A 44,120-nucleotide genomic window follows, 5' to 3' on the forward strand; every position below is an offset into this window, starting at 1 on the left:
GACCTCTTCTGTCATGCTCGCGCCGAGCGGTTTTGGTCCAGCCCATGTGATCTCCGTGGTCTTCGCAACCCTCGATCAATCACAACTGGCTGAAATCGCTCAACTCAATTTTCGGTCGGGCTCTTAGTCGCGCTGTAGACCGTGGTCGCGGGGAAGGCCATTTCGCCCGAGATGCTGCCGATCAGGATGATCCGCCCGCCGTCGCGAAGATGCGGCAGCGCGGCGCGGGTGCCGACGTGCAGGCCCTTCACATTGACGCCGAACTGGCGGTCGTAGGTCTCGTCGGTGTACTCGGTAACGGTCGAGAATTCGGCCACCCCGGCATTGTGGACGAGGATGTCGATCCTACCCAGGGCAGCGGCGGCCTGTTCGACGCCCGCGCGTTGCGAGGCGGGATCGGCGGCGTTGGCCTGGAAGGCGAAGGCGGTGCCGCCCGCGCTCTCGATCGCCGCCACGGTGGCGTCGGCCGCCGCCTTGTTGCCGGCATAGGTGATCGCCAAGGTCGCGCCGTCGGCCGCCAGCCGCTTGGCGATCGCCGCTCCGATGCCGCGCGATCCGCCGGTGACGAGCGCTGTCTTGCCCTGAATCGACATATATATTCTCCAGAAATGCTGGCCCGCGATCACGGCATCGTGCGCTGTCGGCAGGCGAGAGATGGGGTGATGCTTCAATAGTTCAATAATTCCGAACTATTAAATTTACTGTTGTCCCCTATATCTGGCGCATGGCCCGCTTCACCCATCCCCGGCTGGAAGACGTTCCGCTCGATCTGGCGCTGCATGCGCTGGCCGATCCCAATCGGCTGGCCATGGTGGCGCGGCTTGCCGCGACCGAGCGGCTGAGCTGCACCGAGGCCGCGCCCTGCGAGTCCATCCCGAAAAGCACCCTGTCCAACCACTTGAAGCTGCTGCGCGGGGCGGGGCTGATCGAGACGACGCAAGCCGGGCGCGAGATGATCAACACGTTGCGCCGCGCCGAATTCGACCGGCGCTTTCCCGGCCTGCTCGACGCGGTGCTGGCCAACCGACCGGCCTGATTACCCGCCGATCGCGTTGAGTTCGGCCACTGTATCCTCCGGCAGCGTCAGCGATGCCGCAGCAAGGTTCTCGTGGAGATGCGCCACCGACGAGGTGCCCGGGATGAGCAGGATGTTGGGCGAGCGCTGGAGCAGCCAGGCGAGCGCCACCTGCATCGGCGTGGCCTTGAGCCGCGCCGCCACGTCGGAGAGCGCCGCCGACTGGAGCGGGCTGAACCCGCCAAGCGGGAAGAAGGGGACATAGGCGATACCCTCCGCCGCCAGCGCGTCGATAAAGGCATCGTCGTCGCGGTGGGCGAGGTTGTATTGGTTTTGGACGCCAATGATCTCGGCGATGTCGCGGGCTTCCTCGAACTGTGTCGGCGTCACGTTGCTCAGCCCGATATGGCGCACCAGCCCCTGCCGCTGGAGATCCGCCACCGCCTTGAGCGGCGCCGCGAGTGATCCCTCGGCGGGGCCGTGGACATCGAACATCAGGCGCAGGTTGACGACGTCGAGCGTCTCCAACCCAAGGTTCGTCAGATTGTCCTCGACCGCGCGGGCCAGCTCGTCCGCCGCGAACGCGGGCAGCCAGGATGCATCGTCCCCGCGCCGCGCGCCGATCTTGGTGACGATCAGCAGATCGTCGGGGTAGGGAGACAGCGCTTCGTGGATCAGTCGGTTGGTGACGTGCGGGCCATAGAAGTCGCTGGTGTCGATGTGGTTGACGCCAGCCTCGACAGCGGCGCGAAGTACGGCGAGCGCCGCATCATGGTCGCGCGGCGGGCCGAACACGCCGGGTCCGGCGAGTTGCATCGCGCCATAGCCGAGCCGCTTCACGGCGCGTCCGGCGAAGGAATAGGTGCCTGCCTGGTCGATCGTCATTGTTGTTCTCCTGTGCTGCCTCCCAGATATGGCTTGCGGATCATCGCGATAAGCCGGAGTGATCCGTACGGGCTGTGCGGAAAACCGAACAATGAAGGCGGACCTTGCCGATCTCAACGCGTTCCTGGCGGTCGCACAGGCGCGGGGCTTCCGCGACGCGGCGCGGACCGTCGGGTCGAGCGCATCGACGCTGAGCGAAGCGGTGCGGCGGCTGGAAGCGCGGCTGGGCGTCCGGCTGCTTCATCGCACCACCCGCAGCGTTGTGCCGACGGAGGTGGGGACGCGGCTGATCGAGCGGCTGGCGCCGGCACTGGGCGAGGTGGAGGCGGCGCTCGACGTCGTGAACCTGTTCCGCGACCGGCCAGCCGGTACGCTCAGGCTCAACGTGCCGGTCAGCGCGGCACGGCTGGTGCTGCCGACGATCCTGCCCGGCTTCCTCGCCGCTTATCCGGATATTCAGGTCGAGATCGTCGCCGAGGATATCCTGGTCGATATGGTGGCGTCGGGCTGCGATGCCGGCATTCGCTATGACGAACGGCTGGAGCAGGATATGATCGCAGTGCCGATCGGTCCGCGCGTCCAGCGCTTCGCGACCGCCGCGGCGCCGGCCTATCTTAAGGCGCGTGGCCGGCCGGCGCATCCGCGCGATCTGCTCGAGCACGCCTGCATGCGCGGTCGCTTCACCAGCGGCATGCTGACCAGCCCCTGGGAATTCGAGCGCGACGGCGAGATCGTGCGGATCGAGCCGCAGGGGCCGTTGATCGCCAGCGTTGCCGGTGCGGTGGATCTGCTAGTCGACGTTGCGTCGGCCGGTGGCGGCATCATCCACCTGTTCGAGGATTGGCTCGTGCCGGCGCTGGCCAGCGGCGTGCTCGAACCGGTGCTGCCCGAATGGTGGCAATCCTTCTCCGGCCCGTTCCTCTATTATTCCGGCCGCCGCCTCATACCGCCGCCGCTGCGTGCGCTCCTCGACTTCATCCGCGGTTAGAGCATCGCGAGCGGCTCGGGGCCGCGTGGCGACGGGAACAGGTCGTCGAGGCGTCGTAGCTCGGCTTCGGATAGTGTGAGGTCCAACGCCGCCCGGTTGTCCCGCACATGGGCGACGGACCCGGCCTTGGGGATGGGGAGGATACCGTCCCGCGTCAGCAACCAGGCGAGAGCGAGTTGCGCGGGCGTGGCGTCGCGCTCGGCGGCCATTTGGGCAAGGCTGGGATGGGCCACCAAGCGGCCTTGCTCGACCGGACTGTAGGCCATGACCGGCATGCGATGCTGCGCGAGCCATGGGATCAGGTCATATTCCGGACCACGTCGGGTCAGGTTGTAGAGGATCTGGTCGGTCTGGCACCCCTCGCCCCCGCTCGCGACGAGTTCCGCCATGTCGTCAGTATCGAGGTTGCTGACGCCCCAGCGCAGGATCTTGCCCGCTGCGACCAGTCGCTCCATCGCCTCCGCCGTCTCCGCCAGCGGCACGCGCCCGCGCCAATGCAGTAGGTACAGGTCGAGCCGGTCGGTCCCGAGCCGGGCGAGGCTCGCTTCGCAGGCATGCTGGAGCCGGTCGCGTGCGGCATTCTGCGGATAGGCCTTGCTGACGAGAAACACCTCGTCGCGCATGCTCGCGATAGCTTCGCCGACGAGGCGTTCGGACTCGCCGTCGGCATACATCTCGGCGGTGTCGATCAGGGTCAGGCCGAGCGACAGCCCCTCGCGCAGCGCGGCGATCTCGTCCGGTCGGCGGGCGGGGTCTTCCGCCATCATCCAGGTGCCTTGGCCAAGCGCGGGGACGGTCGTACCGTCCGGAAAGCGGATCGTCTTCATGCGGCGGTCAACGTTCGACCCAGTGCATCGGGCCAACTTCCGGTTCGTGACGCCGCGCGCGGCCGTTGCGGCGCAGCCAAGTCAGGCGACCGTGACTCCCTTCCAAAAGGCGATGCGTCCGCGGATGTTTCCCGCTTCGGGCTTGGGATCGGGGTAATACCAGGCGGCGTCGGGATTGTCGGCGCCCGCGACGTGCAGGCTGTAATAATGCGCCGTTCCCTTCCAGGGGCAGATTGAAGTCGTGCCGCTCGGCCGCAAGAGCGCGGTGTCTACGCTCTGCTCGGGGAAATAGTGGTTGCCCTCGACGATGACCGTATCATCGCTATCGGCGATCCGTACGCCGTTCCATTTTGCTTCCACCATCATGCGTCTCCTGACGCCGATGGACGTCGGTATCCGGTCCACGTCCGTCAAGATCATGCCTGGGGACATTCAATGGGGCGGTGTCAAACAATGGAGCGGTGTCAAAGCAGACCGATCCTGCTAACGGACCGCTATGCTGAAAACCCGCATGAAGCGCATCGCCGCCAGGACGGAACACGAGCTTCAGCGCCTCGCTGCCATCGAGGCGGCGGTGGCCGCGTTGGGCGATGAGGATCTGCTCGACTTCGCCGACATCTTCGCCGCGGGCGATCAGACGCCGCTGCGTGTCATGGCGGAGGATCAGATGCGTCGGCGCGGCCTCAGCCTGTGAGGAAAATGCCGTCCCGCTTCCGGCGTCTCGATGGGGCACTGGCGGACCTGCCGGTCGAAGAGCCGATGCTGCTCACCGAGCTCGACGGTTTCCTGACCGGGCTTATCGTCTGTCCCGAGCCGATCCCTACGAATGAGTGGATGACGGTCATATGGGGCGTCGAGGGCGATGGCGTTCCGCCCTTCGACGATCCCCTCGACGTACAATGGTTCGTCAAAGCGGTCGCGGCGCGCCGCGACGAGATCGCGCGTGACCTGTCCCGCGGCAAGTTGCAGCCGATCCTCGACGTCGACGAGCGGGATGGCGAGGTTCTGTGGGAATATTGGATTGACGGCTTTTCTAACGCGATCGCGTTGCGGCCAGACGCGTGGGATGCGGCCGCCGCCGATGCGGCATGGGCCGATCCATGGCACCGCCTGCTGGCGCTGATCGCAATCGCGCGTGATGAAAGCGAACTCGACAGCGTCGAGGTCAACGCCTTCCAGGATCGTGCGGTGGCCGAGCTGACGGATACGGTCCAGCGCCTCTACGCGGCGCGTACGCGGGTCGGCGAGGCGAAGCCGATCGCCGTGGATGCGGTCGCGGCGGCAAAGACCGGCCGCAACGATCCATGTCCTTGCAGATCGGGTAAGAAGCATAAGCATTGCTGCGCCTGAACTGACCTCAGACCAGGCGGTCTCATCTGATCCTCGCCGCACCGGATCGACCAAGCGCTGCCCGTCCATGATAGGGACGGGCAACACGGGCGCGGCACGATACGAGGCGCTCGATTATTCCGGAAAATGAATCCCGCACAGCTTGTTGCCGTCGGGGTCGCGAAAATAGGCGAGTTCGATCGTACCCATGGACGCGGTATGACGCGGGCCGGGCGGGCCTTCGATCGACGTGCCGCCATTGGCCACAGCCGTATCGTGAAGTTGCTTCACCTGCTCGGGCGAGTCGCATGAGAAGGCCACGGTGCTGCCGTTCGCGACGGTCGCCGGTTTGTCGTTGATCGGCTGGCTGACGATGAAGTTGGTCCCCTTGCCATCATTGTAGATGAGCCGGGTGTGGCCGCTGTCGGCGATATTCCGCGCCGGTTCGCCGACGCCGAGCGTGCCCAGCACCGTGTCGTAGAAACGCTTCGATCGCTCGATGTCGTTCGATCCAACCATCGTGTGAAACAGCACGTCATTCTCTCCTGCTCAGGGTATTTCTCAAACGGACACAAACCCCGTCCGGGGCACGCGGTTGCTAGGCGCGGTTATCCAGTTCTGGCACGCCACTGCTGCGATCGGCATAGGCGGCGAGGAACGTTGGGCGGCGCTGCCACCGCTGCCAGAACGCATCGATATGTTCATAGCGCTCGTCGAGCGGCATCGCGTTCACCTCGAACTTGGAAAAGGCGATAGCAGTCGCCAGCGTGATGTCCCCGAAGGTCGGCTCCGCACCGCCGAGCAGCCAGTCGCGGCCATCGGCCAGATGCCGGTCGACCAGCGCGGTATGCGCCAACGCTTCCTTGCGGCAATGCTCGCCCCATGCCGGGTTCGAGGTCAGTTCGAGCTTGGGGCCGAGTCCCTGGTGCAGGACGTGGAACGCGGTGGTGATGCGGTAGAGGATGTGCACCCAGATGCGATTGTCCCACATGGCGTCGAGCCCTTGCTCCTCGGCCGTCTCGCCCATGATCCGGCGCCCCGGAAATGCCTGGTCGAGATAACGCACGACGGCGGCAGTTTCCGAGATGAAGCTGCCATCGGCCAATTCAAGCGTCGGGGTTTCACCCCATGGGTTCATCTTCAGGTGCTTCCACTGCCGCTGCTCGCCCATCGGCGACATATTGTAGACCTGCTCGTCGAAACGGTCGGCAATGCCTTTCTCGTGCAGGAAGATGCGCAGGCGCTGGGGATTGGGGAACGCCGAGGGAGAGGTGAACAGGCGGAGCTTCGTGGTCGGCGGCGGCGGGGATTGCGACATCATAGTTTTACCTACCAAGTGATCGGTAGACAGACAAATGCGCGCTTGCGTGATGGGCGTCAAGGTCTATCTACCACTTGGTCGGGTTGGCGAGACGGGTGGAGCAGTGGCGGTTTCAACATCCAGGGAAGCGGTGCTGGCCGCCGCACGGCGGACTGCGATGGCGCGTGGCTATAACGGCCTCAACTTCCGGGACATCGCTGCTGAAGTCGGGATCAAGGCGCCCAGCATCCATCATCATTTCGCAACCAAGGCCGATCTCGGCGCGGCGGTGGCGCGGCGCTATTGGGAAGACACGGTCGAGCAGCTCGATGCGATTGCTGACGAAGCGCCCGACCCGCTGGCCGCGCTACGCCGCTATCCCGAGATTTTCCGGGCCTCGCTGTCGAACGACAACCGCATCTGCTTGTCCAGCTTCATGGCCGCCGAATATGACGATCTTCCCCATCCGGTGAAGGCCGAGGTGCAATGCTTCGCCGACGTCAACGTCGCGTGGCTCGGCAAGCTGCTCGTTGATGCCAAGGTCGTCGAAGCGGGTGAAAGCGAAGCGAGGGCAAAGGCGATCTATGCGGCGGTTGCCGGCGCACAACTCTTCGCAAGGGGCCGATCGGACATCGCGCTCTTCGATAAGATGATCGCCAGCTACCGCGCGGTGGGGCTGTTGCCGGCATAGGCGCCGGGACGAACCGCTAAACTTAAAACCGCGCTTCGGTCCGCGTGCCTCGCTGTTTTGGCCAGGAACGACCAGCCATCGACGGACAAGCGTTCCTGCATGCACCACTGCGCCGACACGTCTCTTGCTAGCGTCCAATACCGTCCAAATCGCAATTGAAAATTGTGCCAATGCACTGTAGCAATGGGCTGTGCAGGCGGTACCTGCGCGCTGGTGGAATCAAGTACTTAGCTCGCAGATGCGTCGGGATGGGAATCCTGCCGCCCCAGCCATGTTTCTATTTAAGTCATTGTTTTAACGGCAGAAAATCGTTCACAGCCACTGGATTGGGCCGGTGGGTGTGACGGCTCCATGTGGAGATGCCGTGCCTGCAATCCAGAACGTCGAGCGCCGAGGCGCCGTCTATTACTGGCGCCGTACCGTCCGTTTTCAGGATGGTAAGCCTTTCACCCTACGTCTCAGCCTTCGAACCACTGCCCAGGCGGTGGCGCGCAGCATGGGATGCGCGATGACCGCGAAGAGTGAGACGCTGAAGATGACTTTGGGCAAGGACGGCCCAGCCGCAAAACTGACGACCGTCCAAAAGGCGGGAATTTTTCGCCAGGCGATGGAGGGGATGCGCGATCACCTCGAGCAGGTCCACGTCGGCTTCCAGCGTACCGAACCCGACGCGACCTTCATGATTGAGGGCCTAGTCGGAATCTACGAAGCTATGCTCAGAGATTTTGTCGTTCACGGCGTCCCAGAAAATGTCGGCAGCAGAGAGCATGTCGAGGCTCGATTCTCCGGGCTGACCGACGAGCAGAAGGAGACGCTGATCGACTTTTTCGCCGATCAGCCGGAATGGCGTGATACGATCCCACGACCGGGCGGCTCAAGATCTTCGAACGGCGGGTGTCGCCGAAACCGAGGACAATCTCGATATCGCCCGGAAGGTCAATCTAGAAGGAAGGCTGGCGGCCGCGCTGGAGTATCGGCGTCGTCTAGTCGACCCAGCGACTATGTGGGCGGCCATGACCGACGATCGTATCCCGGCTGCGCCGATGCCTTTCGCCGCTGTTGCTGCCGCGCCAGCGACCGTTCCTGCTCCGCTTCCACGGCGCGAGCCGGAGGTGGCCGAGCCGTGGGCATCAATGACGCCAACCCAGGCCGCGGAGCGGTTCATCGCCGACAATCCCAAGATCGTCGGTGATGCGAGGCGCAAGGCACGTTGGACGGAGAAGACCCGGACCCAGTTCCTGTCGGCGGCACGTCTGCTCGAGAAGAGCTACGGTGCCCTCCCAATACGCCTCCTGGGGCGCGAGGACGTCGTCAGGCTCAACGAGCACTTCTCACGTCTGCCCGTCAGTCACCACAAGTCGCGGCGCCACGACGCGATGTCGCTGGAGGAAATTTGCCGCGAGGCGGAGGCGGAGATCAAGGCTGGCACGCGCGACGCGAAGACGATCGGGCTCCAGTCGACCAGCACGAACCGCCACTTCCTCTTCCTAAAGGAATTGGTGGCATGGGTCGGAAAGCAGGTCAACGGTGTCGCCACCATTGACTGGTCGAACTTCCTCTATGAGGATGATCGCGATGCACGCGATCAGCGTGATGCGTACACCGAGGAGGAAGGTCGGCAACTGTTTCGTCTGCCGATCTGGATGGGGTCGCGATCGCTCGGGCGTCGGCTCGAGCAGGGGACTGAAATTTGGCACGACGCGGGCTTTTGGGTGCTGCCCATTGCCTGGTACACCGGATGCCGGCGCGAGGAAATCTGCCAGCTGACGCTCGATGACATCGGTGAGGAGAAAGGCATCTGGTTCTTTACGATCACCGACGAGAACGGTGGGCGAGTCAAGAATAAGGCGGCGGTTCGACTGGTGCCATTCGCTGACGAACTGATACGGCTCAGGCTACCGGAATACGTCAAAGCGCTGCGTGCCGCAGGCGAGACGATGCTGTTTCCGGAGCTTCGGACCGCGTCGGGCAAGCGGAGCTATGGGGATGTCTATTACAAGAACTGGTGGATGAAGATCGCCAAGAAGCTGGACTTCATCGAACCGGGTCAGGCCATCCACTCGTTCCGGCACACAGTCACGACGGAGTTGAAGCATCGCGAGGTCTTCCTCGAAACCCGTGCTGATCTCGTCGGCCATACCATGAGCGGGGAAACTGCCGGTCGCTACTCGAAGGCGGCGCGGTTGACCCGGCTGAAGGAGGCGGTGGACCAGATCCCCAAAGTTACCGACCGCCTTCAACCGCTGCCGACGCGCCTTTTGCCTAGCTCCAGCCGCCAGCCTCGCCCGGCTCGATTAAAGGCTGGTGAATGACATGCGTCGTCAGGGTGGTATCCGGTGAGAAACGGCCGACTTTGGAACTTTGTTGCCGTTCGCCTGCGGCACGTCGAACGGCGCCTCTTGTCAGAAGCCGACGTTCAACGTTTGCACGACCGGCCTCTGGGAACGTCAGAAGTTGGTGGGTGCACGAACCCGCTGCGCGGGAGGGGGTGCGGGGCGCGGTTTGAGGTGACGTCGCCAGCGTAGCGTGTTGGTTGAGCGCTATTGGAAGCAGGCAGAGCATCGGGGTTCCACGAGAGGAGCCTTGCCATGACCATCCTTGCCCCGGTTGTTGCCGTCAGCCCGCTACGCCAGCGTCTCATCGACGAGATGGATCTGCGCCGTTTCGGCCACGAGACGCAGCGCAACTACATCCGCGATGTCGGCCGGTTCGCGACGTTCCTGGGGCGGTCGCCCGACACGGCGACGGCAGAAGAGGTGCGGTGCTTCCAGATCGAGCAATGTGACCTGGGCGTGCCGGCGCCGACCATGAACGCCATCGTGTCGGCGCTGCGGTTCTTCTTCACACAGACGCTCGACCGCCCGGATTTAGCTCGCAAGCTGGTCCGCATGCGGCACGTGCGCAAGCTGCCGGTAGTGCTGAGCCAGGACGAGGTGGCGCGGCTGCTGGCGGCGACTACGTGCCTGAAGCATCAGGCAGCGCTGTCGGTCGCCTATGGTGCGGGATTGCGCGCGTCCGAGATCGCCGCGCTCAAGGTCCGCGACATCGACAGCGAGCGCATGCTGCTCCGGGTCGAGCGCGGCAAGGGCGGACGGCATCGCAACGCGATGCTGCCGGCCGGGCTGCTGGCGCTGTTGCGGGAATGGTGGCGGGTCGGTCGGCGGGAGGGCGTGTTGCACGTCGATGGCTGGCTGTTCCCCGGCCAGCACTATCTCAAGCCAATCAGCACGCGGCAGTTGCACCGCATCGTCGTCGAGGCGAGCCTGGCGGCGGGCATCGGCAAGCGCGTTGGACCGCACACGTTGCGGCACTGCTTCGCCACGCATCTGCTCGAGGACGGTATCGACGTCCGCATCATCCAGACGCTGCTTGGGCACGCGAAGCTGGAAACCACCGCCTATTACACGCAGGTCGCCACCCGGGTGCTGCGCAATGTCACCAGCCCGTTCGACCGGCTCGCCACGGCCGCTAGAGAAGCGAGAACGTCGAGCGGCTGAGCAGGCATGCGCGCCGCCATCGAGGTGGCCGACATCTTCCGTGCCGCAGGTTCTGCGTACCGGTCCGCCCGTGCCGGGCACCTGAGCCTCGACCAGTTGAAGGTCATGTCGGCCATCGAACATTGCCGAACCGCCATCATGGGCGGGCACGTCGAGGCCTGCACCGACTGCGGGCACTGGCGGGTTGCCTATAATTCCTGTCGCAACCGGCACTGCCCGCGGTGCCAGGGCGCGGCGGCACGCACGTGGCTTGCCGAGCGCGAGGCCGATCTGCTGCCCGTCGGCTATTTCCACGTCGTCTTCACGCTGCCTGCCGAGGTCGCCGATGTAGCGTGGCAGAACAAGGCGGCGGTCTATGGCCTGCTGTTCCAGGCGGCGTCCGAGACGATGACGACCATCGCCGCGGACTCGAAGCATCTCGGCGCCCGCATCGGCATCACCGCGGTGCTGCATACGTGGGGCTCGGCGATGACCCATCACCCGCACATTCACATGATCGTGCCGGGCGGTGGGTTGTCAACGGACGGCAACCGCTGGATCTCGTCACGACCGGCGTTCCTGCTACCCGTCCGCGTTCTCGGCAAGCTGTTCCGCCGCCTGTTCCTGACCCGGCTGATGGTACTCCACGAGACCGGGCGGCTCGCCTTCTATGGCAGCCTCGGCCATCTCACCGACCGGCGTGCGTTCCTGCGTCACCTCGCCCCGGCCAGGAAGAAACGCTGGGTGGTCTATGCCAAACCGCCGTTCGCCGGCCCCGAGACGGTGCTCGCCTATCTCTCGCGCTACACTCACCGCGTTGCGATCTCGAACAGCCGGCTCCTGCGCTTCGACCAGACCGGCGTCACCTTCTGCTACAAGGATTACCGCCGGGGTGGTGCTGACCGCCAGCAGGTCATGACGCTCAGCCCCGACGAGTTCATCCGCCGCTTCCTGCTCCACGTTCTGCCCAAGGGCTTCCACCGCATCCGCCACTACGGCCTGCTCGCCGGCGCCACCCGCAAGGCGCATCTCGAACGAGCCCGCCAACTGCTCGGTGTTGCAGCGCCCGCGGCGCCCGACGCACGGGCCGAGCCGGACGACATACGGCCGCCATGCCCCTGCTGCGGCGGGCGCATGGTCGTCGTAGAAACCTTCGAGCGCCAGTGTCAGCCCCGCGCACCGCCGGACCATGATCTTCTATCCGGGATGCAGGCGTCGTGACCCGGCACGGCCCGAGGACAACATACTCCGCAGCGCGGGTGCTTGCGGAAACGGTGTCATCCGTGCCGACTGCCGCCAGAGCGCTGACCACGTCGGCCGTTACCGGGCTGCCCCCAAGGTGAACCCATCCTGCCCACCCGATTCCGGACGGTCCACCTTCAGGGGCGCGTCCACATATGCCGTGTTGCTGCGCATCCCAGCAGGCCGGAAACCGAAAACCCCATAGCGCACCGCCTGCGGCCCGCGGGTTCGGGCTTCCAAGACTTTCGTACGCCTGCCGGCGCCCGAAACCCTTCAGGCACGGAACGGCCGCTTTCGGGCAGCGGCGCGAGAAAGCCGACGTTCGTTCAGCCGGGAGGGCAGTGGTCTTAGCGCCCACCAGGGGTGGAAAGCGGCAAGCGTCCGGTGAAGGCGTCACATCAGGCAGGACGGTAGGTCCACGGCAGCAGTTCAGCGACTCGGCGTGCCGGATGGTCGGCGATGCGGCTGATGATGTCAGCTACCGACGCCGCGGGCGCATGGGAATGATGTTCGGCCATCGAAGCCTGGCGTCGCTTCGTCGCCCGCTCTGCTCGCTGCCCCGCCGTCTTCCTTTCCGCCACGGCACTCGTCGCAACCATCATCTCCTGGCTTCGATCAGCGGGGCCTGACCCTGAAAGCGATAGAATAACACCAACCGCAGAGCATCCAGACCAGAAGTAGGAGGTAGGGCCGCCAATCCGCCTCTAGGCCGACGAAGATCAAAATCGTAGCACAGGCTGTGCCGGCATAGCCGAGTAGCCGCATCGCACGGTGGCCTAACTTGAACGCAGCTGCGTCATATAAGTCGGGATAGCGGTCGACGACCCGGGCGGCGACGAGGCAGATGCTGCCGTATTTGATGAGGTTGGGGATGTTCACCGCCAGAAACAGGAAGGTGAGTTCCATCGGCAGAAGCAGGCCGACGCAGCCAAGCAGGAAGACCGCGAACAGCGCGACATGCGGCGTCTGCCAACGCGGATGTACCCGGCCGAGCGCGCGCGGCAGCATGCCGGACACGCCCATCGCATAGAGGCTCCGGCTGAACATCGCGAACAGCGCGTTGAGCGACTTGCCGATCGACAAGACCGCCGCCAGGACAATCAGCGGCGTCGCGGTTGGACCCATGAAGCGTTTGGCTGCATCGAGGATCGGCGCATCGCTGGCGCCCAGCGCGTCGCCGCCGAGTATCCCCAGAGCGACGAAGCCGACGGCGAGGTAGAGGAGTGTCGCCGATCCGATCGACAGCGCGATGCCAAGCGGGATGGTGCGGCGGCCATCGGCGACCTCCGCTCCGGCCTCTGTCGCGGCCTCGATGCCGAAGAACAGCCCCATCAGCAGGGGCGTCGCCGCGATCATGCCGTGCACGCCGTTGGGGAACAGCGGTCGCAGCCGGGCGGGATCTACCGCACTCGCACCGCCCCAGACGACGAAGAGCGCGAACAGCAACAGCATGCCGACAAGCAGCACCTTTTGCACCCGCGTGGCGACATGGACGCCGAACAGGTTGGCGACGAGCGCGAGCAGCATGATTGCGAGCATCGTCGGTTTGGTCGGCAGCGGCACCAGCATCGAGGCGTAGCGGACGAGCACGAGCGCCAGCACGACGATCGCACCGAGGTTGGCGACGATGCGCGCCCAGCCGATGTAGAAACCCCAGGCGGGATGCAGGAACCGGGCGGGCCAGACCACCGACGCGCCGGAAACGGGGCATGCCGAGCCCAAGAAGGCATAGCTGACCGCGATCAGGTACATCGGCAGCGCAGCGAGCAGCGCCGACAGCAGCATGGCCGGTCCGGCGATGCGCGCGGCAGGCGCGATCGCCGAGAATATCGACACGCCGACTGCGGTGCCGAGCCCCAGCGCTACGACCCCCCACAGGTCGATGCCCTTGGCGAGGCTCGCCTCGCTCATCGGGCGGGCGCTTCCGCAAGGAAGGCACGCAGGTCGCGCATCAGCAGGTGCCAGCTGGTATCGTCAGAATAGGCTACATGGCCCGCGGGGTAGCGGCGGTTGCGGAACCGGTCGGGCGTAAGGGTGCTTTGTGCGAAGAGATAGTCCGCCGCGCCGACGGTCGTGGTGAGGTCGTAGAGGCCGGTGCCGACGAAGAGGCGCATTGCGGGCGCCACCGCCATCGCCCGTTCGAGGCGCGCCATGAACGGCCAGTCGTTGAACGGGGAGTCGCCGGAGCCGTAACGCCAGTCGTCCTCGCCGCGGACGATCACGCGATAGGCGGCCGCATCGGGGACGCCGATCCGGGCAAGCTGCCCGACCACCGCCTTGCCGTAGAGGTCCGACACGGCCGAAAAGGCGTCGGGGCCGACGGTGTCACCCGCATCCGCCGCTCGAAGCGCCGTGTAGCGCGCATCGTAGCGACCGAGCACGCACCCTTGCCCGCGCAGCAGCTCGACGCGGAAGCGCTCCTTGGAGATGCGCAGGTCGTGGGCGAGGTAATAATTGCGCGATATGCCGGTCAGCGCCTCCAACCGCGCCGCGACGGCGGCGCGATCGGCGGCGCCCAATGCGCGGCCTCGGAACAGCGCGGCGAGATAGGTTTCGGCATAAGCGGCGGCCTCACGCGCGCTACCCTCGGGCGTACATGGGGCGGCACGGACGTGATGATAGCAGGCGATCGCGGCGAGCGTCGGGAGCGCCACCGGATAGGTGACGACATTGCCCGGCCGCTGCGAGGTCTCGATCATGTTGAGCGCCTGGCCAAGCAGCAGCACGCCGTCGAGCTTCAGTGCGGCATCCTGCCGACGCAGTGCATCGACCATCACGGCGGCGCGGATCGTGCCGTAGCTTTCGCCGAGAATGTAGAGCGGCGCCCCAGTGCGGCCGTGTGCGGACAGCCAGGCGCGGGCGAGCTGTGCGACCGCGTCGGCATCCCCATCGACTGACCGGTAGAAGGCGAGGTCGGCATCCGCTGCCAGTGAGGAAAAGCCTGTACCGGGTGGATCGAGGAAGACGAGATCGGCGACGTCGAGGAGCGTGTCCGGATTGGGCGCGACGATGGCGGCGGCGGGCAGCGGCGCTTCTGGGTCTTTAGGCACTTGCGCGCGGAATGGCCCCAGCGCCCCCATCTGGAGGTAGGCGGAGGCGGCACCGGGGCCGCCGTTGAAGACGAACAGCACCGGCCGCTCGCGCCGCGCGGGCACGCTGTAGGAGATATAGCCCGCGGTCGCATCCTGTCGGCCGGGCCGGCTGGCGACCGGCACCACGCCGACCTCCGCGGTATAGGCGATGCGCCGGCCGGCGATCATGGCGCTCTGGTCGCTACGCGCCCTGATCGTCGGCGCGGGCAGCGGCTGCGCCGAGGCGGCGGCTCCGGCGACCAGCATCGCCCATCCCCATAACGCGCGCCGTATCATCTTATGCGATCCCCCTGCCATGCCGGTCGCGATAGCGGATCAGGCCGTCGGTCAGCGCCTGCAAGCCGTAATCGACATCCGCCGGTGTCCGCGCGAAACCGATACGGATATGCCCCGCCGCGCCGAAATACTCGCCCGGCGCGACGACGACGCCGCAGCGGTCCGCCAGCCATTCGGAGAAACGCACGGTGTCGTCGATCCCCACCAGCCGCGGAAAGGCGATGCAGCCGAACGGCGGCAACGCGCCGGTGATCAGGCCCTGCTCGCGCCAATGCGCGTGGTAGGATTCCATGATCGGCCGCGCGCGGCGGATCATGCCGGCGCGATACGCCTCGAAGATGTCGGGGTGTTCGAGCACCAGCGCGGCGACGGCGTGCGAAAGGTTGGACACACCGAAGTCGATCTCCTCGGCAAGGGCGCGGATGCGGGCAATCGGCTCCTGCGCACCGACGATCCAACCGCAGCGCAGCGTGCTCAGCCCGTGCGATTTCGTGAGGCTGCTGATGCTGATGAACGCGGGTGCGATCCGAGCGGCGGGCGGCTGTCGCAAGGCCGGATCGACGTAATCGCCATACACCTCGTCGACGATCACATGGAGCCCACGCGCCTCCGCCAGCGCACCGATCGCTGCGAGCGTGTCGGGGGGCAGGGCCATGCCCGACGGATTGTGGAGGTTGGACAGCACGATGAGCCGCGTCGCCGGTGTGATTGCCGCCTCCAGCGCTGCCACGTCGATCGTGAAATCGTCGCCGTGCCGCGCGAAGCGGTCGACGCCGTAACCATGGGTCTCGGCAATCGTGTGGAACAGGTCGAAGCCCGGCGATTCCACCAGCACCCGCTCGCCGGGCGCCAGCATGGCGCGATAGATCAGCGACAGCGCACCCGTCGCGCCGGTGGTGCACACGACCCGTTCCGCCGGAACTCCATAAATCCGCGCGAGTTCGGCGACGACATAGGGGTTCCCGTTGGTGAAGGCGCTGGTGTAGCGAGAGGTGATCGTCTCGCCGAAGCCGTCCGCGATGATCCGGCGCAACTGGTCGACGGGTTCGGGCACCGAGCTATCGAACAAGCCGACCAGCAGATTGCGCTCCGACCGGACGGCGCGGATCACCCGGCGCACCCAATGGGAATAGGACTCGCGTGCCCATGGCGTGCTGGTCGCGAAGGCGTGGTCGCGTTTGTCCGGCCGGGTCATCGTGAGGGTCCGCGCGTCAGGAGGCATGGTGGGCAAGGCCGCCCGGCCGCGAACGACCGGGCGGCGCCATCAGTTGAGCTTGATCCGCGCGCCGGCATAGAAGCGCCGGCCGAGGATGTCGCCATAGGCGATCTGCGGATAGGACGGGTCCTTGTCGGTCAGATTGTCGACACCGAAGCGCAACGCCACCGTGCCGAGATCGAGCTGCGCAGACACGTCGTGGACGATGTTGCGAGCGAGGACGGGATTGGGCGTCGTTTCAATCGACACGTTGGCGCCCGCCGCGGTCCGATCGCGATATTGCAGCTGGTAGGTGAGGCGCAGCGGCCCCTTGCTCCAGGCGGCGTTGAAGCGGCCGACCCAGGTCGGCGATAGATAGGTGCCGTCGGTGCGCACGAAGGTGGTGCCGGTGACCGAAGTGGTGAGCAGCGTGGTGTGCGTCGCCGCCGCGGTCAGCTGCAACCGGCCGAGGTCGCGCCCGCCGAACAGGTCGCCGGGTGCGAACTGATAGTCGACCACGTAATTCTCACCCCGGTAGCGGATGACGCCGGCGTTGAAGGTCGTGGTGGTGCCGGTGGCAATCGTGCCGCCCGGGCTGAGGCCGTCGCTGGTTGCCAGCCGGGTGAAGGCGCTGCACACCCCCGCGGCGGGATTGGGATCGTCGTAACAGGCTGCGGCAAAATCGGCGGTCGTGAAGGCGGACAGGCCGTCCTCCAGGTCGATCTCGATCCGGTCGGCGCTGATCGTGAGGCCCGGGACGAACCGCGGCTGGAACAGGATGCCATAGGTCCAGGTGTTCGAAATCTCGTTGCGCAGGACGGTGTTGCCGCCGGTGGTCACTATCGCCCGCTGGAAATTCTCGGACGGGTCCTGGAAGCGGGCCAGGCGCGCAGCGGCGCTCAGCCCCGCGCCAGTGCCGTCGGCATCGACGCCGTAGCCCGGATTGGCGGCAAAGAGGGCAAGGCAGCTGGCACGGCGCTGGGCGGGGTTCGGACCGCTCGCGATCCGGTCGGCGTCGCAGGGGTCGAAGCCGGTCGAATTGACCCCGCTCGACGAGGGCGCGAGAAGTTGCGTGAGCGTCGGTGCGCGGAAGTTGCGGCTGCGCGAACCTCTCAGCGTGACGCCGCGCACTACCTCCCAGCGCAGGCCGAGATCCCAGACGTTCTGGTGGCCGGCGTAGCTGTTCTCGACGTAGCGGAACGCGCCTTTCGCTTCGAGCAGGCGGACGAGCGGCAGCGTGAAATCCTTGCCGACCAGCGGCACGATCAGTTCGGCCGAAGCCTCGTCGGTGTTGTAGCCGCCCGATTGCGCGACCTGCTGCACGCCGGTGCCGAAGCTGCCCGCCCGATTGGCCGCGAGCGGATCGAAGCGCGCGCGTTCGTCGCGATGCTCGTAGGCGAGGCTGACGTCGACGTTGCCCATCGGCAGGCGGGCGAGCGTGCCGCCCAGGGTCGCCAGCAGGTCGGCCTGTTCGTTTGTCCAGTCGATACCGGCGCGGGTGCTGACGTAGTTGCGCGCAGCGGCGCTGACGTTACCGTTGCCGAAGGGGTTGATCGGCGCACACGCTGCATCGTTGTTGGACGGATTGGCGTCGGCATTGATCGCGCAGACGATCTGCCCGCCACTCGACACCGCACTGATCGCATTCTGGAAGCGGCTGTTGACGACCTGCCAGCTACGCTGCGCGCCTTCGACCCGGGCATAGCTGCCGGCGAGCGACCAGTAGAAATTGTGGCTGCCCACGTCGAAGTCGCCGTTGAGCGCCAGCGCCGCGCGATAGGTGTCAGTGCGCGTGGTCTGGTCGTTCGACGGGGTGAGATCATAGAAGTATTTCGACAGGTAGAGGGGCGCACCGCCTGCGAAACCGGCGTTGGCGCTGCTCAGCAGAGTACGTGCCTGTGCCGTCAGGAAGGGATTGGCAATGGTGAAGGCGATCGGCCCGCTGAACGATCCCGCGTTGAGCGTGGTATAGCTGTTGCCCTGCGGAATCTCGGTGCCGGTGGTGCGTGCGTAGAGCAGCTCGGTCGAGACGGTGAGGTGATCGGAGAGGTCATAGTGGCCAATGAGGTTCGCCGTGTAACGCTCCACGCCGGTGCGTAAGCCCGCGAGTGCCTGATATTTGAAGCCGTCACCGCCCGAGGCGAACGGAATGCCCTGGATAACGCCGGTGTTATAGGGAACGACGCTGCCGTCAGGCGCGAATTGCAGGGCGTTGCCGCCGCTGCGCGCGAGGAACGGCGGCACCGGGGCGGGGCGGGTGAAGATCACGCCGTTGGCGTTGAACGGCCAGAAGGCGGCGTTGAAGATTTCCTTGACCGCCGGGATGCCGTCCGCGGGGCCGGTGTCGGCGGGATTGCTGACGGTGAGGCGACCGAGGTTGGAGAGGGGGCGCGCCGAGAACATCAGCGTCGGCGATTTCGAATAGCCGAGGTCGATCGCGACGTTGCCGCGGCCGTCACCGAAGTTGCGGCCGGCGGTCGCACGCAGACTGTGCGTCGCATAGTCGCCACGGCTGGAGATGCCGTTCTGCGCGTCCAGTTCGAGCCCCGCAAAGTCCTTTTTGACGATGTAGTTGACGACGCCGGCGATCGCATCGGAGCCGTAGACCGCGGCGCCGCCACCCTGATAGACCTCGACCCTATGGAGCAGACCCAGAGGAATGATGTTGGCGTCGACGAAGGCGTTGCCGACGCCGTCGCCTGCGCCAATGCCGGACCCGCTCGTCACCATGCGCCGGCCGTTGAACAGGGTCAGCGTGCGCCCTGGCCCGAGGTTGAAAAGGTTCGGTGCCTGATAGCCGGGGCCGCTCGAATTGCCGCTGCCATCGGCCTGGTTGAGCACCGGCGCGTTGGAAGGAAGGTTGTTGAGGGCATCGGCAGCCGTGATGAAGCCGCGATCGGTGATCGCCTGCGATGTAATCTCGGCGACGGGTGCGGCATTGTCGAGACCGGCGCGGCGGATACGCGACCCGGTAACGACGATCGTATCCGGGCTATCGGCTTGCGGCCCCTCCTGCAGGGCCGCCGCGCTGTTCGCGATGGAGCCGTCCGTGGATGATGGCGTCGGCGCCTGCTGGGCGGCCGCCGGCACCGCGATCAGCGAGGCGAGCACCGCGGTCGAAGCCATCCACCCCCGGATCATCCCGTTATGCGTCGTTTGCATGAAGCCCCCTTCGTGTCGCTCCGCGCGGGTCCGCGGCTGCTGCCGTCGGCCTTGCGCCCTGCCGACGAGGATAGCGGGCGTGGTCGGGCACTTTCTTGCGTTGATCCTGCGGTAACGCCCGGTTCAGGCCGGCATCGATCGCGCCGATGGGGGTTCCTGCAAAAATTATGCGCCCATGCCGAGAAAAGCTGCAAGTTCGTCGCCGAAGCGCTGGGTTTCGTGAGAATCTTCATACATCATGTGACCGCCTGCAAAGCAGCGCAGGGTAAAGCGGGCGCGGATGTCTGCGGGCAGCGCGGCGACGGTGGCGGCGTTGCCGGCACAACTGTTCAGCGAATCGTAGAGACCGGTCGCGACCCACACGCGCAGCGTGGAATCCTTGGTAATGGCGCGCTGGATCCAGGGCTGCGATGCGCTCGGCGGTCCTTCGCCGGCCGTGGCGCGGGCGAGCGACTCCTTGGTGATCGGCGACTGGTCGTAGCGCCACTGGCCGCCGATGTCCGCAGCGGGCGCATCGATGCCGGCGTAGCGGCCGGCGCCGTAACCGAGGTCGGTCCGGTAATAGGCGAGGGCGAGCGCGTCGTCCTCGCCGCTCGCCGTCCTCGCGATCTGGCGCATGTCGAAGATGCCGAGCGTCTTGCCTTCCGGTCCCAGCAGACGAGTGCGAAAGTCGCGGGGGGAGACCCAGAGCGTCTTCGTGTCAATCGTCGTAGGATCGAGACCCTGGTAGCGGGCGAGGCGGTTCACGAGGGCGGCGCGCGCGGAGGCGTTCAGCCCGCCGGGATCGGCAAGGGCCGGGGCGTAGATCGCATCGGCCCAGCGCTCGACTTCGGCGAGCGTGGCGCCCTGGTCGCGCTGCAGGTCGGGTGTCAGCTTGCCGAGCGCGAAGGCGGTGGCGGCGCGATTGACCAGCGACAGTGCGCGGCGTCGTTCGCTGCCCCGTTCTTCGCCAAGCGGGATGCCGCCTGAGATCAGCGCGACGCCGACGACCGGGATGTGCGCGTCGATCAGAGCCTCTGCAACGCCTGCGGCGCGCCACGTGCCGAAGCTCTCGCCGACGAGGGCGAGCGGACTGCCGGTGCGGCGATAGCGATGGCGGAAGTCGCGGATGAAGGATGCCGTCGAGGCGATGTCGGCGAGTGTGCCGTAGAACGCGTTCGCCTTGGCCGGCGTGTCGGCGCGACTGAACCCGGTGCCGACCGGATCGACGAAGACGAGGTCGGTGCGGGCGAGCGGGCTCGCCGGGTTGTCGGCGAGCGCGCCGCCTCGGATGATGCGCGGGCCGATCGCGTGGAATTGCAGCGTGCGGGAGTCCGCGCCGGGGCCGCCGTTCCAGACGAAGCTGAGCGGGCGCCGGGCGCCGGGGACCAAGTACGCGGTGTAGACGATACGCGCGGTCGCTTCCCCGACACGGACCGGAATTGCGCCGACGCAGGCGACATAGTCGAGCCGTCGGCCGCCGATCATGGCACTATGGCGCGTCTCAGTCGCGTCGGGCGCACAGACCGCTGCCGCGGCTGGCGCGCCGATCCCCGCCAACATCAGCCCAATTACCGCCGACCGGATCATCGTGATATCTCCCTGCGTCCGTCGAGAGTTAGCGGATAAGGCGCGGCAGAATTATGCGCACATGGCCCGTCGTGTCGGATCTAGGTGAAGTTACGCCCACGCCGGCGCCTGCAACACGCAACTTCTATGCGACGGTGATCGGCTAGATTGCACCCATGGGGGTTCCGACAATGAGAGCAGGCGTGACGCGGCGGGGCGTTTTGGCAGGAACCGCCACCCTGCCGTTGGCAATGCAAGCCGAGGCCGCGCCCGCCGTTCTGCCGGATCGGACGAACTTCGTCGCCATGCCGGGGACGTATCTGGATTCCGGGACGATGCATCCGGTGCCGATCGGCGCATGCGAGGCAGCGCGCGCCTACCTTGCGCAGCGCGCAATGCTGGACGGCTATTTTCCCACCGAGACGGTCGAGGGGCGGGTGAAGGCGAACTTCGCGCGGCTCATCAACGCGACGCCGGCAGAGATTGCCTTCGTCCAGAGCACCACGGCGGGCGAGCAGGCGATCATCGACGCGCTCGGCTTCCCTCGCGAGAAGGGCCGTATCGTCACCGACACGCTGCACTTCTTCGGCTCCTTCTACCTCTACGAGGAACTGGCGAAGCAGGGCGTCGACGTCGTCTGGCTGCGACCAAGCGAGAACCGGATCGCGATCGACGATATCGAACGTGCGGTGGTGCCAGGGACGCGGCTCGTCGCGCTGTCGCTGGTGTCGACCTACAATGGCTTCGAGCACGACCTCAAACGCGTGTGCGACATCGCGCATGCGAGGGGCGCGCTGGTCTATGCGGACATCATCCATGCCGCCGGCGCGGTGCCGGTCGACGTGCGGACGAGCAACGTCGATTTCGCCGCCTGCGCGAGCTACAAATGGCTGATGGGGGATTTCGGCTTGGGCTTCCTCTACGTCCGTGCCGACCTGCACGATCGGTTGCGGCGGACACGCTACGGTTATTACCAGCTCGACCGGTTCGACCCGCACGTCTATCCGTTCGATCCTACGCCGGCGCGGGCGGACTATCCGATCGCCGACGTGACGCCGCGCGCCGACATGGAGGGGCTGTTCGCGGGCGGCACGCATGCGCACACCGTCTCGGCGATGCTCGACTGGTCGCTCGCGCATATCCTCGACCTTGGCGTCGATCGCATCACCGCCTATCGCCAGCCGCTGCTGCGCCGGCTGCACCAGGGACTGGCGAGTCGCGGCTATCGGGTGGTGACGCCGCCCGACAGCCGCACGCCGCTGGTCACCTGCATCGTCGAAGGCGCGCGCGAGCGGCTCGCCGCGCCGCTCAAGGCCGCGAAGGTGCAGATCACCCTGTCGCGCAACCGATTCCGCGTCAGCCCGTCGGTGTTCAACACGCCGGACGATATCGAACGCCTGCTCGCCGCGCTGCCGCGCGCCTGATCTTCCGAAGGAAAGCCCCGATGCGCCGCCTCCCGTATCTTGCCGCCGCCCTGATTCTTGCCGCCACGCCGGCCGCGCTCCTGGCGCAGGACGGCGGCGATGCGCCGATGTCGCCGGCCTTCCTGCGCGCGATGGAGCCGATGGTGCCGCGCGATGGTCCGAGTACGCGGGTGGTGACGACGCGGCATCGCATCACGCTCGGCGGCAAGTCGCTCGCCTATCGTGCGATCGTCAGCGAGCAGGCGATGCCGGGGCCGGACGGTACGCCGGTCGCGGTGGGCGTCAGCTATGCCTATGCCGCCGACATGCCGCGCGCTGCCGGGCAACGGCCGGTGTTGTTCGTGTTCAACGGCGGGCCGGGCGCGTCGTCGTCGCCGCTCCACATGCAGGCGTTCGGGCCCCGGCGGATGGTCGGCAGCGGCGCGGCCACGCACCTTGAGGACAATCGCTTCACCTTGCTCGACGTCGCCGATCTCGTCTTCATCGATCCGGTCGGCACTGGCGCGTCGATGCCGATCAAGGGCAAGGATGCGTCCGCCTATTTCGGCGTCGGCGGCGATGCGCGCGGGGTCGCGGCGATGATCGCGGGATGGCTGGCGGCGAATGGGCGGACGGGGTCGCCGGTGCTGCTGATGGGCGAGAGCTATGGCACGTCGCGGGCGCTGGCGATCCTCAACGAAAGCATGAAGGCGAAGGCGCCGCTGCCCGATGGCGTCGTGCTGCTGTCGCTCTCGATCGGCGACAGCGACGGGCCGGTGGTGTCGGATGCAGTGCTGCTGCCGACGCTGGCGGCGGTCGCCTGGTATCACGGCGCGGTCGATCGTGCCGGGCAGAGCGTCTCGCAATGGTATGACGCGGCGCTGCACTTCGCGCAGACCGATTATGCCGCGGCGCTGATGCAGGGGCCGGCGCTGCCCGCGGCGGAGAAGCGGCGGGTCGCGGCGCGCATGGCGGCGCTGATCGGCATTCCTGCGGCGACGCTGGCCGCGCACGACCTCCGGCTGGAGCGGCGCCAATTCATGCTTGGGCTGCTGGCGGCGAAGGGCCTCAGGACCGGACAGCTCGACGGGCGCGCGACGCGGGCGATCGCTGCGAGCAACATGCGGCCGCCGTTCGACGATCCGTCGATGTCGCTGGGATCGGGGACGACGACGACGATCGAGACGTATCTGCGCGACGAGCTCGGCTATGCGCTGCCGAGTGGCTATCGCAGCCTCAACCTCGGCATCAACTTCACATGGAACTGGGACAAGGAATATGGCGGCAGCTACCGCGCCGCATCGTTCGCACCCTATCTGACGGCGGCGATGGCGGCGAAGCCGACACTGCGCGCGTTCGCGGCGGGCGGCTATTACGACATCACCACGCCCGTCTACGCCGGCCAGTTCGCGATCGAGCAGAACGGCGTGCCGGCGGACCGCATTGCCTTCCACCGCTACCCTTCCGGGCATTCCGCCTTCGAAGACCCAGACGCGCTGGCAGCGCTCAGCGCCGACCTTCACCGCTTCGTCGCGGCGGTGGCGGCGGGGCGGTGATCCACGTCTGGTGATCGTTTGGTCGTACCACTCCTTGTTCACGCGAGGCGGCGAAGGAAGGGATTGGCGCACGGAGGACAGAGAGAGCCCGGGTGCCGCTCCGCCCGCACAAACCAGCGGGGACCGTTTTAGAATTCGTCCATCGCGTCATGCGCCGGGCCGGAGCCGGTCGCCTTCGACGCGGGTGGGGGCGGGATCAGTCGGGGCGCGGGCGCGAAGGGTTTGATGCCGAACGCCGGGTAGATTTCCGACGGGAAGTAGAGCGTGCCGTCCTTCACCACCATGGCGATGCGGTGGAGTTCGCGCGGGTCGCGCGTCGGGTCACCCGGCAGAAGGAGGAAATCGGCGAGCTTGCCGCGTGCGATCGTCCCGAGCTGCTGGTCGCGGCCCAGATAGCGCTCGGACCCCAGCGTCGCGAGGCGCAGCACTTCGGGGATCGGAATGCCGGCCTCGGCATAGATCTGCAACTCGCGATGCACCGACAGGCCGGTCTGGTCGTCGGTGCCGGGCAGCAGCCGGATGCCGCGGTCGTGGAGCAGCTTCAGCACCTGCTTCACCTTGACCATCGCGCCGTCATAGGCGGCGGCGTCGGCCGGCCCTGCGATCGGCGCGATCGCCTGCTGGCGGCGGCGCTGCAGGCCGATCGGCAAATGGTCGATATAATCGGCGACCGCAGGGTTAGGCTTGCCGTCCCGGCCGCCCATCAACAGTTCCAGCGTCACCGCGGTCGGATCGTGCGCGGTGTGACGCGCCGCCATCAGTTCGATCGTGTGCTGCACGCGCGGAGAGGCAAGGTCGAGCGTCGCGGTGCGCTTCATCGCGGTGAGCCGCAAGGGCGTGCGCGTGTCCTCCTTGGGATCGAGCACCCAGCCGAGCATCAGCTGGTTGACGTGCGTCACCTCGTCATAGCCCGCGCCGATCATCGCATCGGCATTGGTGAAGGCGGGAATGTGCCCGGTGACGGTCATGCCGAGACGGTGCGCCTCACGCGTGATCGCCGGCACCCAGGCGGGGTTCATGCTGTTGTAGATCTTGATCTGCCAATAGCCGCGCGCGGCATACCAGCGCACCGCATCGAGCGCCGCCGCTTCGCTGTCCGCGACGATGCCCAGTCGGGCGGAATAGGGGCTGCGCCCTTCGAGGAAGCCGTTGGGCGTGATACGTGGGCCTGCGACCTCGCCTGCGGCGATGCGATGGATGAGGTCGGGCAGGAAGGCGTTGTCGTTGCCCATGTCGCGCACAGCGGTGACGCCCGCCGCGAGGTAGAGCAGCGCGGATTCGAGACTGATATGCGCGTGCATGTCGTGCAGGCCCGGCATCAGCGTGCCGCCGGCGCCGTCGATCGTCGCCTCTCCGGGCGATGCCGGTGCATCGAGCGGCTGGATGCCGGTGATGCGTCCATCGGCGAAGACGACCGAGACGGGCGCGCCGCGCGTTCCGCTGACCGGGTCGAAGACGCGGACGTTGCGGATGCGCACCGGCGCGTCGATGCGGTGGGCGAAGCGCTTTTGCAGGCCGGCGTAGCGGTCCGCCGTCAGTCGCGTCGCGAGCGCGGTGAGCGCAGGAACGTCGCCTTCGTGACCTTCGCGCACCGTCGCGCCGCCGGTGTCGAGCACCGCGAACAGCGCGCCCGCGGCATCGAACAGGATCATCTCGGGCGACAGGTCGATGCCGCTGATCGCATAGGCCTGGTAGCGCGCGGTGCCGATGGTCGCGGGCCCGAGTGGATCGATGTGCAGCTGGCCACCGGGCAGTGCCGGCAGGGTGCCGCCCGGCGCCTTGAGCAGCGCGTGCGCGTAGAGGCCCAGTGCCCAGGGGCTGGCGGACTGGCCGATGTAGAGCGCGGTGCCGCTGACCGACGCCTCACGCGCGCCCATCGCGTCGCTCCAGCGCGCGGTGGTGCCGTCGCGCGCGAAGCGTTCGTGGACGTCCCCGCCGAAGGTTGCCTTGCCGTCGAGCGTCCAGCGCCATGGCAGGCCATCCGGCCCCAGGTCGATCACCTCGTCCATCGTCGGGCCGCGACCGTTGTTCTTCACGTCATAGTGGATCGCGACATGATCGCCAGTCCGCGTCGCCGCGACGCTGCCGACCTTTTCGCCGTTCGCGATCACCGACAGGCGTTCGGCGGTCTGCGCCGCGACCGGGGCGGTGCCGGCAAGGAGCGTCGCCAGAAAGGTGGGGAGGGTCAGGCGGATCATGCGCGCAGCGAACTCCGGTAGAGGTGGGCGGCGGCGGCGAGATCCTGCACGGCATGGCCCAGCGACTTATAGACGGTGATGTCGGTCTCGCCCGTGCGGCCGGGCACGCGGCCGAGCAGCACCTCTCCGATCTCCGCGACGATGTGATCGTCGGTGACGAGGCCGGCATCGCGCGCGACGAGGAATTCGGCGGCGGCATCGCGTGCGGAGGCGGTACTGTCAGCGACGTAGCGGCTCTTGGCGACGAGGGCGCTGTCTACCTCCACCGGCCCCGGACCGCTCGATCCGACGAGGTTGACGTGCGTACCGGGTTGGACCCAGTCGCCGTGGATCAGCGGCTCGGCGGCGGCGGTCAGCGTGCAGACGACGTCGGCGGCGCGGGTCGCGGCCTCCAGATCGTCGGCGCGTTCGCAGGGCAGGTGCGGAAAGGCGGCGACGAGTGCATCCGCCTTGTCGGGCGAGCGGCCCCAGATCAGCACCCGATCGAAACGACGGACCAGCGGGAGCGCATGGAGATGGGTATGCGCCTGCCCGCCGGTGCCGACGATCAGCAGCGTCGTCGCGTCCGTGCGGGCGAGCGCGTCGGTCGCGACCGCGGAGGCGGCGGCGGTGCGGATATGGGTGATCTCCTCTGCGTCCGCGATCGCGACCGGGCGACCTTCGCACGGTTCGAACAGCACCACGAGGCCTCGGTGGCAGCGCTTTCCGGACCGCGGGTCGACGAAGACGCTGATCGTCTTGGTGCCGAACACGTCCTGTTTGCCGAGTGCGCCCGGCATCTGCGCGAAGGTGCGGCCCGGTCCCAGCGACAGCATCGTGCGCAGCAACTGGCGGGTTGTCCCGGCGGACAGGGCCTGCATCGCATCGCGCACCACACGAATGCAATCAGGATAGGAAAGCCCGGCGCGCACGCCCACGCTGTCGAAGATCGTCAGGTCGTCGCGCGTCATGTTCGATCCTCGTCTGCCCCACCGGCAGGCTAACGTCCTTCCCGCGCAAAAGCTTGTCGATCGGGCGCGTCCGTGGTGGAATGGCGCCAGCTTCAATCTCCATTTCGCCGGAACCGCGCATAATCATGGCCGATGCCCTCGACCGCTTGGACCTCAAGATCCTCGACCGCCTGCAGATCGACGCCTCCGAATCGTCGAGCGAGATCGCCGATCGCGTCGGCCTGTCGCAATCGCCGTGCTGGCGGCGCATCCAGCGGCTCAAGGAGGAGGGCTATATCAAGGCGCAGGTCGCCGTGCTCGACCGCGAGAAGTTCGGCGAAAGCATGTACATCTTCGCCCAGCTCAAGATGGGCCGGCTGAACGACGAGGCGCGCGACCGGTTCATGCGCGCCGTGGAGGACATTCCGGAGATCACCGAGGCCTATACGCTGTTCGGCGAGATGGACGTGATGCTGAAGGTGCTGGCGCCGAGCATGGCCTGGTATCAGAACTTCACCTTCCGCACGCTGCTACGCCTTCCCGGCGTCGAGGATATCCGTTCCATCGCCACCCTGTCGGAGGTGAAGTGCACGCATCGCCTGCCGCTGCCATCGGCATGACGGTGCGGCAATCGGCGTGGTTCGCGAATAGGCTATGCAGTGCTTTGGCCGGGCGGACGCGCTTGCGGCAGGATTTCGCTTGCGCGCGCGGTTAGATTGACCCCACAAATTCGGGGAAACGCGATGACCGGTCGAATGCTGCGCTTCTGTCCGGCGCTTGCGACGCTGCTGCTCGCCGGTGCCGCGCCGCCGGACGACGCGCCGCATCTCGTCGTCCGGATCGCACCGGGCGCACCGGACGCGCAGCAGCACGTCCCTTTCGTTGACGTGACATTGGTCGTGGACGCGCTTCATGCCGCAGCGGGCGAGCTGCTGTTCGAACTGCCGCTGGTTGCCAACACGGTGGTCACCAGCGGCAAGGACCTGCAGGCGCTCGCCTTCACGGATGCCGCCGGCCCGATCGTGGTGACTGCGCTGGACGTCGCTGAAGACGCGTCGAACATCACCAGACGCTGGCGTGCTTCAAGAGCCGTCGTGGGCGCGATCACCGTGCGCTACCGCGTCCCGATCGATGCCGCCGCGCCGGCGCTGGCGCTGCCGCAATATGAGATGCGGACGGAGCGGGGCACGTTCTCAGCGGCGGGCAATGCCTTCCTTCTGCTGCCGACGGATCGGACGCCGCGTCGGGTCGAGATGCATTGGGATTTCGCGCGCTACGGCGCGGGCGGCACTGGCGCGTCGAGCTTCGGCCTGGGCGATGTTACGACGCCGGCGCCGCTGCCTGCTCGGTCACTGGCGTCTGCCTATTATATGGGCGGGCGCCCCGGCACGGCGGGACCGGAGCGGGACGGTTTCTTCGCCACCTGGCAGGGTGATCCTCCGTTCGCGATGGCACCGCTGATGACCTGGGCAGGGAAGCTGCATCGCTTCTACTGCACCTTCTTCGGCTACACGCCGATGAGCTTCGGCGTGTTCGGGCGCACCAACACCCGCAATCCGGGCAGTGGCATCGGCCTGACCGACAGCTTCGCCTATACGTTCAACCAGACGTCGAAGCCCGACGACCTGCGTTCGCTACTGGCGCACGAAATGCTGCACAGCTGGGTCAATTCGCTCGACGGGTCGATGGACAGCGCGGGCGGGCTCGACCGGTCGTGGTTCGGCGAGGGGCTGGCGGTGCATTACCAGCGGACGCTGCCGTACCGCGCGGGCATGATCTCCGCCGACGACTTCCTGAAGGACCTCAACGAGACGGCGGCGCGCTATTACACCAACATCAAGATCGCCACGCCTAATGCGGACATTCCGAACGGCTTCTGGCGCGATACGCGGGTGCGGGTGCTGCCCTACGATCGCGGGTCGCTGTATTTCGAGACGGTGGATGCGCAGATCCGTGCCAAGTCGGGCGGTAAGCGCTCGCTCGACGATATTGTGCGCACGATGCTGACGACGCGGCGCGCCGGTGGCAAGATGGACGAAGCGCTGTACCGGTTGCTGCTGAAGGCCGAACTCGGCGCTAGGGGGATCGCCGAACTGGATGCGATGCTTGGCGGCGCGATCGTGCTGCCGCCGTCGGACGCCTATGGAACTCGATTTCGCCGGGTAACCCGGCCGCTGCGGCGATACGACCTGGGGTTCGACATGGCCTCGCTCCAGGCCCGGCCCAAGGTCGTGCGCGGCCTAATTGCCGGATCGAATGCCGCGGCGGCCGGGCTGCGGAATGGCGACGAGATCCTCAACGCCTTTCCGCAGGATGCGCTGCAGGGTGACCAGCAGGCGTATGTGACGCTGGACGTCAAGCGGGCCGGTGAGGTGCTGCACCTGCGTTATCAGCCGCGCGGCGAGACCGTGGACGCATTCCAGTGGGTAGTAGCCAATCGTGGTAAGGCCAAGGCGTCGATAGCGCCAATATGAACTAATGGAAGCTTATCAGCAGCGGTAAACTCACGCTGAACGGCCGATTGTGTGAAGGAAATCAGGCACCGGCAGGTGTATGATTTCCTCCAAAGCAGGAAGCCGCGGGCCGCTGGCGATGATCTATGGGGAAAGCGGTTTTCGGGTGGTCGGCCGGTCGCTGTGCTGTCGGGCGGGATGCGCCGTATCGGACCGCGATGCGGCACTCGGGAAGAACCTTGGCCATGGATGTCGGGCAAGACCGGCGGTCTGGCCGCGCGTCGATGTGGCTGACGATGCCGCCGGCGCGAGCGGCCTGAACGCCGGAAGCGCGGTAATCGCGTGGCGGGATGTGTCCGGGCCATGCCGGGTCATGGCGTCGTGGTCCCGGTGGCGCTGGTGCCATGCGGCGGTGCGCGGGGTTGTCGCCAGCGTTCGAAGGTCTCGATGACGAGCATGCGTCCGCCGCAGCATGGGCATGGCGGGCGGGCGTCATCGAGTTCGCTGGTCGGCGGAGCATCGACTGGCAATGGCGCGACGCTGAGCAGCTCGCGGGCTCGTTCGAGGTGGGCCTTGCGGGTGGCGCCGGCGAGCACACCGTAATGGCGGATGCGATGGAAACCCTTTGGCAGGACGTGGAGCAGGAAGCGGCGGATGAACTCATGCGCACTGAGCGTCATGATCTGCTGCCGGTCGGCCCCGCCGCGACGGTAATCCTTGTAGCGGAAGGTGACGCCGGTCTGGTCGAAGCGCAGGAGCCGGCTGTTCGAGATCGCCACGCGGTGAGTGTAGCGCGAGAGATAGGCGAGCACCGTCTCGGGGCCGGCGAACGGCGGCTTGGCATAGACCACCCAGCGCTTCTTCCCGACCGGGGCCAGGTGCCGCAGGAAGGTACGCCGGTCGGCAAGATGCGCGAGGCTGCCGTGGAAGCCGAGCCGCCCGGCGTCGTACAGCGCCATCAGCCGGGTCAGGAACAGGCGGCGGAACAGCTTGCCGAGGACGCGCACCGGCAGCAGGAACGCCGGCCGTGACGAGATCCAGCGACGGCCGTCCCGCGACAACCCGCCGCCCGGGACAATCATATGGATGTGCGGGTGGTGGGTCATCGCCGAGCCCCAGGTGTGAAGCACTGCGGTGATGCCGATGCGTGCGCCGAGATGCTTCGGGTCGGCGGCGATGGTCATCATCGTCTTGGACGCCGCCTGGAACAGCAGCCCGTAGACCGCCGCCTTGTTCTGCCACGCTACATCGGCAACCTCGGCGGGCAGCGTGAAGACGACATGGAGTGAGGCGAAGGACGATGATCCGGGGGATCATCGGACAGCCGAACCCGACCGGCAGCAGGTCGGCCTCGCGCTCGGTCAGCCATGCTCGCGCTGCCGCGCCCTGGCACCGCGGGCAATGCCGGTTGCGGCAACTATTGTAGGCGAGCCGCCAGTGCCCGCAGTCGGTACAGGCCTCGACGTGTCCGCCCATGATGGCGGTACGGCAAGTCTCTATCGCCGACATGACCTTCAGCTGGTCGAGGCTCAGATGCCCGGCATGGACGACTCGGTACGTGGGGCCGGCGGCGCGGAAGATGTCGGCAACCTCCAGCGAGGCGCGCACGCGGGCGTCACCCGGCGGGCGTCCTGCCCTCCATCAGCGCCATCAACTGGTCGAGCGGGCCGGTCACCGCGCGGATCGTGCGCGTCGCGACCTTAGTGTAGAGCGCAGTCGTCTCGAGCTTGCTGTGCCCGAGCAGCACCTGGATGACGCGGATGTCGACATCCTGCTCCAGCAGGTGGGTGGCGAAACTGTGCCGCAGCGTGTGCGGGCTGACACGCTTGCGGATGCCCGCTGCCTCGGCCGCCTCGTGGACGGCACGGTGCAACTGCCGGGTCGAGATCGGGTCGGTGTAGCTGCGGCCGGGGAACAGCCAGCCGTGCGGCAACAGGACGCTGCGCCGTTTGCCCTCGCGCCACCATAGCCGAAGCAGCTCGAGCAGTTGCGGCGAGAGCATGGCATTGCGGTCCTTGCGACCCTTGCCCTCCTCGATACGGATGAGCATGCGCCTGCTGTCGATGTCGTCGGCCTTGAGGTGCGCGACCTCCGACACGCGCAGGCCAGCGCCGTATGCCACGCCGAGCGCAGCGCGGTACTTGATGCCCGGCGCTGCTTCCAGCAGTCGTGCGACCTCGTCGACGCTCAGCACATCGGGCAGCTTCCGGGGACGCGGCGCCAGCACCAGCTTGCGCGACAGATCCGGCCGGTCGAGCGTCACCCCGAACAGGAAGCGCAATGCCGACACCGTGGCGGCGATGACGGACTCGCTGGTGCCGTGTTCGCGCTGGTGAACCTGGAAGCGCCGCACGTCCTCGGCGGTCGCCGTATCCGGCGAGCGCCGCAGGAACGCCGCGAAGGCGCGAACGTGTCGAACATAGTCGTGCTGCGTCCGCGCCTTCATCGCGCGCATCGCCATGTCGTCGAGCATCCGCTGGCGCAGCGGGGTGACGGTCAGTTCGACTGGTGCAGTAGCCATGATGGAGTTCCTTTTGCTGAGGAACCCCATCGTCTGCCTCCGCTGCCGCAGAGCCAAACCTCAGCGCAGGCGCGCTACTTCATCGCGAATACCAGTGTCGCGCAGCGGCTTCGTGCTTTGGGTCCTTTTACTTCCTAAACATGAGAGTCTTCGAATTTGTGAATTCCGCGAGGCCCTCCGCACCATTCTCGACGCCGAGACCCGATTGCTTGTGCCCGCCGAACGGGATTTCGAGGCCGTGGATGTGGATTTCGTTTACCCATACGGTTCCCTTTTCCAGCCGTCGTGCTACCGCGATCGCGGTGTCGCGGTCTGGACCCCAGACGGATCCGGCAAGCCCGAACTGCGTATCATTCGCCTTCGCGACGACCTCGTCGACGGTGTCGAATGCGATGATCGGCACGATCGGGCCGAACGGCTCCTCGCGCACGATGCGGCTGTCTTCGGGCGGATTATCGACGACGGTGACGGGGACGAAATTGCCCGCCAAACTCTCGTCGATCGTTCCGCCGAGCGGGGTGGCATAGCCGTTCGCCTTGGTGTCATCGAACAGGTCGCGTAGCTTGTCGTACTGCATGCGGTTCTGGATCGGACCGAGGTCGGTGCCCGCATCCATGCCGTCGCCCACCGTCTTGGTCCGGCCGTATTCGACGAACGCCTTCACGAAGTCGGCGTGCATCGAGCGGTGGACGTAGAGCCGCTTGGAGGCGATGCACCACTGCCCCGAATTGCCGAATGCGGCCCAGAACAGCGTCGGCACTAGTGGCTGCCAGTCGGCCCCCTCAAGCACGATCGCGGCGTCGTTGCCTCCCAACTCCAGCGTTACCCGCTTGATCGTGCCCGCGCCCGACGCCATCACCTTGCGGCCCGTCGCGGTGGAGCCCGTGAAGCTGACCTTGGCGATATCGGGATGCTCGGCCAGCTGCTGCCCCAGTTCATTGCCGCCCGACACGATGTTGAGCACGCCGGGCGGAAATATGCCCTGCGCGATCTCGCCGAATCGGAGCGTACAGAGCGGCGTGTAGGGAGACGGCTTCATCACCATCGTGTTGCCGCTGATCAGCGCCGGCGCGATCTTCCACAGGCCGAGCAGGACCGGGAAGTTCCACGGCGTAATCGCCCCGACCACGCCGAGCGGCGTGCGTTCGATCAGGACGATGTGGTCGGCGGTATCCTCGACCACCTCTTCGGGCAGGCGCCGCGTCGCGGTTTCGCGCACCCATTTGATCGAGGCATCGACCTCGCCCGTCGCCATTGAATGGCGCGGCTTGCCCTGCTCCAACGTTAGCAAGGTGATGAGTTCTTCGCGGTGCGCCTCCAGCGCATCGGCGTAGCGCGCGATGTAGCCGCCGCGCTCGTCCCACGACAGCGCCGACCAAGCCGGGAACGCCCGCCTCGCCGCAGCGATTGCGGCCTCCATATGCTCCGCCGTTCCATCGGGTGCCTGAGCGAGCACGGCGTTGGTGGCGGGGTTAAAGACGTCGAACGAGGCGTTTGTCTCCACCCGTTCGCCGCCGATCGTCAGCGCATAGGGTGCGGCGAAGTCGATCCGCACCGCATCGGCGGTGTCGACGGGGCGATCCAGCAGCGTGTCGGTCATGATCTCTCTCCTGTCAGGCGGGACGGACGATGGGCTTGAGGACGCGGCCGCTTTCCGAATCCTGGATGGCGGAATTGATGTCGGCCAGGTCGTAGAACTTCACGAGCCGGTCGAAGGGGAAGCGACCGGCGCGCCACAATTCGATCAGCTGCGGAATGAAGACCTGCGGCACGCTGTCGCCCTCGATGATGCCACGCACCGTGCGACCGAACAGCAGCGTGTTCATGTCGAGGCTGGCGCACTCGCCAAGGTTGGCTGCACCGATCAGCCCACAGGTGCCGGGGATGCGTAGCGCGTCGACCGCCTGTGCCAGCACCTTGGGGTTGCCGGTGCATTCCAAAGTGAAGTCGGCCCCGCCACCGGTGATCTCCCTGATCCACTCGACCGCATCTTCCTTGCCGCCGTTGATCCCGTGTGTCGCGCCCAACTCCTTTGCGAGGGCGAGACGATCGTCGTGCAGGTCGACGAGGATGATCGTGGTGCAGCCGATCGCCGCCGCTGCCATCGCCGCGGATAGTCCGACCGATCCCGCCCCGAAAATCGCGATCGACGAGGCGGCGGGCGGCTTCAGCGCGTTCAGCACCGCCCCCGCACCGGTCTGGATACCGCAGCCGAGCGGTCCCATCAGTTCGAGCGGCACGTCCTTGCGGATCGGGATGGCGTTGCGCTCGGTCGCGATCGCATAGGTGCCGAAACTGGACTGCGCGAAGAAGGCACTGCCCAGCGGGTGGCCGTGCGCGTCGCATACGGCTTGGCTACCGTCCAGCCGCGCGCCCTTGAAATTGCGGTCGTAGAAATTGGCGCAATAGCCCGGCCGTCCCGACCGGCACTCGCCGCAGCGACCGCAATGGCCATAGCTGAGGACGACGTGATCGCCGACGGCCAGCCCGACGACGCCCGCGCCGACCTGCTCGACCACGCCCGCGCCCTCATGGCCGAGCACCAGCGGCAGCGGGACGGGATAGCCCTGGTCGCGGACCACCATGTCGGTGTGGCAGACCCCGGTACCGACGATCTTGACCAGCACCTCACCCGCGCGAGGAGCCTCGAACCGGGCGTCGATGACCTCGAGCGGCTCGGACTTCTGCCTCGCGACCGCGACCTTGCCTTCGTACATCCCGTCTCTCCTCAGATCGTCCGGCCGCCGTCGACGGGCAGCGCGACGCCGGTGATGAAGTCCGCGGTAGCGAGATAGATTGCGGCGTCGGCCACATCCTCCGGTTCGCACAGCCGGCCGAGCGGAATGCTGCCGAGGAATTTTGCGCGATTCTCGGGCGTATCGGGCGCGCCCATGAAGTCGGCGAGCATCGGTGTCGCGCCCATCACCGGGCAGATCGCGTTGACTCGGATTTTCCACGGCGCCAGCTCGACCGCCAGCGACTTGGACAGCATGTTGGTCGCGCCCTTCGAGCCGTTATACCAGGTGAGGCCGGGCCGCGGCCGGATACCGGCAGTCGAGCCGACGTTCAGCATCACGCCGCCGCCATGATCGCGCATCGCCGGCACGACAGCGTGAACCATATTATAGATCGACTTGACGTTAACCGCGAACACCCGGTCGAACGTCTCTTCATCGACGTCGAGCAGCGGCTGGTTCCTGTGCGTCATCCCCGCATTGTTGATGACGATGTCGGGAACGCCGAACGCTTCTGTCGTTGTCTTCACCGCGGCATCGAGATCCGCGCGCACGGTCACATCGGCGGTGATGCCGATCGCCTTGTCCGCACCAATTGCCGTCGCGACCTCCGCCGCCTTGTCGCCATTCAGGTCCACCACCGCGACCCTCGCGCCGAGTGTGGCGAAACGGTGCGCCATCGCCTTGCCGAAGCCGCTCGCGGCGCCGGTGATGAGGGCGGTCTTGCCGTTCAGGTCCATCATTCGCTCCTGCGTCAATAAGCGAGCATCGCCGCCGCCTCCGACACGGTCAGGCCGACGCCGTCTGGGTCACGCGGTCACACCGCGCCGATCTGTTGCAGCATGCCCAGATTGTCCATCAGTGCCCAATGCTCGGTCAGTTTGCCGTCCCTGATGTGGAACAGGTCCATCACCTGAAAATCCACCGGCTTGCCCGTGGCGGGAACGCCAAGATCGTCGCCCGAATGGATCGCCTTCACGCGCAGGTGGACCAGCACGCTGTCACCCTGCGCGACGGTTTCGACGATCGGCAGCTCGATCTGCGACAGGTTGCCATGGAGGAATTCGCCCAGCTTGCGCACGCCTTCGATGCCGCGCACCTCGAACGGCAGGCCCGGGTCGTGGCGTACGAAATCCTCGGCGATATGGTCGCGCCACCACGCCTCGTCGCTGGCGGCGAAGGCAGTGAAATAATCGCGGGCGAGCTGGGCATTGGCGTCGGCCGTCATGACGATCCTCTCAGATATATGGCTTGGTGTCGTGGAAGGCGGGCCGTTCGGCGGTCGCCGCGACGAGCGCGTCGAGGCGGGGCGTGGGCGTGACCCACGGTTCGCCCTTGAACCGCAGGTCGAGATAGTCGCGCGCGACCACCGCCGTGATGACCGCGATGTCGGGCGTGCCGCCGCCATACGCAGGCGGGTCTGTTTCCAGCGCGGCCAGACCGTCGACGATGGTGCGGATGCGGCGCTTGCCGACGCGGTGCTGGGCGAAGTCGGGATCGACCTGCATCCGGTTGGTGACGATCGTCGCCTGTGCATCGATCACGCCCATCGCGCGTCCGGCAAGGCTGACGATCCGGTCGAGATCGCCGCCCAGCAGCGAAGGCTCCGGGACCTTTCGTTCGAGCCACAGCAGGATGAGCAGGCTCTCGGTGATCGGCAGCCCGGCGTCGGTCTCCAGCGTCGGTACCCGTGCAGCGCTATTGAGCTTCAGCAACGCTGGCGCGTCATCCCACGGATTGACGATCTCGGTCCCCGCCAGGTCGAACCCCTTCTCGCCGAGCGCGATGCGCGCGATCCGGGCATAGGGCGAGGTCGTGTTGGTCAGGATACGCATCAGGCATCTCCATCGCGCACGACGGCATAGCCAAGTCGTGGCAGGTGGACATGGACGGTGCCGGCGACGTCGCTGTCGTGCCGCACCACGATCTCGCGAGAGTTCGCCGAAACCAGGATGCCGCGGACGGGGTCGTTCGCTTGGTCGGCCTGAACCAGCACCGCTTCACCGACGACGAGGCCACCGGGATCATCGGCGACGACGCCCTCGGTCGGGTCGGGCGAGGCATCGCGGGCAACCGCGAGCGCGTCGGCGGCGGTCAGCGGCGTCCGCACGCCATGACCGATTGCGCCGATCCGGTCCATCCACGGCGCCAGCGCGTTGAGCGGGATTAGCCCGGCGATCTCCTCGCCGCCGTTGCTCCGCGCGAACCACAGGGGATGGTAAGCTGCAAGGTCCGCTGCGGACAGCGTGTCGCCGAACAGGAACGGTCGCCCGTCGGCCAGCATGTCGGCGAGGATGCCGATCAGCGCGGTCACTCGCTGACGATTGACCGGCGCGGCCTTCCGGCTGGCGGCGAGCGAGAAGTCGTGTTTCATGAAGGCGATGCGGTCGGCGATGAATTCCGCCGGCACGCCGTCGCCGATGATCGATGTGGTCAGCGTCGCCGCTGGGACAAAGCCCGCCGCATCCGCCCACGCCGCAAAGGCAGTGACTGCACCGACCTGTCCCGCCGGATACAGCGCGCGGTTGGGATAGCGCCGGTCGAGTTCGGACAGGATCAGCGCGGTGTCGCAATAGACGTCCGCCCCGATCTGGAGGGCAGGGATACGTCGATAGCCGCCCGTTAGCGGCACCATGTCGGGACGCGGCGGCCAGATCGGCACCTCGACCGAGTCCCACGCGATCTGCTTGGATCCGAACGCCAGCCGCACCTTTTCGGCGAAGGGCGACAGGTCGTAATGGTGGAGGATCGGACGGGTCATGCACAGCACTCCATGAGCATCGCCTCGGCCTGCGCGACCGTCATCTTGCGCGCGGAGGGACAGGCGATGATCGTGTCGGAACGGGCGGTCGCCGGATCGTAGTCGCGGGCAGCGATGCCGGCGTAGAGGCCCGGCACCGCCCGCCGCGCCATCTCCGCGACACGGTCACGCGGCAGCTGTTCCGGCGTGAAGGCAAGCGGGAAGGCGATGTCGCGATACAGGTCGCGCACCGCTTCCGACGCCGCCGCAATGCATTCGGTCCGCGACAAGCCGGCGGTGTCGACGTCGAGCGCCTCGGCCAGCGGACGTACCTTGTCGGGCAGCACGGCCAAGTCGAAGGCCAGGACATGGGGCAGCAGGATGCCGACGCCGTACGGGTGCGGCAGATCGAGATGCCCCTCCATCGGCAACGACAGCGCGTGGCCGTGGCCAAGCCGCGCATTGCCGCAAGCGATATTGGCCATGCACGAGGCGATGAGATTGTCGGCGCGCGCCGCCTCATTGTCCGAGTTGATCGACGCGCGCAGCGACCCGTGTTGCAGCTTCACCGCAGCGATCGCCAGCGCATCGGTGATCGGCGATCCGATGACGCTGACATAGGCCTCGACCGCGTGGGTCAGCGCATCGACCGCGGGCAAGGCCGCGACGCGCATCGGCAGCGAGGCGAGGGTGACGGGGTCGAGGATCGCGGCGTCCGGAAAGCTCAGCGGGCCGCCACCCAGCAGCTTTAGATGACGTTCCTCGTCCTTGACGATCGTCCATTGCGAAACTTCGGAGCCCGAGCCGGCGGTCGTCGGGACCATCACCATCGGCAATGCGCGCTTGTCAAACGCCCCGACGCCGGTGCATTCCGCCATCGGCTTGTCGTTGGTCGCGACGATCGCGATGCCCTTGCCGGTGCACATCACCGATCCGCCGCCGATGCAGATCACGCCGTCGACGCCCTCGCGGCGGACCCGCTCGCCCTGCTGGTCGATGTGCGAGCAGCGCGCATCGATCCCGACCTCGTCGAAGCGGGCGACGGTGATGCCTTCATCCGCCAGCGCTTCACACGCGGCGGCATGGAAGGGCTGCGCAGAGATCACCGGATCGGACACGACCAGCACCCGCGTCATCTTCAATTCGCGCGTAACCCGACCGATGGTCGCAAGCGCCCCCGATCCGGCGACGACGCGGGTCGGCATGTAGAAATTGGTAACCAAAGCCGTTCCTCTCCCGGCGACTTCCGCGCTGCGGAGCCGCTCTCATCCAGATCAGTAACCTGTGACGGCGAGCAGGGCGCAATAACGTTTTTGTCGTGCCGCCATCGCGCCCTGCTATGGTTTGGCCGCTCAGCCGTGCTTGAAGATCGTCGTCCGGATCGTCGATGCGTCATGCAACGCCGCAAAGCCCTTCTCGCGCCCGTGACCGGACTTCTTCATCCCACCGAACGGCAGTTCGATGCCGCCACCCGCGCCGAACGCATTGATATAGACCTGGCCCGCACGGATCTGCCGCGAGACACGCAGCGCCCGATTGCCGTCGAGCGACCACACCGCCGCCATCAGCCCGTAATCGGTATCGTTGGCGAGACGCACGGCGTCCTCTTCATCCTCGAAGCGAAGAACCGCGAGGACCGGGCCGAACACCTCCTGCGTCGCCAACTCGTTCTTACGCGGGACTGGGCCATAGATGCGCGGCGCGACGAAGAAGCCACCTTCCGGTACGCCATCGGCAACCTTGCCCTGCGCGAGTACAGGGACGCCGCTCGCCTCCGCGCGCTCGAAGAAACCTTCGATGCGCTTCTTCTGGGTGGCGTTGATGACCGGGCCGAGCGGGCCATCCATCTCCGGCGTGCCGGCGGTGAGCTTGCCGAACTCCTCGGCGAGCGCCGCGACCACCGCGTCGAACGCCGACGCTTCGATCAGCACGCGCGATCCCGCCGAACAGGTCTGACCGGAATTCTGCACCATGCTGGTGGCGATCACCTTGGCTGCCGCCGGGATGTCGGCGTCGGCGAAGACGACGTGTGGGCTCTTGCCGCCGAGTTCCATCGTCACGCCGATATGGTTCTTCGCCGCGGCGGTCTGGATCAGCGTGCCGACCTCCGGGCTCCCGGTGAAGCTGATGAAGTCGATACCGGGATGGTTGGCCAGCGCGTCGCCCGCTTCCTCACCCAGTCCGGGCACGATGTTGATCGCGCCCTTGGGAAAGCCGACGGTGGCCGCCAGTTCGGCGAGGCGCAGAGGGGTGAGGCAGGCATCCTCCGCCGGCTTGACGACGCAGGCGTTGCCCATTGCCAGCGCGGGTCCAACCGTGCGGCCGAACATTTGCGCAGGATAGTTCCACGGAATGATGTGGCCGGTGACGCCGTGGGGGACGTGTTCGGTCGTCACGAAATAGCCGGGCATGAACGGGATCGTATCGCCATGCACCTTGTCCGCCGCACCGCCGTAGAATTCGAAATAGCGCGCGGTGGCGACCATGTCGTTGCGCGCCTGCGTCAACGGCTTGCCGGTGTCGCGGCTTTCCAGCTGCGCCAGTTCTTCGGCGTGTTCTGTGATCTTCAGACCAAATTTCGACAGGAGCCTCCCGCGCTCGGTCGCGCTCAGACGGCCCCAGTCACCCGCCAGGGCGGCACGGGCAGCGGCGACCGCCGCGTCGACGTCTTGGGCATTGCCGGCCGCAATTTCGGCAAAGACGACACCCTCGGCAGGCGCGACGACATCGATCGTCTTTCCCGACTTCGATGCGATCCACTGATTGTCAATGAATACGCCCTGCGCTGTCGATTTGGTGACTTCGGTCATATGATCCTCTCGAGCATCGGTTGATGGCATCCACCGACATATCTGACGGGTGTAAATGTGCTGACCGCGTTCAACGCTCGCCAAGACCTATTTGCGCTGAGGCGTATAGGCTTATGGTATGACCCGGGGATCACACGCTGGTCCGCATCCTTGCCTCGCCCCAGGCACCGTCACGAACCAGGGTGCGTAGGGTGCGACGGCACAGGCGCTCCACCGCTCGCATCGCCGCAGTCGCCGGCCGGTTGGCCGGTTCGACGATATGGACCGTGCGCTGGAATGGCGGGTCGAAAGGCCACGCACGCAATTTGCCCGCCGCCACTTCAGACGCCACCGAATGATCGGGCAGGATCGAGAAACCGAGCCCGTCGCCGACCAGCGACTTGATTGCGCTATACGCATCGATCTCCCATTGGGCGGAGATGCCGACACCGGCCTTTGCGGCATGCTGCTCGACCAGATCGCGCAGGCCGTGCCCGGGACTCGGCAGGATCATCGGCATACTGGCAAGCTGCTTCATGCCGATCGTGTCCGATGCAGATGCCATATCCGTGACGGCGGGATCATCGACGGACCCGAACAACACCAGCGTCTCGGTCAGCAAACCGATCGACCGCAGTTCGCGGTCCTCCACAAAGGCGTAGAGCAGGCCCAAGTCGACGCGACCCTGCCGCAACCAGTCGAGCACATATCCACTCATCGCTTCGGCAACGCGAAGCCTGATCTTGGGGAATTCCGCGCGTGCGGCGCGTACCAACGGCACGCCCAGCACTTCGGCGATGGACGAGGGCAATCCGATCGCCACTTCGCCGGCAGGTTCGGCATCCGCGCTGCGGATCGACCGTTCGACTTCCTCGAAACGGCCGACGATCTCACGCGCGTGATGGAGCAGGAGCGCGCCAGCCTCCGTCGCCTGCACGCCCTGTGCGGTGCGGAACAGCAGCTTGACGCCCATACCCTCCTCCATATTGCGAACATGAAGGCTGAGCGACGGCTGCGCGACGTTCAGTCGCTGCGCGGCTTTTGAGATGGAACCGCATTCGACGATGGCGATGAAGTAGCGAAGCTGTCTGACGTCCAAACCCCGGGCCTTTCCCTACGCCGCACATGGGGCGGACCATATCGGATTATCGTGATGCGTATTCCGATCGCAACGCCGCGTCATGCTCGCCGAGCGCCGGCACGGCACCGAACTCAGGGTCCTGATTGTCGATTCGCGCACCCGGTGCAAGGTAGCGAACGGGGCCGGCCGGCGTCTCGACCGTGACGAACCGGTTCTGCGGATGCGCGGCGAGATCGGCCATCGAGCTGACCCGGCCATAGGCGATCCGGGCGCGCTCAAGCCGTTCGATCATCTCCGACCGATCGACCGCGGCGAACGCCGAGGTCACGATCGCGTCCAGCGCCTCGCGGTGCTGGACGCGCGCGCTGTTGCCGACGAACCGTGGATCGGTCGCCACCTCGGGCTGTCGCAGCACCTCGCGGCACAAGTTAGCCCATTCGCGCTCGTTCTGAATGGAGAACAGTACCGCCGCGCCGTCGCGGCAGGTATAGGCTCCATAGGGCGCGATCGTCGGGTGATTGAGCCCCGACCGTGCCGGCTCTTTGCCGCCATAGACATATTGCAGATACGGCACATTCATCCAGTCGGCGAGGGCGTGGAACAGCGACACGTCGATATGTCGCCCCTGGCCCGTCTTCATGCGCCCGATCAGGGCCTGAAGCACCGCCTGAAACGCAGTCATCCCCGCGGCGATGTCACATACCGAGACCCCGACCCGCGCCATCCCGTGTTCATTGCCGGTGATCGTGGACAGCCCGCTTTCGGCCTGAACGAGCAGGTCATACGCCTTGAGGTCGCGATAAGGACCCTCCAGCCCATAGCCCGAGATCGAGCAGGTGATGAGCCGTGGATCGCGCGCGCGCAGCTCCGCCGGCGCGAAGCCAAGCTTGTCGATCGCGCCGGGGGCAAGGTTCTGGATGAAGATGTCTGCGGTGGCGATCATCCGGGCAAGCATTTGCCGATCGGCCTCGGACTTAAGATCGAGCCTGACCGACTCCTTGCCGCGATTGAGCCACACGAAATACGCGCTCTCGCCCTGGACGAGATGATCGTAGCCGCGCGCAAAATCCCCCTCCGGGCGTTCCACTTTGATTACGCGCGCACCGGCATCGGAAAGTCGGCTCGACAAATAGGGGGCGGCGACGGCCTGCTCGACCGAAACGACGGTGATATCCGCTAGATCGCTGTTCACGTCAGCCTTACCTCGATAACAAAGTCGCTACCGTGGCGTGCCTGCGCCCCGGTGGCCAATAGGGTTGCGGTCAGGCTCTCATAGCGTGTTGTTATGGGCGATCGATCCATCGCATAGCGGCAAGCGCAGGATGATATGGGATCGTCGATGCGGGCTGATGGCATGACGACGCCATGACCAACATTCCATCATCGCTCCAGACCTTTGGCTTGCCCCTCTTCCTGCCGGCGGACCGGCTAGACCGGTTCGACAAGGCTGTCGCATCCCGGGCGGACGCGATCATTCTCGACCTCGAAGACGCGGTGTCGCCCATGGCGCGTAGCGACGCGCGCGACGGCCTGCGCGCAATTGCGTCGCGGATCGCCGCTGCGCCGGTGCCGGTCATCCTCAGGATCAACGCGGTCGGGACAAGCGATCACGCCGATGACCTCGCCATCGCGCGGGAACTGCCGCTTGCAGCGGTCATGCTGGCCAAAGCGGAAAGTGCTGATGACGTCGCGAACGTCGCGAGCGCCTGTGACCGGGAGATCGTGTCCCTGGTCGAAACCGCCCGCGGTCTGGCTGCGGCGCGGGCGATCGCCACCCGCTCGTCGCGGCTTGCTTTTGGATCGCTCGATTTCGCGGTCGATCTTGGCTGTGCGCATGACCGGGACGTGCTTGCGGCTGCCCGGATGGAACTGGTCATGGCTAGCCGCCTTGCTGGTATCGCAGCACCACTGGACGGCGTGACGACGGCGATCGACGACGCCGCGCTGATCGAGGATGACGCGCGCCACGCATCACGGATGGGGTTCGGGGGCAAGCTGCTGATCCACCCCGCCCAGATCGCCCCCGCTGCCGCGGGGCTGTCCCCCGATGCGAGTGAGGTGGCATGGGCGAGTCGCATCCTCGCCGCTGCGATCGAAAGCACGGCTGACAGCGGCGCCCTGTCGGTCGCTGGGACCATGGTCGATGCACCCGTCCTGCGGCGCGCGGAGCGGATCGTTGCCCGGCATGACGCGATGTCAAAATGATCGAGGTCGCGCTGCCATCGGCGCTCGCCCCAAGCGTCTCGCTATATCAGTCATAGGTATTTGCGAATGGACCCGATCTGAACCGCCCCGGGTTTGTCGGAGGCTCCAACTCCTGAGAAGGTGGAGCCTGTATGAGCAAGACGACGAACAAGTTTGCGCCTGAGGTCCGCGAGCGAGCGGTACGGATGGTGCTGGATCACGAGCGCGATCACCCATCGCGATGGGCAGCGGTCGTTTCCATTGCCGAGAAGATTGGCTGCGTTCCGCAGACGCTGCATGAGTGGGTAAAGAAGGCGGAGGTGAACAGCGGCAAGCGCGCTGGCGTTCCGACCGAGGTCGCTGACAAGATGAAGGCGCTAGAGCACCGAGCGTTTAATCGGAAGCATATCCGGCAGCGGCGAAGTAGTTGCGGCACTCGTGGGGGTCGTACAGGTCGCAGATGGATCCGACGGTTTTCCAGAGGTCATCGATGGTCCTGGCACCG

The 44,120-nt window shown here is 66.4% G+C and carries 38 protein-coding genes and 3 pseudogenes; 14 read left to right on the plus strand and 27 right to left on the minus strand.

All coding sequences use genetic code 11. From position 1 onward, the window contains the following. Positions 1-104: 104 nt before the first annotated feature. Positions 105-593, minus strand: a complete 489-nt coding sequence (locus ABDV78_RS15040; RefSeq protein WP_343528245.1) for an SDR family NAD(P)-dependent oxidoreductase — start codon at positions 591-593, stop codon at positions 105-107. 131 nt (positions 594-724) lie between these two features. Here ABDV78_RS15040 and ABDV78_RS15045 point away from each other — a divergent pair, with 131 nt between their 5' ends. Further along, positions 725-1,036, plus strand: coding sequence for a metalloregulator ArsR/SmtB family transcription factor (locus tag ABDV78_RS15045; protein WP_343528246.1), 312 nt, complete (start codon positions 725-727; stop codon positions 1,034-1,036). On the opposite strand, the gene ABDV78_RS15050 is transcribed toward ABDV78_RS15045, so the two are convergent. Next, positions 1,037-1,900 carry an aldo/keto reductase family oxidoreductase gene (locus tag ABDV78_RS15050; protein WP_343528248.1) on the minus strand — a complete coding sequence of 288 codons (864 nt, stop codon included), beginning with the start codon at positions 1,898-1,900 and terminating at the stop codon, positions 1,037-1,039. Between the two features lie 91 nt (positions 1,901-1,991). Between ABDV78_RS15050 and ABDV78_RS15055 the strand changes: the two genes are divergently transcribed. Continuing rightward, entirely contained in the window at positions 1,992-2,888 is an 897-nt protein-coding gene (locus ABDV78_RS15055; RefSeq protein ID WP_343528249.1) for a LysR family transcriptional regulator, read from the plus strand. On the opposite strand, the gene ABDV78_RS15060 is transcribed toward ABDV78_RS15055, so the two are convergent. Continuing rightward, positions 2,885-3,715 carry an aldo/keto reductase gene (locus tag ABDV78_RS15060; RefSeq protein ID WP_343528250.1) on the minus strand — a complete coding sequence of 277 codons (831 nt, stop codon included), beginning with the start codon at positions 3,713-3,715 and terminating at the stop codon, positions 2,885-2,887. The genes ABDV78_RS15055 and ABDV78_RS15060 overlap by 4 nt on opposite strands. Positions 3,716-3,796: 81 nt before the next feature. Continuing rightward, the gene (locus ABDV78_RS15065; RefSeq protein WP_343528282.1) at positions 3,797-4,078 is read right to left on the minus strand and encodes a DUF427 domain-containing protein; all 282 of its coding nucleotides are present in this window, start codon (positions 4,076-4,078) and stop codon (positions 3,797-3,799) included. A 148-nt stretch (positions 4,079-4,226) separates the two neighbouring features. Here ABDV78_RS15065 and ABDV78_RS15070 point away from each other — a divergent pair, with 148 nt between their 5' ends. Both ABDV78_RS15070 and ABDV78_RS15075 read left to right on the plus strand, forming a co-directional pair. Continuing rightward, the gene (locus ABDV78_RS15070; protein ID WP_028966278.1) at positions 4,227-4,409 is read left to right on the plus strand and encodes a hypothetical protein; all 183 of its coding nucleotides are present in this window, start codon (positions 4,227-4,229) and stop codon (positions 4,407-4,409) included. Between the two features lie 5 nt (positions 4,410-4,414). Next, positions 4,415-5,065: a UPF0149 family protein gene (locus ABDV78_RS15075; protein ID WP_343528251.1), complete on the plus strand. Its 651-nt coding sequence runs from the start codon at positions 4,415-4,417 to the stop codon at positions 5,063-5,065. A gap of 114 nt (positions 5,066-5,179) precedes the next feature. On the opposite strand, the gene ABDV78_RS15080 is transcribed toward ABDV78_RS15075, so the two are convergent. Next, complete coding sequence (locus ABDV78_RS15080; RefSeq protein ID WP_343528252.1) at positions 5,180-5,578, minus strand: VOC family protein; 399 nt, start codon at positions 5,576-5,578, stop codon at positions 5,180-5,182. 64 nt (positions 5,579-5,642) lie between these two features. Continuing rightward, a complete protein-coding gene (locus tag ABDV78_RS15085; protein ID WP_343528253.1) occupies positions 5,643-6,365 on the minus strand; it encodes a glutathione S-transferase N-terminal domain-containing protein in 723 nt (240 codons plus the stop codon). A 49-nt stretch (positions 6,366-6,414) separates the two neighbouring features. On the opposite strand from ABDV78_RS15085, the gene ABDV78_RS15090 reads away from it, so the two are divergent. The 4 genes from ABDV78_RS15090 (at position 6,415) to ABDV78_RS15105 (ending at position 11,732) form a co-directional block, all read left to right on the plus strand. Continuing rightward, complete coding sequence (locus tag ABDV78_RS15090) at positions 6,415-7,035, plus strand: TetR/AcrR family transcriptional regulator (RefSeq protein WP_309660547.1); 621 nt, start codon at positions 6,415-6,417, stop codon at positions 7,033-7,035. Between the two features lie 1,013 nt (positions 7,036-8,048). After that, positions 8,049-9,347 carry a site-specific integrase gene (locus tag ABDV78_RS15095; protein WP_343528254.1) on the plus strand — a complete coding sequence of 433 codons (1,299 nt, stop codon included), beginning with the start codon at positions 8,049-8,051 and terminating at the stop codon, positions 9,345-9,347. 276 nt (positions 9,348-9,623) lie between these two features. Beyond that, the gene (locus ABDV78_RS15100; protein WP_343528255.1) at positions 9,624-10,532 is read left to right on the plus strand and encodes a tyrosine-type recombinase/integrase; all 909 of its coding nucleotides are present in this window, start codon (positions 9,624-9,626) and stop codon (positions 10,530-10,532) included. Positions 10,533-10,538: 6 nt separating this feature from the next. After that, a complete protein-coding gene (locus ABDV78_RS15105; RefSeq protein ID WP_343528256.1) occupies positions 10,539-11,732 on the plus strand; it encodes an IS91 family transposase in 1,194 nt (397 codons plus the stop codon). Positions 11,733-12,151: 419 nt separating this feature from the next. Here ABDV78_RS15105 and ABDV78_RS15110 read toward each other — a convergent pair whose 3' ends face one another. The 6 genes from ABDV78_RS15110 to ABDV78_RS15135 form a co-directional block, all read right to left on the minus strand. Then, entirely contained in the window at positions 12,152-12,355 is a 204-nt protein-coding gene (locus ABDV78_RS15110) for a hypothetical protein (protein ID WP_343528257.1), read from the minus strand. A 13-nt stretch (positions 12,356-12,368) separates the two neighbouring features. Next, positions 12,369-13,664 carry an amino acid permease gene (locus ABDV78_RS15115; protein WP_343528258.1) on the minus strand — a complete coding sequence of 432 codons (1,296 nt, stop codon included), beginning with the start codon at positions 13,662-13,664 and terminating at the stop codon, positions 12,369-12,371. Next, entirely contained in the window at positions 13,661-15,121 is a 1,461-nt protein-coding gene (locus tag ABDV78_RS15120) for a septum formation initiator (RefSeq protein ID WP_343528259.1), read from the minus strand. Before ABDV78_RS15120 ends, ABDV78_RS15115 begins: the two co-directional genes overlap by 4 nt. A 1-nt stretch (position 15,122) precedes the next feature. After that, positions 15,123-16,316, minus strand: coding sequence for a pyridoxal phosphate-dependent aminotransferase (locus tag ABDV78_RS15125; RefSeq protein WP_343528260.1), 1,194 nt, complete (start codon positions 16,314-16,316; stop codon positions 15,123-15,125). Positions 16,317-16,385: 69 nt separating this feature from the next. Then, on the minus strand, positions 16,386-19,442 hold the full coding sequence (locus tag ABDV78_RS15130; protein WP_343528261.1) for a TonB-dependent receptor plug domain-containing protein: 3,057 nt from the start codon (positions 19,440-19,442) through the stop codon (positions 16,386-16,388). Positions 19,443-19,643: 201 nt separating this feature from the next. After that, positions 19,644-21,047 carry a peptidase S10 gene (locus ABDV78_RS15135; RefSeq protein WP_343528262.1) on the minus strand — a complete coding sequence of 468 codons (1,404 nt, stop codon included), beginning with the start codon at positions 21,045-21,047 and terminating at the stop codon, positions 19,644-19,646. A gap of 230 nt (positions 21,048-21,277) precedes the next feature. Here ABDV78_RS15135 and ABDV78_RS15140 point away from each other — a divergent pair, with 230 nt between their 5' ends. Together ABDV78_RS15140 and ABDV78_RS15145 are read left to right on the plus strand one after the other, a co-directional pair. Then, positions 21,278-22,450: an aminotransferase class V-fold PLP-dependent enzyme gene (locus ABDV78_RS15140; RefSeq protein WP_343528263.1), complete on the plus strand. Its 1,173-nt coding sequence runs from the start codon at positions 21,278-21,280 to the stop codon at positions 22,448-22,450. A gap of 20 nt (positions 22,451-22,470) precedes the next feature. After that, entirely contained in the window at positions 22,471-23,985 is a 1,515-nt protein-coding gene (locus ABDV78_RS15145; RefSeq protein WP_343528264.1) for a peptidase S10, read from the plus strand. A gap of 128 nt (positions 23,986-24,113) precedes the next feature. Here ABDV78_RS15145 and ABDV78_RS15150 read toward each other — a convergent pair whose 3' ends face one another. Continuing rightward, positions 24,114-26,183, minus strand: coding sequence for an amidohydrolase family protein (locus ABDV78_RS15150; RefSeq protein WP_343528265.1), 2,070 nt, complete (start codon positions 26,181-26,183; stop codon positions 24,114-24,116). After that, positions 26,180-27,133: an ornithine cyclodeaminase family protein gene (locus ABDV78_RS15155; RefSeq protein ID WP_343528266.1), complete on the minus strand. Its 954-nt coding sequence runs from the start codon at positions 27,131-27,133 to the stop codon at positions 26,180-26,182. The genes ABDV78_RS15150 and ABDV78_RS15155 overlap by 4 nt, the downstream gene beginning before the upstream one ends. 125 nt (positions 27,134-27,258) lie before the next feature. Between ABDV78_RS15155 and ABDV78_RS15160 the strand changes: the two genes are divergently transcribed. Both ABDV78_RS15160 and ABDV78_RS15165 read left to right on the plus strand, forming a co-directional pair. Next, positions 27,259-27,732: an Lrp/AsnC family transcriptional regulator gene (locus ABDV78_RS15160; protein ID WP_343528267.1), complete on the plus strand. Its 474-nt coding sequence runs from the start codon at positions 27,259-27,261 to the stop codon at positions 27,730-27,732. Between the two features lie 123 nt (positions 27,733-27,855). Beyond that, positions 27,856-29,586, plus strand: coding sequence for a peptidase M61 (locus tag ABDV78_RS15165; RefSeq protein WP_343528268.1), 1,731 nt, complete (start codon positions 27,856-27,858; stop codon positions 29,584-29,586). A 350-nt stretch (positions 29,587-29,936) separates the two neighbouring features. On the opposite strand, the pseudogene ABDV78_RS15170 reads toward ABDV78_RS15165, so the two are convergent. The 12 genes and pseudogenes from ABDV78_RS15170 to ABDV78_RS15225 form a co-directional block, all read right to left on the minus strand. After that, positions 29,937-31,146, minus strand: a pseudogene (locus tag ABDV78_RS15170) (IS91 family transposase). A 34-nt stretch (positions 31,147-31,180) separates the two neighbouring features. Further along, positions 31,181-32,086 carry a tyrosine-type recombinase/integrase gene (locus ABDV78_RS15175; RefSeq protein ID WP_343528269.1) on the minus strand — a complete coding sequence of 302 codons (906 nt, stop codon included), beginning with the start codon at positions 32,084-32,086 and terminating at the stop codon, positions 31,181-31,183. A 127-nt stretch (positions 32,087-32,213) separates the two neighbouring features. Beyond that, the gene (locus tag ABDV78_RS15180) at positions 32,214-33,686 is read right to left on the minus strand and encodes an aldehyde dehydrogenase family protein (protein ID WP_343528270.1); all 1,473 of its coding nucleotides are present in this window, start codon (positions 33,684-33,686) and stop codon (positions 32,214-32,216) included. A gap of 13 nt (positions 33,687-33,699) precedes the next feature. Next, entirely contained in the window at positions 33,700-34,803 is a 1,104-nt protein-coding gene (locus tag ABDV78_RS15185) for an NAD(P)-dependent alcohol dehydrogenase (RefSeq protein WP_343528271.1), read from the minus strand. An 11-nt stretch (positions 34,804-34,814) separates the two neighbouring features. Then, positions 34,815-35,564 carry an SDR family oxidoreductase gene (locus ABDV78_RS15190; RefSeq protein ID WP_343528272.1) on the minus strand — a complete coding sequence of 250 codons (750 nt, stop codon included), beginning with the start codon at positions 35,562-35,564 and terminating at the stop codon, positions 34,815-34,817. Positions 35,565-35,638: 74 nt separating this feature from the next. Then, positions 35,639-36,049 (minus strand): ester cyclase, encoded by a 411-nt coding sequence (locus ABDV78_RS15195; RefSeq protein ID WP_343528273.1) that lies wholly within the window; start codon positions 36,047-36,049, stop codon positions 35,639-35,641. 10 nt (positions 36,050-36,059) lie between these two features. Next, positions 36,060-36,656, minus strand: a complete 597-nt coding sequence (locus ABDV78_RS15200) for a glutathione S-transferase family protein (RefSeq protein WP_343528274.1) — start codon at positions 36,654-36,656, stop codon at positions 36,060-36,062. Next, complete coding sequence (locus ABDV78_RS15205) at positions 36,656-37,582, minus strand: glutathione S-transferase family protein (RefSeq protein WP_343528275.1); 927 nt, start codon at positions 37,580-37,582, stop codon at positions 36,656-36,658. Before ABDV78_RS15205 ends, ABDV78_RS15200 begins: the two co-directional genes overlap by 1 nt. Next, entirely contained in the window at positions 37,579-38,784 is a 1,206-nt protein-coding gene (locus ABDV78_RS15210; protein WP_343528276.1) for an iron-containing alcohol dehydrogenase, read from the minus strand. The genes ABDV78_RS15205 and ABDV78_RS15210 overlap by 4 nt, the downstream gene beginning before the upstream one ends. 129 nt (positions 38,785-38,913) lie before the next feature. Continuing rightward, the gene (locus tag ABDV78_RS15215) at positions 38,914-40,371 is read right to left on the minus strand and encodes an aldehyde dehydrogenase family protein (protein ID WP_343528277.1); all 1,458 of its coding nucleotides are present in this window, start codon (positions 40,369-40,371) and stop codon (positions 38,914-38,916) included. A gap of 130 nt (positions 40,372-40,501) precedes the next feature. Further along, complete coding sequence (locus tag ABDV78_RS15220; RefSeq protein WP_343528278.1) at positions 40,502-41,449, minus strand: LysR substrate-binding domain-containing protein; 948 nt, start codon at positions 41,447-41,449, stop codon at positions 40,502-40,504. A gap of 46 nt (positions 41,450-41,495) precedes the next feature. Continuing rightward, on the minus strand, positions 41,496-42,623 hold the full coding sequence (locus ABDV78_RS15225) for a CaiB/BaiF CoA-transferase family protein (protein ID WP_343528279.1): 1,128 nt from the start codon (positions 42,621-42,623) through the stop codon (positions 41,496-41,498). Positions 42,624-42,796: 173 nt separating this feature from the next. Here ABDV78_RS15225 and ABDV78_RS15230 point away from each other — a divergent pair, with 173 nt between their 5' ends. Beyond that, positions 42,797-43,636 carry a CoA ester lyase gene (locus tag ABDV78_RS15230; protein WP_343528281.1) on the plus strand — a complete coding sequence of 280 codons (840 nt, stop codon included), beginning with the start codon at positions 42,797-42,799 and terminating at the stop codon, positions 43,634-43,636. 131 nt (positions 43,637-43,767) lie between these two features. Next, positions 43,768-43,998, plus strand: a pseudogene (locus ABDV78_RS15235) (transposase); the annotation flags it as partial. A 10-nt stretch (positions 43,999-44,008) separates the two neighbouring features. Here the strand turns inward: ABDV78_RS15235 and ABDV78_RS15240 are convergent. Then, positions 44,009-44,120 (minus strand): annotated as a pseudogene (locus ABDV78_RS15240) (IS630 family transposase); the annotation flags it as partial.

It is taken from the genome of Sphingomonas sp., from assembly GCF_039594485.1.
In the GTDB taxonomy this organism is placed as follows: domain Bacteria; phylum Pseudomonadota; class Alphaproteobacteria; order Sphingomonadales; family Sphingomonadaceae; genus Sphingomonas.

Excerpts from the sequence above, each read along its gene's own strand:
- ABDV78_RS15055 (WP_343528249.1), top strand. The coding sequence starts at position 1,992 with ATGAAGGCGGACCTTGCCGATCTCAACGCGTTCCTGGCGGTCGCACAG.
- ABDV78_RS15130 (WP_343528261.1), bottom strand. The coding sequence starts at position 19,442 with ATGGCTTCGACCGCGGTGCTCGCCTCGCTGATCGCGGTGCCGGCGGCC.
- ABDV78_RS15155 (WP_343528266.1), bottom strand. The coding sequence starts at position 27,133 with ATGACGCGCGACGACCTGACGATCTTCGACAGCGTGGGCGTGCGCGCC.
- ABDV78_RS15090 (WP_309660547.1), top strand. The coding sequence starts at position 6,415 with ATGGGCGTCAAGGTCTATCTACCACTTGGTCGGGTTGGCGAGACGGGT.
- ABDV78_RS15185 (WP_343528271.1), bottom strand. The coding sequence starts at position 34,803 with ATGTACGAAGGCAAGGTCGCGGTCGCGAGGCAGAAGTCCGAGCCGCTC.
- ABDV78_RS15135 (WP_343528262.1), bottom strand. The coding sequence starts at position 21,047 with ATGATCCGGTCGGCGGTAATTGGGCTGATGTTGGCGGGGATCGGCGCG.
- ABDV78_RS15060 (WP_343528250.1), bottom strand. The coding sequence starts at position 3,715 with ATGAAGACGATCCGCTTTCCGGACGGTACGACCGTCCCCGCGCTTGGC.
- ABDV78_RS15045 (WP_343528246.1), top strand. The coding sequence starts at position 725 with ATGGCCCGCTTCACCCATCCCCGGCTGGAAGACGTTCCGCTCGATCTG.
- ABDV78_RS15120 (WP_343528259.1), bottom strand. The coding sequence starts at position 15,121 with ATGATACGGCGCGCGTTATGGGGATGGGCGATGCTGGTCGCCGGAGCC.
- ABDV78_RS15205 (WP_343528275.1), bottom strand. The coding sequence starts at position 37,582 with ATGACCCGTCCGATCCTCCACCATTACGACCTGTCGCCCTTCGCCGAA.
- ABDV78_RS15075 (WP_343528251.1), top strand. The coding sequence starts at position 4,415 with ATGCCGTCCCGCTTCCGGCGTCTCGATGGGGCACTGGCGGACCTGCCG.
- ABDV78_RS15065 (WP_343528282.1), bottom strand. The coding sequence starts at position 4,078 with ATGGTGGAAGCAAAATGGAACGGCGTACGGATCGCCGATAGCGATGAT.
- ABDV78_RS15095 (WP_343528254.1), top strand. The coding sequence starts at position 8,049 with ATGACCGACGATCGTATCCCGGCTGCGCCGATGCCTTTCGCCGCTGTT.
- ABDV78_RS15125 (WP_343528260.1), bottom strand. The coding sequence starts at position 16,316 with ATGACCCGGCCGGACAAACGCGACCACGCCTTCGCGACCAGCACGCCA.
- ABDV78_RS15050 (WP_343528248.1), bottom strand. The coding sequence starts at position 1,900 with ATGACGATCGACCAGGCAGGCACCTATTCCTTCGCCGGACGCGCCGTG.
- ABDV78_RS15085 (WP_343528253.1), bottom strand. The coding sequence starts at position 6,365 with ATGATGTCGCAATCCCCGCCGCCGCCGACCACGAAGCTCCGCCTGTTC.
- ABDV78_RS15175 (WP_343528269.1), bottom strand. The coding sequence starts at position 32,086 with ATGGCTACTGCACCAGTCGAACTGACCGTCACCCCGCTGCGCCAGCGG.
- ABDV78_RS15100 (WP_343528255.1), top strand. The coding sequence starts at position 9,624 with ATGACCATCCTTGCCCCGGTTGTTGCCGTCAGCCCGCTACGCCAGCGT.
- ABDV78_RS15230 (WP_343528281.1), top strand. The coding sequence starts at position 42,797 with ATGACCAACATTCCATCATCGCTCCAGACCTTTGGCTTGCCCCTCTTC.
- ABDV78_RS15040 (WP_343528245.1), bottom strand. The coding sequence starts at position 593 with ATGTCGATTCAGGGCAAGACAGCGCTCGTCACCGGCGGATCGCGCGGC.
- ABDV78_RS15145 (WP_343528264.1), top strand. The coding sequence starts at position 22,471 with ATGCGCCGCCTCCCGTATCTTGCCGCCGCCCTGATTCTTGCCGCCACG.
- ABDV78_RS15180 (WP_343528270.1), bottom strand. The coding sequence starts at position 33,686 with ATGACCGACACGCTGCTGGATCGCCCCGTCGACACCGCCGATGCGGTG.
- ABDV78_RS15160 (WP_343528267.1), top strand. The coding sequence starts at position 27,259 with ATGGCCGATGCCCTCGACCGCTTGGACCTCAAGATCCTCGACCGCCTG.
- ABDV78_RS15115 (WP_343528258.1), bottom strand. The coding sequence starts at position 13,664 with ATGAGCGAGGCGAGCCTCGCCAAGGGCATCGACCTGTGGGGGGTCGTA.
- ABDV78_RS15070 (WP_028966278.1), top strand. The coding sequence starts at position 4,227 with ATGAAGCGCATCGCCGCCAGGACGGAACACGAGCTTCAGCGCCTCGCT.
- ABDV78_RS15190 (WP_343528272.1), bottom strand. The coding sequence starts at position 35,564 with ATGATGGACCTGAACGGCAAGACCGCCCTCATCACCGGCGCCGCGAGC.
- ABDV78_RS15195 (WP_343528273.1), bottom strand. The coding sequence starts at position 36,049 with ATGACGGCCGACGCCAATGCCCAGCTCGCCCGCGATTATTTCACTGCC.
- ABDV78_RS15200 (WP_343528274.1), bottom strand. The coding sequence starts at position 36,656 with ATGCGTATCCTGACCAACACGACCTCGCCCTATGCCCGGATCGCGCGC.
- ABDV78_RS15110 (WP_343528257.1), bottom strand. The coding sequence starts at position 12,355 with ATGATGGTTGCGACGAGTGCCGTGGCGGAAAGGAAGACGGCGGGGCAG.
- ABDV78_RS15140 (WP_343528263.1), top strand. The coding sequence starts at position 21,278 with ATGCAAGCCGAGGCCGCGCCCGCCGTTCTGCCGGATCGGACGAACTTC.
- ABDV78_RS15165 (WP_343528268.1), top strand. The coding sequence starts at position 27,856 with ATGACCGGTCGAATGCTGCGCTTCTGTCCGGCGCTTGCGACGCTGCTG.
- ABDV78_RS15150 (WP_343528265.1), bottom strand. The coding sequence starts at position 26,183 with ATGATCCGCCTGACCCTCCCCACCTTTCTGGCGACGCTCCTTGCCGGC.
- ABDV78_RS15105 (WP_343528256.1), top strand. The coding sequence starts at position 10,539 with ATGCGCGCCGCCATCGAGGTGGCCGACATCTTCCGTGCCGCAGGTTCT.
- ABDV78_RS15215 (WP_343528277.1), bottom strand. The coding sequence starts at position 40,371 with ATGACCGAAGTCACCAAATCGACAGCGCAGGGCGTATTCATTGACAAT.